The 56517-nt window shown below is 68.5% G+C and carries 50 protein-coding genes and 1 pseudogene; 17 read left to right on the forward strand and 34 right to left on the reverse strand.

The features are described 5' to 3' along the window. Positions 1-77 precede the first annotated feature (77 nt). Both ACSSVZ_RS22780 and ACSSVZ_RS22785 read left to right on the forward strand, forming a co-directional pair. Positions 78-731, forward strand: coding sequence for a TRAP transporter large permease subunit (locus ACSSVZ_RS22780; protein ID WP_453973089.1), 654 nt, complete (start codon positions 78-80; stop codon positions 729-731). Between the two features lie 225 nt (positions 732-956). After that, positions 957-2189, forward strand: coding sequence for an MFS transporter (locus ACSSVZ_RS22785; RefSeq protein ID WP_453973090.1), 1233 nt, complete (start codon positions 957-959; stop codon positions 2187-2189). Positions 2190-2194: 5 nt separating this feature from the next. On the opposite strand, the gene ACSSVZ_RS22790 is transcribed toward ACSSVZ_RS22785, so the two are convergent. The 8 genes from ACSSVZ_RS22790 to ACSSVZ_RS22825 form a co-directional block, all read right to left on the reverse strand. Continuing rightward, the gene (locus tag ACSSVZ_RS22790) at positions 2195-2989 is read right to left on the reverse strand and encodes a crotonase/enoyl-CoA hydratase family protein (protein ID WP_453973091.1); all 795 of its coding nucleotides are present in this window, start codon (positions 2987-2989) and stop codon (positions 2195-2197) included. Next, the gene (locus ACSSVZ_RS22795) at positions 2986-4977 is read right to left on the reverse strand and encodes an acetyl/propionyl/methylcrotonyl-CoA carboxylase subunit alpha (protein WP_453973092.1); all 1992 of its coding nucleotides are present in this window, start codon (positions 4975-4977) and stop codon (positions 2986-2988) included. The genes ACSSVZ_RS22790 and ACSSVZ_RS22795 overlap by 4 nt, the downstream gene beginning before the upstream one ends. Before the next feature lie 2 nt (positions 4978-4979). Continuing rightward, positions 4980-6587, reverse strand: a complete 1608-nt coding sequence (locus tag ACSSVZ_RS22800) for a carboxyl transferase domain-containing protein (RefSeq protein ID WP_453973093.1) — start codon at positions 6585-6587, stop codon at positions 4980-4982. A 522-nt stretch (positions 6588-7109) separates the two neighbouring features. After that, positions 7110-8381 (reverse strand): FAD-dependent oxidoreductase, encoded by a 1272-nt coding sequence (locus ACSSVZ_RS22805; protein ID WP_453973094.1) that lies wholly within the window; start codon positions 8379-8381, stop codon positions 7110-7112. Positions 8382-8396: 15 nt separating this feature from the next. Further along, complete coding sequence (locus tag ACSSVZ_RS22810; protein ID WP_453973095.1) at positions 8397-9263, reverse strand: ABC transporter permease; 867 nt, start codon at positions 9261-9263, stop codon at positions 8397-8399. Then, positions 9256-10023 carry an ABC transporter ATP-binding protein gene (locus ACSSVZ_RS22815; RefSeq protein ID WP_453973096.1) on the reverse strand — a complete coding sequence of 256 codons (768 nt, stop codon included), beginning with the start codon at positions 10021-10023 and terminating at the stop codon, positions 9256-9258. The genes ACSSVZ_RS22810 and ACSSVZ_RS22815 overlap by 8 nt, the downstream gene beginning before the upstream one ends. 90 nt (positions 10024-10113) lie before the next feature. Further along, positions 10114-11145 carry an ABC transporter substrate-binding protein gene (locus ACSSVZ_RS22820; protein ID WP_453973097.1) on the reverse strand — a complete coding sequence of 344 codons (1032 nt, stop codon included), beginning with the start codon at positions 11143-11145 and terminating at the stop codon, positions 10114-10116. A 129-nt stretch (positions 11146-11274) separates the two neighbouring features. Further along, on the reverse strand, positions 11275-12093 hold the full coding sequence (locus ACSSVZ_RS22825; protein WP_453973099.1) for a shikimate dehydrogenase family protein: 819 nt from the start codon (positions 12091-12093) through the stop codon (positions 11275-11277). A 114-nt stretch (positions 12094-12207) separates the two neighbouring features. Between ACSSVZ_RS22825 and ACSSVZ_RS22830 the strand changes: the two genes are divergently transcribed. The 4 genes from ACSSVZ_RS22830 (at position 12208) to ACSSVZ_RS22845 (ending at position 17967) form a co-directional block, all read left to right on the forward strand. Beyond that, a complete protein-coding gene (locus ACSSVZ_RS22830) occupies positions 12208-13113 on the forward strand; it encodes a LysR family transcriptional regulator (protein WP_453973100.1) in 906 nt (301 codons plus the stop codon). A 90-nt stretch (positions 13114-13203) separates the two neighbouring features. Further along, positions 13204-14415, forward strand: coding sequence for a chorismate-binding protein (locus tag ACSSVZ_RS22835; RefSeq protein ID WP_453973101.1), 1212 nt, complete (start codon positions 13204-13206; stop codon positions 14413-14415). Positions 14416-14866: 451 nt separating this feature from the next. Then, complete coding sequence (locus tag ACSSVZ_RS22840) at positions 14867-15667, forward strand: AAA family ATPase (protein ID WP_453973102.1); 801 nt, start codon at positions 14867-14869, stop codon at positions 15665-15667. Beyond that, a complete protein-coding gene (locus ACSSVZ_RS22845) occupies positions 15664-17967 on the forward strand; it encodes a VWA domain-containing protein (protein WP_453973104.1) in 2304 nt (767 codons plus the stop codon). Before ACSSVZ_RS22840 ends, ACSSVZ_RS22845 begins: the two co-directional genes overlap by 4 nt. Before the next feature lie 25 nt (positions 17968-17992). Here the strand turns inward: ACSSVZ_RS22845 and ACSSVZ_RS22850 are convergent, their stop codons facing one another. The 17 genes from ACSSVZ_RS22850 to ACSSVZ_RS22930 form a co-directional block, all read right to left on the reverse strand. Beyond that, positions 17993-18853, reverse strand: coding sequence for an urease accessory protein UreD (locus ACSSVZ_RS22850; RefSeq protein WP_453973105.1), 861 nt, complete (start codon positions 18851-18853; stop codon positions 17993-17995). Beyond that, positions 18850-19512 (reverse strand): urease accessory protein UreG, encoded by a 663-nt coding sequence (gene ureG, locus ACSSVZ_RS22855; RefSeq protein ID WP_453973106.1) that lies wholly within the window; start codon positions 19510-19512, stop codon positions 18850-18852. Before ureG ends, ACSSVZ_RS22850 begins: the two co-directional genes overlap by 4 nt. 43 nt (positions 19513-19555) lie before the next feature. Then, entirely contained in the window at positions 19556-21268 is a 1713-nt protein-coding gene (gene ureC, locus ACSSVZ_RS22860; protein ID WP_453973107.1) for an urease subunit alpha, read from the reverse strand. Positions 21269-21278: 10 nt separating this feature from the next. Further along, positions 21279-21968, reverse strand: a complete 690-nt coding sequence (locus ACSSVZ_RS22865) for an urease subunit beta (protein WP_453973108.1) — start codon at positions 21966-21968, stop codon at positions 21279-21281. 13 nt (positions 21969-21981) lie between these two features. Then, complete coding sequence (locus ACSSVZ_RS22870) at positions 21982-23427, reverse strand: amidase (protein ID WP_453973109.1); 1446 nt, start codon at positions 23425-23427, stop codon at positions 21982-21984. Between the two features lie 64 nt (positions 23428-23491). Then, positions 23492-24511, reverse strand: coding sequence for an alpha/beta fold hydrolase (locus ACSSVZ_RS22875; protein ID WP_453973110.1), 1020 nt, complete (start codon positions 24509-24511; stop codon positions 23492-23494). A gap of 67 nt (positions 24512-24578) precedes the next feature. Further along, positions 24579-25913, reverse strand: a complete 1335-nt coding sequence (locus ACSSVZ_RS22880) for a purine-cytosine permease family protein (RefSeq protein WP_453973112.1) — start codon at positions 25911-25913, stop codon at positions 24579-24581. Between the two features lie 130 nt (positions 25914-26043). Then, entirely contained in the window at positions 26044-26712 is a 669-nt protein-coding gene (locus tag ACSSVZ_RS22885) for an urease accessory protein UreF (protein ID WP_453973114.1), read from the reverse strand. Then, the gene (ureE, locus tag ACSSVZ_RS22890; RefSeq protein WP_453973115.1) at positions 26709-27257 is read right to left on the reverse strand and encodes an urease accessory protein UreE; all 549 of its coding nucleotides are present in this window, start codon (positions 27255-27257) and stop codon (positions 26709-26711) included. The genes ACSSVZ_RS22885 and ureE overlap by 4 nt, the downstream gene beginning before the upstream one ends. A gap of 76 nt (positions 27258-27333) precedes the next feature. Then, complete coding sequence (locus tag ACSSVZ_RS22895) at positions 27334-28371, reverse strand: aliphatic amidase (protein ID WP_453973116.1); 1038 nt, start codon at positions 28369-28371, stop codon at positions 27334-27336. Positions 28372-28561: 190 nt separating this feature from the next. Beyond that, the gene (urtE, locus tag ACSSVZ_RS22900) at positions 28562-29257 is read right to left on the reverse strand and encodes an urea ABC transporter ATP-binding subunit UrtE (protein WP_453973117.1); all 696 of its coding nucleotides are present in this window, start codon (positions 29255-29257) and stop codon (positions 28562-28564) included. Next, positions 29257-30009, reverse strand: coding sequence for an urea ABC transporter ATP-binding protein UrtD (gene urtD / locus ACSSVZ_RS22905; protein WP_453973118.1), 753 nt, complete (start codon positions 30007-30009; stop codon positions 29257-29259). Before urtD ends, urtE begins: the two co-directional genes overlap by 1 nt. Before the next feature lie 9 nt (positions 30010-30018). Next, on the reverse strand, positions 30019-31176 hold the full coding sequence (gene urtC, locus ACSSVZ_RS22910) for an urea ABC transporter permease subunit UrtC (RefSeq protein WP_453973119.1): 1158 nt from the start codon (positions 31174-31176) through the stop codon (positions 30019-30021). Positions 31177-31180: 4 nt separating this feature from the next. Continuing rightward, positions 31181-32074: an urea ABC transporter permease subunit UrtB gene (gene urtB / locus ACSSVZ_RS22915; protein ID WP_453973120.1), complete on the reverse strand. Its 894-nt coding sequence runs from the start codon at positions 32072-32074 to the stop codon at positions 31181-31183. Between the two features lie 143 nt (positions 32075-32217). Then, on the reverse strand, positions 32218-33465 hold the full coding sequence (locus ACSSVZ_RS22920) for a transporter substrate-binding protein (protein WP_453973121.1): 1248 nt from the start codon (positions 33463-33465) through the stop codon (positions 32218-32220). Between the two features lie 320 nt (positions 33466-33785). Then, positions 33786-34445, reverse strand: a complete 660-nt coding sequence (locus tag ACSSVZ_RS22925; RefSeq protein ID WP_453973167.1) for an ANTAR domain-containing response regulator — start codon at positions 34443-34445, stop codon at positions 33786-33788. Between the two features lie 16 nt (positions 34446-34461). After that, a complete protein-coding gene (locus ACSSVZ_RS22930; protein WP_453973122.1) occupies positions 34462-35628 on the reverse strand; it encodes a transporter substrate-binding domain-containing protein in 1167 nt (388 codons plus the stop codon). A 270-nt stretch (positions 35629-35898) separates the two neighbouring features. Between ACSSVZ_RS22930 and ACSSVZ_RS22935 the strand changes: the two genes are divergently transcribed. Next, entirely contained in the window at positions 35899-36921 is a 1023-nt protein-coding gene (locus ACSSVZ_RS22935) for an asparaginase (protein ID WP_453973123.1), read from the forward strand. Between the two features lie 6 nt (positions 36922-36927). Here the strand turns inward: ACSSVZ_RS22935 and ACSSVZ_RS22940 are convergent, their stop codons facing one another. Then, on the reverse strand, positions 36928-38724 hold the full coding sequence (locus ACSSVZ_RS22940) for an acyl-CoA dehydrogenase (RefSeq protein ID WP_453973124.1): 1797 nt from the start codon (positions 38722-38724) through the stop codon (positions 36928-36930). Between the two features lie 132 nt (positions 38725-38856). Between ACSSVZ_RS22940 and ACSSVZ_RS22945 the strand changes: the two genes are divergently transcribed. The 3 genes from ACSSVZ_RS22945 to ACSSVZ_RS22955 all read left to right on the forward strand — a co-directional run bounded on the left by ACSSVZ_RS22945 (position 38857) and on the right by ACSSVZ_RS22955 (position 41219). After that, complete coding sequence (locus ACSSVZ_RS22945) at positions 38857-39876, forward strand: L-threonylcarbamoyladenylate synthase (protein WP_453973125.1); 1020 nt, start codon at positions 38857-38859, stop codon at positions 39874-39876. 102 nt (positions 39877-39978) lie between these two features. Further along, positions 39979-40905: a histone deacetylase family protein gene (locus tag ACSSVZ_RS22950; protein WP_453973126.1), complete on the forward strand. Its 927-nt coding sequence runs from the start codon at positions 39979-39981 to the stop codon at positions 40903-40905. A 53-nt stretch (positions 40906-40958) separates the two neighbouring features. Continuing rightward, a complete protein-coding gene (locus ACSSVZ_RS22955) occupies positions 40959-41219 on the forward strand; it encodes an exodeoxyribonuclease VII small subunit (protein WP_453973128.1) in 261 nt (86 codons plus the stop codon). A 118-nt stretch (positions 41220-41337) separates the two neighbouring features. On the opposite strand, the gene dxs is transcribed toward ACSSVZ_RS22955, so the two are convergent. Both dxs and ACSSVZ_RS22965 read right to left on the reverse strand, forming a co-directional pair. Next, on the reverse strand, positions 41338-43269 hold the full coding sequence (gene dxs, locus ACSSVZ_RS22960) for a 1-deoxy-D-xylulose-5-phosphate synthase (RefSeq protein WP_453973130.1): 1932 nt from the start codon (positions 43267-43269) through the stop codon (positions 41338-41340). A 261-nt stretch (positions 43270-43530) separates the two neighbouring features. Then, entirely contained in the window at positions 43531-44445 is a 915-nt protein-coding gene (locus ACSSVZ_RS22965) for a pirin family protein (protein WP_453973132.1), read from the reverse strand. Positions 44446-44799: 354 nt separating this feature from the next. Here ACSSVZ_RS22965 and ACSSVZ_RS22970 point away from each other — a divergent pair, with 354 nt between their 5' ends. The 7 genes from ACSSVZ_RS22970 to ACSSVZ_RS23000 all read left to right on the forward strand — a co-directional run bounded on the left by ACSSVZ_RS22970 (position 44800) and on the right by ACSSVZ_RS23000 (position 50768). Continuing rightward, positions 44800-46239: an MFS transporter gene (locus ACSSVZ_RS22970; RefSeq protein WP_453973133.1), complete on the forward strand. Its 1440-nt coding sequence runs from the start codon at positions 44800-44802 to the stop codon at positions 46237-46239. A 121-nt stretch (positions 46240-46360) separates the two neighbouring features. Then, positions 46361-46960 (forward strand): SCO family protein, encoded by a 600-nt coding sequence (locus ACSSVZ_RS22975; RefSeq protein WP_453973135.1) that lies wholly within the window; start codon positions 46361-46363, stop codon positions 46958-46960. 124 nt (positions 46961-47084) lie between these two features. Next, positions 47085-47219 carry a hypothetical protein gene (locus ACSSVZ_RS22980; protein ID WP_453973136.1) on the forward strand — a complete coding sequence of 45 codons (135 nt, stop codon included), beginning with the start codon at positions 47085-47087 and terminating at the stop codon, positions 47217-47219. Positions 47220-47238: 19 nt separating this feature from the next. Further along, a complete protein-coding gene (locus ACSSVZ_RS22985) occupies positions 47239-48012 on the forward strand; it encodes a TlyA family RNA methyltransferase (protein WP_453973169.1) in 774 nt (257 codons plus the stop codon). Next, entirely contained in the window at positions 48009-49292 is a 1284-nt protein-coding gene (locus ACSSVZ_RS22990) for a class I SAM-dependent RNA methyltransferase (protein ID WP_453973137.1), read from the forward strand. The genes ACSSVZ_RS22985 and ACSSVZ_RS22990 overlap by 4 nt, the downstream gene beginning before the upstream one ends. Positions 49293-49295: 3 nt before the next feature. Then, the gene (locus ACSSVZ_RS22995) at positions 49296-50372 is read left to right on the forward strand and encodes a class I SAM-dependent methyltransferase (RefSeq protein ID WP_453973138.1); all 1077 of its coding nucleotides are present in this window, start codon (positions 49296-49298) and stop codon (positions 50370-50372) included. Between the two features lie 75 nt (positions 50373-50447). After that, positions 50448-50768 (forward strand): hypothetical protein, encoded by a 321-nt coding sequence (locus ACSSVZ_RS23000; RefSeq protein ID WP_453973139.1) that lies wholly within the window; start codon positions 50448-50450, stop codon positions 50766-50768. Between the two features lie 82 nt (positions 50769-50850). Here the strand turns inward: ACSSVZ_RS23000 and ACSSVZ_RS23005 are convergent, their stop codons facing one another. The 6 genes and pseudogenes from ACSSVZ_RS23005 to ACSSVZ_RS23030 all read right to left on the reverse strand — a co-directional run. Beyond that, entirely contained in the window at positions 50851-51405 is a 555-nt protein-coding gene (locus ACSSVZ_RS23005) for a hypothetical protein (protein ID WP_453973140.1), read from the reverse strand. Continuing rightward, complete coding sequence (gene ribB / locus ACSSVZ_RS23010; RefSeq protein WP_453973141.1) at positions 51389-52507, reverse strand: 3,4-dihydroxy-2-butanone-4-phosphate synthase; 1119 nt, start codon at positions 52505-52507, stop codon at positions 51389-51391. The genes ACSSVZ_RS23005 and ribB overlap by 17 nt, the downstream gene beginning before the upstream one ends. Beyond that, positions 52507-53634 carry a chorismate synthase gene (gene aroC / locus ACSSVZ_RS23015; protein ID WP_453973142.1) on the reverse strand — a complete coding sequence of 376 codons (1128 nt, stop codon included), beginning with the start codon at positions 53632-53634 and terminating at the stop codon, positions 52507-52509. The genes ribB and aroC overlap by 1 nt, the downstream gene beginning before the upstream one ends. A 285-nt stretch (positions 53635-53919) precedes the next feature. After that, positions 53920-54522 (reverse strand): histidine phosphatase family protein, encoded by a 603-nt coding sequence (locus ACSSVZ_RS23020; RefSeq protein WP_453973143.1) that lies wholly within the window; start codon positions 54520-54522, stop codon positions 53920-53922. 194 nt (positions 54523-54716) lie between these two features. Next, positions 54717-55964 (reverse strand): hypothetical protein, encoded by a 1248-nt coding sequence (locus ACSSVZ_RS23025; RefSeq protein WP_453973144.1) that lies wholly within the window; start codon positions 55962-55964, stop codon positions 54717-54719. Between the two features lie 198 nt (positions 55965-56162). Further along, positions 56163-56350 (reverse strand): annotated as a pseudogene (locus ACSSVZ_RS23030) (IS5/IS1182 family transposase); the annotation flags it as partial. Positions 56351-56517 lie beyond the last annotated feature (167 nt).

Genomic DNA, 56517 nt, shown 5'->3' on the forward strand with positions numbered 1-56517 from the left:
TGTTCAGGGGAATAGCGCTTCTTCGGCATTCTCAGCTCCAATGTTGGAGCCGAAATCTAACTCACAACAGTGGCCACTTGCCGGGGAGCAGGCCAGACATCTGGGCGACGCTTTTGCTTTTCGCCGTGATCATCGGGGCGATCTATGGCGGACTGGTCACCGTGACGGAAGCGGCGGGCTTCGGCGCGACCGGGGCGTTTCTCATCGGCGTCCTGCGCGGCCGGCTCGGCCTGCAGCAGATCGTGGGCTGCCTGATCGAAGCGCTGCGGACATCCGCCTCGATCTTCGTGATCGCCATCGGTGCCTATCTGTTCGGCTACTTTCTCACGATCACCCAGACGACGCAGGCGCTTTCGGAGTTTCTGGTTTCCCTCCCCGTCGGACCGCACGGCACCCTGGCGTTGATTCTGCTCGTCTACATTCTGTTGGGAGCGGTGATGGACGAGCTTGCGATCATCCTGCTCACCGTGCCGATCATCTTCCCGGTGATCGTGTCGCTCGGCTTCGATCCGATCTGGTTCGGCGTCATCATCGTGATGACGGTGACGCTCGGGCTGGTGACTCCACCCGTCGGCATGAATGTCTTCGTCATCAATTCCATCGCGCGGGACGTGCCCCTGACCAAGATCTTCAAGGGCGTGGCGCCGTTCATCGCCGTCGACCTGGTGCGGCTGATCCTGCTGTGCGCCTTCCCGTGGCTGTCGCTGGTCATTCCCCGCACGATGGGGTGACACCCGTGCTCGCCATACCGAGCTGTGGATCTGCCGATCAGTGCGCCGCTCGTCTCCCGCGGTCCGCCTGCGGCAGAAGCCATGCTGTTCGCACAGAGCAGCCTCGCCGTCCGGCGCCTTGCTCATGCTGCAATGCAGCATAATCTGAAGGGCACCTGCGCCCCGCATGGAGACTGCCAGCCGCAGCGTGCGGGCCGCGCCACCCAATGTACTTCGGTGACCTTCATGACCGTCACGACCGGCGCCATTCCGGCGAAACGATCCAGCCGCCTGCCCCTGCTGGCGCTCGGCCTCGCCTCCTTCGGCATCGGCACCACCGAGTTCGTCATCATGGGCCTGCTGCCGAACGTGGCGCAGGACCTGGCCGTGTCGATCCCGACCGCCGGCCTGCTGGTGACCGGCTACGCGCTGAGCGTCACCTTCGGTTCGCCGTTCCTGGCGATCGCGACGGCGAAAATGGACCGGCGCCACGCCCTGCTGCTGCTGATGGGGGTGTTCATCGCCGGCAACGTGCTGTGCGCGGTCTCGCCCAACTACTGGCTCCTGATGGGCGCGCGCGTCGTCACGGCGCTCTGCCACGGCGCCTTCTTCGGGCTCGGCGCGGTTGTCGCCGCCTCCCTCGTCGAACCGCGACAGAGGGCGCAGGCCATCGCGATGATGTTCGCCGGGCTGACGCTGGCCAACGTGCTCGGCGTGCCATTCGGCACCGCTATCGGCGAGGCGCTCGGCTGGCGCAACACGTTCTGGGCCGTCGTCCTGATCGGCCTTGCCGCGGCGACCGCGCTCTATGCCTGGCTGCCGCGCGACATCCCGGTGCCTCGGGTGAACATCGCCCGCGAGGCGAAGTCGATTGCCAGCACCCAGGTGGTGTTGGCGATGACGATCAGCGTGCTTGCGTCCGCCAGCCTGTTCAGCGTGTTCACCTACATTGCCCCCCTGCTGCGCGAGGTCACCCATGTCTCCGCGCACGCCGTCACGGTCATGCTGCTGATCTTCGGCGTCGGGCTGACGGTCGGCAACTTCATCGGCGGCCGGCTCGGCGACTGGAAGCTGATGCCCTCGGTGATCGGCGTCCTCGTCGCCATCATCCCCGTTCTGGCCATCCTGACCGTGACGAGCCACGCCATGGTGCCGGCCGCGCTGACGCTGTTCGTGTGGGGAGCGCTGGTCTTCGCGCTCGTCTCGCCGCTGCAGATGCGGGTCGTGACGGAGGCCTCCGAGGCCCCGAACCTCGCGTCGACGGTCAATCAGGGCGCGTTCAATTTCGGCAACGCCATCGGCGCCTGGTTCGGCGGTATCGGCATCACCTGGGGACTGGCCTACGACCACCTGCCCTGGATGGGCGTCGCGCTCGCCGCCGGCGCGCTGGTGCTGACGATCGTTTCCCATCGGATCGACCTGCGCCGGCGCGCGTCGCACGCGTCACCGCCGGAAGGTTGCGTCGCCGACGCGGCCTGACCCTGTCAGCCGGAGGTCCGGGCGAAGAACGCGGCGATGCGCTCGCCCGCCTCGTCGGTCTCCCAGCGATCCGCGAGCGCTGCCACCGTCGCCTCGATGTGACCGGCAACGGGCACGCCGCCCAGCGACAGGCACAGCGCCTTGGCGGCGGCCACGGCGCCCGGCGCGCAGGCAAGCGCCGCCGCGCATTCCGCCTCGATCGCCGCGTCGAGATCGTCGGGCGCGCAGACGTCCGACACCAGACCCGTGCGCAGCGCGAACGCGGTGTCGAACGGCTTGGCGGTGAGGAACACGCGGCGGGCGTGCCCCTCGCCCATCCGGCGCACCACGAACGGGCCGATCGTCGCCGGGATGAGCCCGAGGCGCGTCTCCGTGAGCCCGAAGCGCGCGCCGTCGACGGCCACGACGATGTCGGAGACGGCCATCAGACCGATGCCGCCGCCATAGGCGGGCCCCTGCACCCGGGCGATCACAGGCTTCGGCAACGCGTTCCAGGCGGCCAGCATGTCGGCGAGCGTCCGCGCTTCGGCAATCTTGGTGGCCCGGTCCTGGCCCGCCTGGGCCCGCATCCAGCCGAGATCGCCGCCGGCGCAGAACGTCCGTCCGCGCGCGGCCAGCACCACGACATGCACCAGCGGATCGGTCCCCAGCCGAGCCGCAACGTCCGAAAGGTCCGCGATCATCGCGGCGTTCATGGCGTTGTGCTTGTCGGCGCGGTCGAGGGTGACCGTGGCCACGCCGCGGGCGTCGACGCCGACCTTGATGGTCTCGTAGGGCCCGTGGGGCACGTCGCCGGTCACGCCTCCTCCTCCTGGTAGCGCAGCAGGATCGATCCGCCCTCGACGGCGTCGCCGACTGCGCACAGCACCTCGGCGATGAGGCCGTCGCGATGGGCGACCAGCGTCGTCTCCATCTTCATCGCTTCCATGACGATCAGCCTTTCGCCGGCCCGCACCGTGTCGCCGGAGGAAATGCCAACCGTGCGGACGATGCCGGTCATCGGCGCCGTCAGCGTGTCCGTCGCATCCGCCGCATTGGACCGGGCCGACAACGGATCCGGGAAGGCGATCTCGAACGAGGCGGCATCGATCATCACGGACACCACGGTCGCATCGGCCGTCGCGTAGCGGGCGACAACCGCCGCGATCCGCGTCTGATTCGGCCCCGAGCGGGTGAGGATTCGATCGCCTTCGCGACGGACGGCGTCGAGGCGGAGCGGTTCCGTCTCCCCGCCCTCCAGCGTCACCGAACCCCCGCCGTGCAGCACCAGCCGGCGCTCCAGCGTTTCGTCGCGCCAGCGCGCCCGAACGCTGCACGCCGCGTCGCCGAACTGACGCCAGCCGGTGAAGCGTGCGGCCGGATCGATGTCCAGCGCAACCAGCGCCGCGATCGCGATCGCCGCCTCCGGCAGCGGGGCGCGGCCCGTCAGGGTGGTGACGTTGCGGTCGATAAGTCCGGTATCGACGATCGCGGCGGCGAAGTCCGGCTCGGCGGTGAGCGCGAGCAGGAAGTCGCGATTGGTCACCGTGCCGGCGACATGGGTTCCGGCCATGGCGGCGTGCAGGGCCGACAGCGCCGCTTCGCGGGTCTCTGCATGGGTGACGATCTTGGCGATCATCGGATCGTAGAACGGCGTGATCGCGTCGCCGCCACGGACGCCGGTGTCGATCCGCGCGCCCTCCGCGAACGAAAGATGCGCCAGCGTGCCCGTCGCCGGCAGGAAGCCGTTGGCCGGATCTTCGGCATAGAGCCGCGCCTCGAAGGCGTGCCCATCGATCGTCAGGGCGTCCTGGCCGGCCGGCAGCGGCTCGCCGGCGGCGACGCGCAACTGCCATTCGACCAGGTCGAGGCCGGTGATCGCCTCGGTGACCGGATGCTCGACCTGCAGCCGCGTGTTCATCTCCATGAACCAGAAGCCGTCGGGCCGGAGCGGCCCGGTGCCGTCGGCGATGAACTCGATGGTGCCGGCGCCGACGTAGCCGATCGCCTTGGCAGCTGTGACGGCGGCCTCCGTCATCGCCGCACGCACCTCGTCGGTCATACCGGGCGCTGGCGCCTCCTCGATCACCTTCTGATGCCGCCGCTGCAGCGAGCAGTCGCGCTCGAACAGGTGGACGACGTTGCCGTGGCGGTCGCCGAACACCTGCACCTCGATGTGGCGGGGCGTGGCGACGAATTTCTCCACCAGCACCCGGTCATCGCCGAAGGAGGCCCGTGCCTCGCGCTTCGCCGCCCCCAATGCGTCCTTGAAGTCGGCGGAGCGGTCGACCCGGCGCATGCCCTTGCCGCCGCCGCCCGCCCGCGCCTTGATCAGCACCGGATAGCCGATGTCGGTGGCCTTGCCGGCGAGCACCACGATGTCCTGGGCCTCGCCGTGATAGCCGGGCACCACCGGCACGCCGGCCTTCTCCATCAGCCGCTTGGCGGCGTCCTTGAGGCCCATGGCGCGGATCGCGCTGGCGGGCGGCCCCACGAACACGATACCGGCCGCCTCGACCGCCTCCACGAATTCCGGGTTCTCCGACAGAAAGCCGTAGCCCGGATGGATCGCATCGGCGCCCGTCGCGCGGGCAGCCGCCAGGATCGCCTCGACGGAGAGATAGCTCTCGCTTGCCGGGGCCGGGCCGATACGGACGGCCTCGTCGGCCATTGCGACGTGCAGCGCGCTCCGATCGGCGTCGGAATGGACCGCGACGGTGCGGATCCCCATGCGTTGCGCGGTGCGGATGACGCGGCAGGCGATCTCGCCGCGATTGGCGATCAGAAGCGTCTTGATGGGTCGGTTCATCATCACATCCTGAACACGCCGTGGACCGTCGGCTCGATCGGCGCGTTCAGCGCCGCCCTCAGGCTGAGCGCCACCACGTCCCGCGTCTTGCGCGGATCGATGATGCCATCGTCCCACAGCCGCGCCGACGCATAGAACGGATGCCCCTGGCGCTCGAACTGGTCGAGCACCGGCTGCTTGTAGGCGGCCTCGTCCTCCTGGCTCCAGGTGCCGCCTTTGGCTTCGATCGCCGTACGGCGGACGCTGGCGAGAACGCCGGCCGCCTGCGGACCACCCATCACCGAGATGCGCGCGTTCGGCCACATCCACACGAAGCGCGGGTCGTAGGCGCGACCGCACATGCCGTAGTTTCCTGCGCCGTACGAGCCGCCGATGATGACGGTCACCTTGGGCACGGCGGCGTTGGACACGGCGGTGACCAGCTTGGCGCCGTCCTTGGCGATGCCGCCCGCCTCGTACTTCGCGCCGACCATGAAGCCGGTGATGTTCTGCAGGAACAGCAGCGGAATGCCGCGCTGGCAGCACAGCTCGATGAAGTGGGCCCCCTTCAGCGCGCTTTCGGAGAACAGCACGCCGTTGTTGGCGAGGATGCCGACCGGCATGCCCTCGATGTGGGCGAAGCCGGTGACCAGCGTCGTGCCGTACCGCGGCTTGAACTCGGCGAAATCGGACCCGTCGACGATCCGCGCGATCACCTCGCGCACGTCATAGGGCGTGCGCGTGTCGGCCGGCACGATCCCCATGATGTCCTCGGGATCGTACGTCGGCGCGCACGGAGCCTGGATGCTCACGGCGGGCTGCGCCGCCGGGCCGAGATTGCGGACGATCTCGCGGGCGAGCGCCAGCGCGTGATTGTCATCGTCGGCGAGATAGTCCGCGACACCCGACAGCCGGGTATGGGTGTCTCCGCCGCCGAGCGTCTCGGCGTCGACCACCTCGCCGGTCGCCTCCTTCACCAGCGGCGGGCCGGCCAGGAAGATGGTGCCCTGCTCCTTCACGATGATGGTCTGGTCGCTCATGGCGGGCACGTAGGCGCCGCCGGCGGTGCACGAGCCCATGACCACGGCGATCTGGGCAATGCCCTTCGCGCTCATGCGGGCCTGGTTGAAGAAGATCCGCCCGAAATGATCGCGGTCGGGAAACACCTCGTCCTGGTTGGGCAGGTTGGCGCCGCCGGAATCGACGAGATACAGGCAGGGCAGCCGGTTCTCCTCGGCGATCTCCTGGGCCCTGAGGTGCTTCTTGACCGTCAGCGGGTAATAGGTGCCGCCCTTCACGGTCGCATCGTTGCACACGATCATGCAGTCGCGGCCCTCGATCCGGCCGATGCCGGCGATGACGCCTGCCGCCGGGATGTCGTCGCCGTAGACGTCCTTCGCCGCGAACAGGCCGATTTCGAGAAACGGCGAGCCGGGATCGATCAGCCCCTCGACTCGGTCGCGCGGCAAGAGCTTGCCGCGTGCGACGTGGCGCTCCCTGGACGCAGGCGTCCCGCCCTCGAGGATGCGGGCCGCCTCGGCCGCGACGACCGACAGTTGCGCCTCCATGGCGTCGCGGTTCGCAGCAAACTCCGGCGTGCCGGTCGCAACCATCGAAGTGTGGCGGCTCATGCGGGAATCCGGGCGGCGGCGCACACGCTTTGGGTCGTTGGCAAGTCCAGTCCCTCCCGTTCCTCCCGGCAGAGCGTTCAGACCGCCACCGGTTCGCGCAGACCGCGTCCCTCTCCCGGCCGCGACTCGACGTAGGATAGGGACAGCGCGACCGGCTTGTCGATGTGGTTGCGGAGAACCGCCGCGCCACCGGGCACACCCTGTCGGGGCCGGACGGCGGAAATGGGACGGCGGATGCGCTTTCCCCTCGGGCAGGGCATCACTGAACGACGCGGCGCTTCACCGGATCGCCCAGCCGGAGGAACCACAGTCACGCCTTCGGTCGCGGCGCGGCCGAGCCTGCCACTTGCGTAAGCGAATGCCCATAACACCTTGTTTTGTCCAAGTTCTGGGCCTCCGGCCCAAACCCTGGCCAAGATGATATCAGGTCTGATCGACCTGATATCGTGAAGCGTGACGGAATCTCATGACGTGGAGCGGGATTCGGACAGGAAGCCGCTTCCCCCTTCTGCTCAGTGCGCTCTAGATGATCGCGTTGTTGGCGATCAGCCTTTCGCGCACCTGTTGCGCGTTGGGCGCGCGGCCCTCAGCCGTGGAAAGCGCCGCCGCCGTTCCCGCCGCCTCGCCGGTGGCAAACGCCGTGCCCATCACGCGGATCGAGCCGTAGGCGAGGCTGTCGGCGCCGATCACCCGGCCGCCGTACCAGAGATTGTCGAGCCCGCGAGCCCGCACCGCATCGAGCGGCACGTGGAAGTAGCCGCGCGCGCCGATGCTCTCGTAGAGCGGCTTGCCGGCCTCCTTGTGGATCTCGATCGGCCAGGCGCCGCGGGCGACACCGTCTTCACGAAGGCGTCCCTCGACGACGTCCTCGTGGGTGATCTCGTAGCGGGCTGCCGGATGCCGGCTTTCGCGGATGCCGATCTGCGGGCCCGTCTGGGCGAGCCAGGCGTTCTCGAACCCCGGCACCTGCTCGCGGAGGATGTCGACCAGCGCCAGCGCCATTTCGCGGGCCCGCTGTTCCGCCCGCGTGAAGGCCCGCGAGGACAGGTCAGGCATTTCGCGGTCGATGATCAGCCACCAGAAGTCGGTGGTTCCCGGCACGCGGGTGTAGATGCCGCCGTCGGTGCGGTGGATCGGGTCGTTGCCGCGCGCGTTGTAGGTCTCGATCGCCGCCTTGATGGCATTGCGGTCGATCGGGACGGCCGGACTGAGCCCTCCGACCCGCATCGGCATCGTTGCCGCCTGCAGATGCATGTCCTCGTCGCCGACGCGGAAGTCGAGGCCGGAGACCAGCGCCAGGTTGGCGTCGCCGCTGGCGTCAACATAGGATTCCGCGCTCACCTGGCTGCGCCCGTCCATGCCGGCAAGCGTCGCCGCCTCCAGCCGCTTGCCCGTCCGCGAGACGGCGGCAAGCCGGGTGTGCAGCATCACGTCGATCTCGTGCTCGGCGCACAGCCGGTCGAGCCCCACCTTCAGGCGCTCCGGATCGAGCAGCACGATCCAGTTGCCGGTGGTCTCGGAGTGATGGGCGTCGGCGCCGATGCCGAGCTTGCGCAGCGCACCCAGCACCTGTTCGCCGGCCCCGCCGACCGCCTGCACCGGCTCGTTGCCCTGCTGGAAGAAGCCGCAATAGGCCAGCACCTGGGCGTTGGTCGCCGCGCCGCCCAGAAAGCCGTACTTCTCGACCAGGCCGACCTTGGCGCCCGACTTGGCCGCGCCAAGGGCTGCGCCGACGCCGCCGGCGCCACCGCCGACGACGATCACGTCATAGTCGGCTTCCGGTTGTCTGCTCATGGGACGGGATACTCCTCAGGCGCGCCAGCGCAGGAAATGGCGTTCGGCGCGCGAAATCAGCCAGCTGACGATCAGCCCGAGGATCGACAGCACGATCACGCCCGCGATGAGCTGGTCGGTGGCCATCAGGTTGCCGGCGAGCAGCACGTAGGCGCCGATGCCGTACTCGGCACCGATCATCTCGGCCGCGACCAGCAGGATGATCGAGATCGAGGCGGCGATGCGCATGCCGTTGAGGATCGCCGGCAGCGCGCTCGGCAGGATGATCTTCCGGATGATCGATGCGCGGGTCATGTTGAAGCTCTGGCCCATGCGGATCAGCGAGCGGTCGACCGCGTCGATGCCGCCGAACGTGGCGATCACCATCGGGAAGAACGAGCCGAACAGGATCGTGGCGACCTTGGAGCCCTCGCCGATGCCGAACCAGATGATGAAGAGCGGCAGGAGGGCGATCTTCGGAACCGGGAAGATCGCCGCGACCAGCGGCCGGAACGCCGCCCTCGGCAACGAATAGAGACCGGTCAGCACGCCGACGATGGTGCCCAGGATGGTGCCGCACGTGAAGCCGATCAGCAGCCGGGTCAGCGACGCCGACAGGTGCTTGTAGAGCATGCCGCTCTCGACGAGATTGCGCAGCGCGCTGAACACCTCGGTCGGAGCCGGCAGCACCAGCGACGAGATGAGGCCGTACCGCGATCCCAGCTCCCAGACGGTCAGGAGCGCGAGAAAGACCAGCGGCGCCACGTACCAGATGGGCTTCGGGGCGAAGCCGCCGCCGCGAAAGGCGACCGGCTTCCGGGCGCCGTCGACCTGGACCGGGCGCACCGGAGCAGCCGACTTGATGTCGGCCGTCTCGAGGCTTTGGGTGGGGCTGCTATGCATTGGTCAGCTGCCTGTCTGCGGAGAGGGCCTCGTCGCGCATCATTTCCCAGAGGCTTGTCTGGATCCGGGCAAGTTCCGGGTTGTCGACCGAGCGCTCGTTGATCGGAATGGCGATATCGACCGTTTCCCGGATCTCGCCAGGACGGCGCGAGAGCACGATCACCTTGTGACCGAGTCGCACGGCTTCGTTGAGGTTGTGGGTGATGTAGCAGGCCGTGAAGCGTTCCCGCTCCCACAGCCCGACCAGATCGTCCATCAGCAGTTCGCGGGTCTGGCTGTCGAGGGCGGACAACGGCTCGTCCATCAGCAGCACCGCCGGATCGACGGCAAGCGCCCGGGCGATCGCCACGCGCTGCTTCATGCCACCGGAGAGCTGGCGCGGATAAACGTCGGGAAAGTCGGACAGGCGGGTGCGGTCGAGAACGTCGGCGACGCGCCGATCGATCTCCGCCTTGCCGAGATTGTGGTCTTCGAGCACCAGCGAAATGTTGCCGCGCACCGTCCGCCAGGGCAGCAGGGCGAAGTCCTGGAAGATGTAGGTGAGCGGGTTGAGTGATCCCTCGGGCGGGTGGCCGACCTGCAGGATCTCCCCTTCGGTCGGCTGTTCCAGGCCGCCGAGCAGCCGCAGGAGGGTCGACTTGCCGCAGCCCGACGGGCCGACGATGCAGACGATCTGCCCGCTCGGGATTGTGAGGTTGATGTCGCGCAGGACATCCAGCTCATCATACCGATGCGTGAGGTGCCGGATCTCGAGATCCATGGTCGCGTCCTTCCCGCCGATGGGCGTTCACGGTCGGCCGATGGGCCGCATTCCGGCGCGCACGCCGGAATGCGGCCCGATCAGGACGGCTCAGTAGGTGTCGACGAACGAGGTGTCGGCCAGCTTCTCGATGGTGAGGTCCGAGGGGACGAGCCCCTGCGCCTGGAACCACTCCATCTGCTTCTTGATGTCGGTCACGTCCATCGCGCCGTCTTCGTTCAGGTTCATCGAACCGGCCAGGATCGACGGGGCGGCCTTTTCGATCGGCTGATCCTCGTAGACGTAGTTGTGGATCATCTCGATCATCTCTTCCTGTTCGGCCGGATCGGCGTTCTCGGCGAGCATGACGCGGTTGAAGTCGGCGATGCCCTTGGCGTAGGCGCGGACGAAGCGCTCCACCATGTCGCGTCGGGTCTCGATGTTCTTGACCGAGGTGAACAGGCCCGAGATCTGGTACTCGGCGTAGTCGTAGAGCCAGCCGAGCATCTCGGCATCGCCATTCTCGACCAGCGGCTTGGCGATGTGCGGCACCATGATCATCGCGTCGACCTGGCCGCTCTTCACGGCGGCGATCATCGCGCCCACCTTCTGCAGCGGCACCAGCTTCACGTCTTCGATCGACCAGCCGAGCTGATCGGCGATGCGCGAGGTCATGTAGTGGAAGGTCGACCCGACCTGGGTCATCGCGATCGAGTGGCCCTTGAGCTTGTCGACGGAGTCGAGCCCTTCCTCGTAGGCCTTGTTCGACGCGACGATCATCATGCCGTCGACGCCCTTCTTCTCGTGCAGGACGCCGGCGACCAGACGAACCGCGTCCTTGTTGGCTAGGTTCATGAACCCGCCGGTCACGCCGGCGATGCCGAAGTCCACGTCGCCGCCGGCGGTGGCAACCGCGATCGGCTGGGCCGCCTGGAAGAACTTGAACTCGACGTCCAGCCCCTCGTCCTTGAAGTAGCCCTTCTCGTAGGCGATGAAGCCGGCGGCATGCGAGGTGAAGCGCAGCGCGCCGACCACGACCTTGTCATCGGCGCGCGCCTGATCGGCCGAAAGGACCGGAACGGCGGCGATCGCGGCGATCAGCGCGGCGCCAAGCCACGGACGGAGTGTCTTTGAAAATCTCACGGTGTCCTCCCAAGGGTACGGGTTCTTAGAGTCGGTTCGTTCACGATGGCCGCAGGTGTCCGCCATTTCGGTTGCCCGGAAAAGACAAGACTCCCGCTTCGGGGATAGCCTGAGGCTATTGTTCGATTTCTAACGCCGGAGATCCAGTCGAAGGCCGAATCGCTCGGCGATCAGCCCGAACTGTCCTTCCGCCATGGCAGACCCGGACTGAATCGCGCAACCGCGCTCCTGCGCCCGCCGGAGCCAGGGCGTGAGCTCCGCGACGGCAAGCACGTCCGCCACCAGCGCGTCAGCTCTGACGGTGTCGAGCGAATGGACCATGCTGGTGCCATCGAGCCCGATCGCCGTCGCGTTCACCACGAGATCGCTGTCTGCCAGGCTGACGGGAGGGCCGGTTTCAAGTGAAACGCCATGGCGCGATGCAATGAACGCCGCCAGCGCCTCGGCGCGCGACGGGTCGACATCGACGAGATGCAACGCTCCAATTCCCGCATCGGCCAGGGACAGGGCAATCGACGACCCGGCGCCGCCGCAGCCGAACACGATGGCCCGCTTGCCGGGCGCCGTGAAATGCCGCTGCCCCAGACCGTGGACGAAGCCCTCCCCGTCGACGTTGTCGCCGACGAGGCGGCCATCCGCCTCCCGCACGACGACGTTGACCGCCTCCAGCCCGCTTGCCCCCGCGCTCGCCTCGTCAACGAGGTCCACGGCCGCCCGCTTGTGCGGCGCAGTCACGACGCAGCCCCGGCAGTTGGACCAGCCCCTGAGGGCGGCGAAGAAGTCGCCGAGGCGCTCCGGCGCCACGTCGAGCGGCGCCATCACCGCGTTCATCCCTTCCTCGGCGAAGCGGCGGTTGAAGGTGCCGGGAAGATGCGCGTGGGCGACCGGCGAGCCGATCATGGCCACCACCGTGGCGGCGGCCGTCGGCGCGAGGATGCGATCCGTCATATGTGCTCCGGGTTCCGTCGGGCGGTTAAAGCACGCCGTGCGGGCCGCCGCCTTGGTGGATTGCGGGGATGCCTATAGCTTGATGGAATAGACCGAACGCGCGAGTCATCCCACATGCTCTCCTTTCGCCAACTGGAGATCTTCCGCTCCGTCATGGTGTGCGGCTCGATCAGCGCCGCCGCCCAGCAACTGAACATCGCCCAGCCGACCGTTACCAACACCATCAAGCGGCTGGAGGACATTCTGAAGGTCGAGCTGTTCGACCGCAGCGGCGGCCGCCTCGCGCCCACCCGCACAGCGCGCCAGATCTACGAGGTCATCCAGCCGTCGATCGTCAGCATGGAGCAGCTGTCGCTCACCGTGCAGGAGATCGCCAGCGGCCGCCACATGATGGTGCGCCTGGGCGTCTCGCCGAGCGTCTCGCAGGCGCTGGCGCCGCGGGCGCTCAAGCATCTGGCCGAGCTCAATCCGGGCGTCAAGCTGCGCATGGACACGCTGTCCCTGAAGCAGATCAAGGACTACCTCTGGCTTTCCGAAGGCGACTGCGCCGTCACGATTTTTCCCCTCGACGACGGCTTCATCGTCTCCCAGAAGATCACCGAGATCTCGCTCGTCTGCCTGATCCCGCGCGACCACCGTCTGGCCGACAAGTCCGCGGTGACGATCGCCGACATTGCCGACGAGGAGCTTGTCTTCTTTCACCCGAACACCCCGCACGGGCAGATGGTGAAGGACATGTTCGCCTCGCTGAAGATCACCCCGAAGATCGCCATCGAGACCCGCTTCGCCGAGAGCGCAGTCAACCTCCTGCGCGTCGGCTTCGGCATCGCCATCGCCGACGAATTGACCAGCAAGGGCGTGCGCGGCGACGACGTCCGGATCGTGCCCCTGGCCGGTGGTCCGCGACTGCCCGTGCTCCTCCACCACCATCGCAACCACGGCTCGCCGCAGCTCATCGCCATGGTGCGCGGCTGCCTGGAACGCGCCACCCGCGAACTGGGGCTCGCCCAGGCCGAATAGCCTCACGCTATGGGGCAGGTCCGAGTTCTCGGTGGTCCGCCTGGCGGAATGTGGCCATCACTCCCGGCGGAATATGGAGGCGTGACTGAGATGGATTTGCCGAGCGACGTGAGAGCTCTTCTCGGGGCGGCCGGGGACGACGGCCTGCCGTTCGCCGTCTGGCGCCGACCCGACGGCTCCGGTCACGAGGCGATGATCGCGTGCGCACCCGTCACCCGCCGCGCGATCTTCGGTGACCAGACGGGGCCTGCATTCTTCGCGATGAGCGGCTTCGCCGCCGCGAGCGCCAACGTCTGCGATGCGATTGCCGGCGACATCGTCGTCCGGGGTGAGGAGATCACCTACGCCGACGCAGGGTCCTACGTTTCCGCCCCCGCGACCGCAGTGCAGGAACGCCTCGCCGATCGCGCCGCGGTCCGGGACCCGTTTGCGCCGCTGCGCGCCGACGACACCGGTCGCGTGCCGGCCCAGACCGGCGAAGCAGCCTACAAGGCGCTGGTGGAGAAGGCCGTCGCCGAGATCGACCGGGGCACCTTCCGCAAGGTCGTCACGTCGCGCTGCGAAGCCCGGGCCCTGCCGGCGGGGACAGACTGTCTCGCGCTCTACGAAGCCCTGGCCGAAAAGCTGCCCGCCGCCTTCGTCGCGCTGGTGAACCTGCCGGGACAGGGTGCCTGGCTGGTCGGCACCCCCGAGACGCTGCTGTCGGTGCGTGGGGACCGGCTCCACACGATCGCGCTGGCCGGCACCCAGTGGGCCCAGGACGGGGTCCCCCTCCCCGACGTCTGCTGGCCGGACAAGATCATCGAGGAGCAGGCGCTGGTGGCGGCCTACATCCGCCGCTCGCTGGACGCCGCCGGCCTGAAGGCGTTCGACGAAAAGGGACCGCGCACGGTGGCGGCGGCAAACCTCGTCCACCTGCGCTCCGATTTCATCGTCGCGCTCGAAGCCGGCGACAAGCCGCTGCTCGGCGCCCTGCTCGACCGTCTGAACCCGACCTCCGCCGTGCTCGGCATGCCGAAGCAGCCGGCGCTCGACTTCCTGACCGCGCACGAGGGCTATGACCGGGACTACTACACCGGCTTTCTCGGCCCGGTCGGCTTCGACGGCAACACCGACCTCTACGTCAACCTCCGCACCTCGCGGATCGTCGGCGACACCGCCTATCTCTATGTGGGCGGCGGGATCGTCGCCCAGTCGAAGCCGGAGGTGGAGTGGCGCGAGACGGTGGAGAAAACCAAGACCGTCGGTACCATCCTTAACGCCGGCGCAGGCAGGCACGCCCCGGTTGCCGCCACCTGCTGAGCCCGGCGCGGTCCCGGTGCGGGACCTGCCCGGCCGGGACCGATCCCTGTGTCCTCGGGCGTCGATTGTGCACCGCAGGACGGGTTCGCCATGGCGCGCGGGCCGTGCTAGCATTCGCCCACACGTTCGCCGGGCAGCGTCGCCCGGCAGCTTCGGCCAAGGATGCCCGTGTCGCGCGGTCCGAAGCGGTGGCCCCCCGAAAGATGCGGGCCAGCCGCTCCGGAATGGCGGGATCGATCACACTCCAGCTTCGGCCCGCCTGACGAAGCCAGCGTGATCCGACGTGGCGTCCACGCCCGGCCGCTCTGCGGTGCGAAGGGGTTCATTGCGGCTTCCGCTGGTCCCACAGATCGCAGACTTCCGTCCCGAACGCCTCCCCTCCGCCGCGCATCCTCACCCTCACCCGATCGGCGCCGTGCGCTTGCGCCGGCGCCGCCCTCCGGAGGACCTGATGACGCTCGACGCCTACCGCATCACGGACGAACCCCATTACCGGTCCGCCGGCGAAGAGGTCGCGATCTTCGAGGCCGCCTGGCGCGAGCGCCTGCCGGTCATGCTCAAGGGGCCGACCGGCTGCGGCAAGACGCGGTTCATCGAGCACATGGCGTGGCGGCTCAAGGTGCCGCTGGTCACCATCGCCTGCCACGAGGACATGACGGCGAGCGATCTGGTCGGCCGCTACCTGATCGACGAGACCGGCACCGTCTGGCACGACGGACCGCTGACGCTGGCCGTCCGCCACGGCGCGATCTGCTACCTCGACGAGGTGGTGGAGGCGCGCCAGGACACCACCGTCGTCATCCATCCCCTCACCGATGCGCGCCGGATCCTGCCCCTGGAAAAGCACAACGAGGTCGTGCGGGCGCATCCGGATTTCCAGCTCGTGATTTCCTACAACCCCGGCTACCAGAGCGCGATCAAGGACCTGAAGGAATCCACCAAGCAGCGCTTCTGCGCGATCGGCTTCGACTATCCGGACCCCGACGTCGAGGCGGCGATCATCGCCGAGGAAGCCCATGTCGACGCCGACACCGCGCGACAGCTGGTGGCGATCGGCGCGCGCAGCCGCAATCTGGAGGGGCATGGGCTGGCCGAAGGCGCCTCGACCCGGATGCTGGTGCACACCGGCCGCCTGATCGCCCAGGGGCTGCCGATCCGGCAGGCGGCCGAGACGGCGATCGTGCTGCCGGTCACCGACGAGCCGGATGTCCGCGCCGCGCTCTCCGCCGCCATCGCGGCCTGCCTGCCATGAGTTCAGGGGCGGCTCGGGTCACGCTGGCCGGGGCGGACGACGATCCCGTGGCCCTCGCCCATCGGCTGATCGGTCCGCGCGAGTCGCTGCGCGCGCCTTTTGGCGCGGCGTTCGACGTCGTATCGCGGCATGCCGGGCCCGCCGAGCGCGCCGCCTGGTGCGCGGCGGTGACCGGCCTCGTGCACGCCAATGCCGGACCGACCGTGCTGCTCGCGGCCTGGCAGCTGAGCCGCGAGGAGATGGCCTCCTTCGGTGCCGGGCGCCTGGCAGATCTCATCGCGGCATCGGCCGACACCTGCAGACGTGCCGGAGCCAGGGCCGCCACCGCCCTCCTGCGCCAGGCCCCGCTGGCGCTGCGCGCGCTTGACGACGCGGACGCCACCCTCGGATGGGCGACCCTTGTTGCCGGCGTCGCGGCCGACATGCCGGCCGCCGTCGAGCCGCTGCTGGTCGAAACCGGACGCATCTTGTCTTCCGTCGACCTCGACGGGTTTGCCGCCTGGGTCGAGGCCGGACGGCGGGCGGGCGACAACGATCGGCGCAAGCAGGTCGCCTTCTTCGCGCTCGAGGACCCTGCCGCCGTGCGTCTGCTCGCGCGCGCCGGCAAGGACCAGCCGTTCGACCGTCTCGAGAAGCAGCTCGCCACCTACGCCACCGCCCTGTTCGGCCGGCCGGTGGCCCTGCGGGCGCTGGACCGGTCCGCCGACGCGGATTTGCCGCCGCGCGCCAACATCGCCGGCGGCCTCCTTCGGTTTCCGCTTCGCTTCGGGAGCGCCGAGGCCGATCAGGACCGGACCTTCTACGCGTCCGTCGCCCACATGGCCGCCCACCTCGCCTTCAGCACGACGCGCTTCGAGGTCGGGCGCCTGCGGCCGCTGCAGATCGCCCTCGTCAACCTCGCCGAGGACCACCGCGTTGAAACGCTTGCCGCGCGACACCTGCCGGGCCTCGCCGGCCTCTGGCGGAGCTTCCACACGATTTCCGCGGACACACCCGCCACCACCGACAACCTGCTCGCCCGCATTTCCCGCGCCCTCGCCGATCCCGGCTACGAGGACGCCGACTGGGCCGTCGCCAAGGCCCGCGCGCTCCTCGCCGAACGGGCCGGTCGCTTCGAGGATCCAGCCATATCCCGCGAGTTCGGGTCGCTTCTCGGCAACGACTTCGGGCAGCGCCGTCTCCAGTTCAACTGGAAGACCTACGTCGTCGAGCCGATCTATCGCGACAACGGCCTCGGGCTCTGGGAATTCCCCGATTCCGAGGCCCCGCCGGACACCATCGAGATGTTCTCCGACGCGGCCAGGCGTGTGCAGGACGACGACCCGGCCGAGGCCGATGACGGGGAGCCTGACGAGACCCATGAGCCGGCTAAGCTTCGTCCTGCCGCCCTGACCGATGGCCTCCCCCTTGCCCGCTATCCCGAATGGGACGACCGCACCCGCGAACTACGCCTCGACTGGACCTGCGTCCGCGACGTTCCGGCGGCGGTCGCGTCGCCGACTGCAATCGAGCGGGTGATCGATGCCCATGCGGGTGTCCACGAGCGCCTGATGAAACAGATCCGCGCGGCGCGGATCGGACGCGCGCAACGCCTGCGCCGGCAACCGGACGGCGATGGCCTGGACCTCGACGCCGCCATCGACGACAGGATCCGCCGGCGCCTCGGCGACATCGGCGACGACCGCCTGTTCGTGCGCAGCCACCGCCAGGCCCGCGACCTCTCCACCCTGCTGCTGCTCGACGTGTCGCAGTCCACAAGGGATCGCGTGCCGCGAACGGCGAGCACCGTGCTGGAACTGGAAGTCGCCGCGACGGCGCTGCTCGGCCGAGCCCTCGACGGCGTGGGCGACCGCCTGGCAATCCGCAGCTTCGCCTCCGACGGGCGCGACGACGTGCAGATGACACGCCTGAAGGCGTTCGACGAGCGCTTCGACGGCGAGGTAATGGCGCGGCTGGCCGGCGCGCGCTCGGGCTTCTCGACGCGGCTCGGGGCCGCCGTCCGCCATGCCACGTGCGAGATCGCCGAGGAGCGCGCCTACCGCAAGCTCATCGCCGTGGTGACCGACGGCGAGACCTCCGACATCGACGTGCGCGATCCCGACTATCTTGCCTTGGACGCCCAGCACGCGGTGCGGGCCGCCCGGCGCGCCGGCACCGACGTCGTGTGCATCGCGCTGTCGACCGATCATCTGGACGAAGCCAAGCGCGTGTTCGGCGCCGGGCACGTGTTTCCCGTGGTCCGGATCGAAACGCTCCCGACCGCCCTGTCGGCCATCATCTTCCGGCTGGCGGCACGCTGACGCCGTCGCACCGGCATCCGTGCGCCTACTTCCGCCGGCGGACCGGTTCTGCGCCGTAGATCAGCTGGAAGGCCGCGCCGAACACCGCATCGAGGGCGCGGGTGAGCGCGACGCCGCCATCCGCGGCGATGCGCACCGACAGGCCCGTCTCGAACGGCAGCCGGCTGACGCCGATGCGCGCCCCCTCGACGGCGCCGATCCGACCCCTGAAGGCCACCGGGTCGGCCTCCGCAGCCCGCGGACCCGCGATCAGGAACCCGCCCGCGGCAACGCTCTCGCCAAGACGGGAAGCCGTCGCGAGATCGGCTCCGGTCAGCACCTGGCGGTCGATCGCCTCGGCCTCGCCGTGCGGGGTCTCGAAGCGCAGCTCGTTGGCAAATGCCGCGAACGTCCGCCCGTCTGCCGCCGGATCGTGACAGAGAAACGCTTCGGAGGCGATGACCGTGGCACCGGCGTGCCGGCGCACTCGGACCGATGACCGCAGGTCGGCGCCCGGCAGCAGAATGAGCGGATCGGGCACGTGGAAAACCACGGCCCCGTCTGCCGCCTCGATCGTCGTGGCGGAAACCGTTGGGACGCCGCGCGCGTCGTGGACGACGGTGGAGGACTGGGTGGTCAGGCAGACGTGCGCGCCGTCCGTTGCGACGATCCGCACCGGGAGCCGTTCGCCGCGGTAGAGGCCGCCGGAAGCCGACTGGAGATAGAGCGTCGCCAGGCCCGGCGCGGACACCGTGTCGAAGTAAAATGGCCGGGTGATGTGAAACGGATAGCGCACCGTCTGCTCGCAGAGGCGCGTGCGTCCCCCACTCCGCCGGAACGTCAGGTCCAGCGCCGGCTCAGCGGCGGGCGCGCCGACCAGATCCCGTCGCCGCGGCTCGACCGTCATCGGTCGAACAGGACCGAATGGCCGAGTTCGTTGGCGAGCGTTGACATCCCCTCGCCCGAGCGGGCGTTCGCCAGGATCACCGGCCGGCCTTCCCGCACCAACAGCGCCTCCTCGTACATGGCCTTCAGGTTGACGCCGACGTGGGGCGCGAGATCGATCTTGTTGATGATCAGGAGGTCGGCCTGGATGACGCCCGGTCCGCGCTTGCGGGGAATGTCGTCGCCGCCGGCGACGTCGATGACGAAGGCCCACCAGTCGACGAGATCCAGCGAGAACGTCGAGGCGAGATTGTCGCCGCCCGATTCGATCAGGATCAGTTCGGTGCCCGGAAACCGCATCTCCAGGTCGTCGGCGGCGGCGATGTTGAGGGTCGGATCCTCACGGATCACCGTGTGCGGACAGGCCCCCGCCTCCACCGCCGACACCCGCGCCGGATCGATGAATGCGCCGCGTCGGATGCGCTCGGCGTCCTCGTCGGTCACCAGGTCGTTGGTGATGACGCAGAGGTCGGTGCCGCGGGCCGTCAGGATCGGGATCAGCGCCTCCAGGATCGCCGTCTTGCCCGACCCGACCGGACCGCCGATGCCCACGCGGGCCGCGCCGCCCTTGCCGCTCGCGGGGTCCGGGCGGATGAGGTCGGGAGTGTGGGTGCCGTGCATGAGGGTCTTCCAGTTTGCGCCAGCGGTCGGTCGACCGGGTGTTTCAGCGGAGCATGTAGAGCTGGGCGAGCGGCAGCCGCTCGGCGGGTTCGCAGGTGGCGAGCACGCCGTCGACGAACACGTCGAACGTCTGCGGATCCACCCGGATGTCCGGTACGGCGGCGTTGTGGAGCATGTCCGCCTTGCTGAGGGTGCGGGTGCCGCGCGCCGGCAGCAGCCGCTTCTTCAGGTCGAGGCGGTCGGCGATCCCCGCCTCGATGGCGCTCGGATGCACGAAGCACGCCGACAGCGCCTGCTTGGCGCGGCCGAAAGCGCCCCACTGCGGCCGCATCTGGATCGGCTCGCAGGTCATCAGCGAGGCGGCGCTGTCGCCCATCGCCCCCCAGGCGATGAAGCCGCTCTTGATGACGAGTTCGGGCTTGATGCCGAAGAAGCCGGGCCGCCAGACCACGATGTCGGCCATCTTGCCGTCTTCGAGGGACCCCACGTGGTCGGCGATGCCGAACGTGCGCGCGGCGTTGATGGTGTACTTGGCGATGAACCGCTTGATGCGCTCGTTGTCGCCGCGGGCCGTCGTTTCCTCGGCGAGCCGGCCGCGCTGGTCCTTCATCTTCGAGGCAAGCTGCCAGGTCCGGCAGATCACCTCGTGGATGCGCCCCATGCCCTGGCTGTCGGAGCCCAGCATCGAGATGGCGCCGAGATCGTGCAGCACGTCTTCCGCGGCGATCGACTGGGGCCGGATGCGGCTTTCGGCGAAGGCGACGTCTTCCGGGATCGACGGGCTCAGGTGGTGGCACACCATCGTCATGTCGAGGTGTTCGTCGAAGGTGTTCACCGTGTAGGGATTGGTGGGATTGGTCGACGACGGCAGGCAGTTGGCGATGCCGGCGACCCGGATGATGTCAGGGGCGTGGCCGCCGCCCGCCCCCTCGGTGTGGTACATGTGGATGGTGCGGCCGCCGATCGCGGCGAGCGTGTCCTCCACGAAGCCCGACTCGTTCAGCGTGTCGGTATGCAGCTGGACCTGGAAGTCGAGCTGGTCGGCCACGTCCAGGCAGGTGTCGATCACCGCCGGCATCGCCCCCCAGTCCTCGTGGATCTTCAGGCCCAGGCAGCCGGCGGCGAGCTGTTCGGGCAGCGAGCCCGGCTTGTGGGTGTTGCCGCGGCCGAGGAAGCCGAAGTTGATGGGCCAGGCCTCCGCCGCCTGCAGCATCTTGCCGACGTTGAACGGCCCGCCGGAATCGATCCCCACCGTGATCGGCCCCAGTGAGCCGCCGATCATCGTGGTGATGCCCGAGGCGATCGCATGCTCGCAGAGCTGGGCGGAATCGAAATGCACGTGCACGTCGATCGCGCCGGGCGTGACGATCATCCCCTCGCAGTCGCGCACCGTCGTCGACGTCGACACGATCAGCCGCGGGTCGACCCCGTCCATGATCCCCGGATTGCCCGACTTGCCGATGCCGACGATGGCGCCGTCCCGGATGCCGATGTCGCCCTTGACGATGCCGATCACCGGATCGATCACCAGCGCGTTGACGAGAAGCATGTCGAGAGCGCCGTCGGTGCTGGCGGCGCCCGCCACCAGCCCGATGCCGTCGCGCAGCGTCTTGCCGCCGCCGTGCAGGCATTCGTCGCCATAGGCCGCGTAGTCGCGCTCGACCTCGGCCAGCAGGCTGGTGTCACCGAGTCGCACGACGTCGCCGGTCGTCGGTCCGTACATCGCCGCGTAGTCGGCGCGTGAGATGGTCGCCATGCTGGTACTCCTACGCCCCCTTGAAGCCGCGCTCGCGTGCCCGCAGAAGCGCGGCCGCCTTGTCGTCGGGTCCCGTCGGCCCCTCGTTCAGTCCGTTGAGGCCCGAAACCTCGCGGGCGCCGCCGAAGGGCACCAGCGTCACCTCCTTCGACTGTCCCGGCTCGAAGCGCACCGCCGTTCCCGACGGAATGTCGAGCCGGCAGCCGTAGGCCGCCGACCGGTCGAACTGCAGCGCCCGGTTGGTGTCGAAGAAATGGTAGTGGCTGCCCACCTGGATCGGCCGGTCGCCGGTGTTGACCGCAACCAGCTTCGTGCGCTCGCGGCCGGCGTTGAGCTCGATCGCGCCGTCGAGGGCCATCGTCTCACCGGGCGGGTCGAGGCCCTCCGGCGGCGTCCCGAGCCGGATCGGGTCGTGCACCGTGACGAGCTTGGTGCCGTCGGGAAACATGCCCTCGACCTGCAGCATCGGCAGCAGATCGGCCACGCCGGGCATCACGTCGTCGTAGGTCAGGATCTGGCTGCCCCAGGAGATCAGGTCGGCCACCGACCGGCCCTCCCGCGCGCCCTCCAGGATCTCGTCTGTCAGGATCGCGACGGTTTCCGGATAGTTCAGCCTGAGCCCCTTCGCCCGCCGCTTCCGCGACAGCTCCGCGGCGGTGAAAATGGTCAGCCGTTCGAGTTCGGTCGGCGTCAGCAGCACCTCGGCAAGCTCCTCAGTTGGTCAGCACGGGCGGGCGGCGGTCGATCCACGGGCGAGCCTGTTCGAAGGCGGCGGAGGCCTTGAGCACCAGCGGATCGTCGAGATGACGTCCGATGATCTGGAGCCCGACAGGCAGGCCGTCGTCGGTCCACCCGGCCGGGATCGAGGCCGCAGGCTGGCCGGTGAAGTTGATCGGGAAGGTGAAGGCAAGCCACTGGAACGGCGGCACGATGCGGCCGTCGATCTTCTCCGGCCCCTGGACGTGAACCGGGAACGGCGGCACCGCCAGCGTCGGCGTCAGCAGCAGGTCGTAGGTCTGCATGAACCGCCACATCTTGTTGTTCACCGCCTTGCGGGTCATCACCGCATCGGTGAACTCCTCGGCGGTCCAGGGCCGGGTGATGAATTCGACGAGGTGCGGCGTCATCCGGTCGCCGTACTCCTCGACCAGCGCGCGCAGGCCCTTGAGGTCCGACTCCATCGCGACCACGCCCCAGAACGCGCCGTAGGGATCGTCCCAGCCCGGGTGTGCCTCCTCAACGGTGCAGCCGAGATCCGTCTCGAAGACCCGCGCCGCCTCTGTGACGATGCGGCGGACCTCCGGATCGACGGCCGCGTAACCCCAGTCGATGCTGAGCGCCACCTTCTTGCCCTTGAGGTCGCCCTTGAGGGTCTCCATCCAGTCGAAGGACGCGTCGGGCAGCGAGAAGCGGTCGCGCGGATCTGCGCCTGCGATCACCGACATCATCAGGGCCGCGTCGGCGACGGTCCGGCTCATCGGGCCAATGTGCTCGAGGCTCTCCCAGCTGGAGACGCCCGGGTAGCGCTCGTCCTTCGTGCCCGGATAGAGCGGCACGCGCCCCATCGAGGCCTTCAGGCCGTAGATGCCCGAATGGGCCGAGGGAATGCGGATCGAGCCGCCGCCGTCGCTGCCGAGCGCGAACGGACACATGCCGGAGGCGACCGCGGCGCCCGATCCGGCGCTGGAGCCGCCCGGCGTCATGGCGAGGTTCCAGGGGTTGCGGGTCGTCTCGAAGACGGGATTGTGGCCCACGCCGCTGTAGCCGAACTCCGGGACGTTGGTCTTGCCGAGGATTACCGCTCCGGCGGCCTTCAACCGCTCCACGACGACGTCGTCCTCGTCCGGCACGAAGTCCTCGTAGATGAACGAGCCGGAGGCCGTGCGGATGCCGGCCGTGCAGATCAGGTCCTTGACGCCGACCGGGACGCCTGCGAGCGGTCCCACCGGCCGGCCGGCGACGATGTCGTCCTCCAGCTTCTTCGCGGTCTCGCGGGCAAGATCGGGCGTCGGCGTGCAGAACGCGTGGAGCTTAGGCTCCAGCATGTCCATGCGCGCGAGATGGGCCTCGGTCACCTCGACCGGCGACAGCTCCTTCTCGGCCACCAGCCGCGCGATGGTCACGGCATCCATGGAACAGATATCGTCGCGGGCGGTCATCGACCGGGTCTCCTTGCGGCAGGGTGACGGAGGCCGGACCGCCAGCGCGGCCCGGACCGGTTGCTCAGGAGGCGAGGAGTTCCTTCAGCTTCACGTCGAGGGCCGCCACATCGACCGGATTGGTGCCCGGTCCGCCGGCGAAATGGCCCCACACGGACTCGATCGGGAACAGCTCGGCGTTCGGCATGTGCGCGACCTCGAACTCGCTGTCCTCGGGCGGGAAATAGAGGTCGGTCCGGCCGGGCATGACGAAGGTCTTCGCCTTGATCGCGCCCAGCGCCTTCTCGAAATCGCCGCCGTAGAGGTCGTTGTCGCTGATGTCGCCGTGCTGCCAGGTCCACAGCATGGTGAGCAGGTTGTTGGCGTCCTTGGGGAGGAAGAAGCCCTCCCAGAACGCCACCAGGAAGTCCTCCAGCGACGAGTAGCCGAGCGCCTCGATGTCGAGCTTCTGGCGGTAGAAGGCCTGCGAGAAGCCCCAGCCGGCGTAGACGCGGGCGGCAGCGCGCAGCCCCCTCGCCGGCTTGTCGACGTACCAGCCCTCGTTCCAGGCGGCATCCGCGGTGAGCGCCGCCTTCACGCCTTCCAGGAAGACGAAATTGTGCCGCGAGCATTTGGCCGAGCCGCAGAACGGCGCCAGCGTGTCCATCATGTCCGGGAACAGCGCGCCCCAGTGGAACGTCTGCAGCGCCCCCATCGACCAGCCGACCACCATGCGCAGATGCTCGATGCCGAACTTCTCGGTGACGAGGCGATGCTGCGCCATGACGTTGTCGTAGGCGGTGACGTTCGGGAACCGGGGCCCGTTGTAGGGCTCGGGATAGTTGCTCGGCGAGGACGACAGCCCGTTGCCCAGCATGTTCGGGATGATGATGAAATACTTGCCGGGATCGAGCGCCATGCCGTCCCCGACCAGCCACTCGTTGTCGTAGTGCTGGCCCGAATACCAGGTCGGGTAGACGATCACGTTGTCCTTGGCGGGGCTCAGCGTCCCGAAGGTCTTGTAGGCGAGCTTGCAGTCGCGGAGTGTCGCGCCGCTCTGCAGGACGAGATCGCCCAGATCGAATGTTTCGTAGTCCAGCGACATCGGATTCCTCGTTGATGGTGGTCCGCCGCGCCGTTGCGGCGGACCGATCCTCGGGTTTGGGCGTCGGTCAGGCGATCTGGGTCTTGGGCTCCGTTGCCAGCGACAGCGCCCAGTAGGCGACCCCGGCGACGACCATCGCGGAGATGGCCGTCGACAGGCTGGGCACGAAGGTCTCGACGAGGAAGGCGACCACGGAGCCGATGGCCCAGGCCCCGAATGCCGTGATCCGCCAGTCCGTCGTGGCGACGGCCCCTTTGCGGACGACGAACTGGTCGACCAGGATGATCGCCCCGATCGGCGGCACCAGAATGCCGAGCAGCGACAGCCACTGGATGAAGAACGCCCAGACGTTGCCGGCCGCCACGATGATGCCGATGACGCCCAGAATGACGGCGAGGAGCCGCATGTGACTGCCGACGATCCGCGACCAGCCGGTGGCGGAATTGTACAGGCAGTGCGAGCAGACCGAGCCGAGGTTCACGTACAGGAAAAGGAACGCGAGCACGCTGAGCCACGTGATCTGCATGCTGTTCATGTAGCCGAACATGTTGTCGGTCCCGAACGGGTTGGCGTCCGGCACGGCGAGCGCGGCCGTGGTCACGCCACCCACGAGCATGGCGATCAGGTTGGCGAACGGGAACGCGCTGAAGGTGGCGATCAGCGAATTGGTGCTGTCCTTCGCCCATCGATTGAAGTCGGCGGTCACGGTCCCGGCGTCGATGAACAGCGCGATCACCACGGTAAGACCCACACCCATCGACATCGTCGCGATGCCGTTGTTGCCGGGATAGGTCAGGATCGCATCCATCGAGGTGGTGGAGGCGGCGTGCCAGGCCACCCAAAGCCCGAGCACGACGAACAGCGGCACCGACACGGTGCCGATCCAGTGGAGTCCCTTCACGCCGACGAAGGTGATGGCGATGTAGAGAACGCCCGCGATCACCGTCATCACCACGTAGTTCAGGCCATAGGTGCCCGAGACCAGCGCACCGGTGATGCCGGTCTGGACCGCATACCAGCCGAGCAGCAGCGTCGAGAGAAGTCCGGAGGCGAGGATGTAGCCCTTGTTGCCGAACACGATGCTGGCGATCAGCGCGAAGTTCATGCCCGACCGGGTCCCCAGCACTCCGAGCGCGCCGACATAGGCGAACATGATGATGTTGCCGATGATCATGGCGATCAGCGCGTTGCGGAAGCCCATCCCGAGCACCAGGATCGAGCCGGTCATGGCTCCCGTGATGATCATCGGAAAGCCGAGCCAGACCATCGTCACCGAAAACAGGCTCCGACGGGCCGACAGGGGCACCGGTTCATGCTCGTATTCATGGCCGAGAATGGCGTCTACCTGCTCTTCGGCCTCATCGATTTCATGCGCCAGGCTGTCGTTCTTCACAGTAGACATCGCAAGGTCCTCCTCCAGACCGTTGAATTGATGATCGAACTATCCCCGTGAATTCACTCCCTCTTCCCCTTTCGAGTTCTTCTTCCAGAAGGCTTTGAAGTGTTCTTCGGTCAGTTGCGCGGCCATCTCTTCATGAGCTGAAGAGGCGGCCGCGGGCGTGGGTGTGGTCGATGGCGGCGATGTCGACGAGGGGCGTGAAGGTGGCCGGTGCGCCGTCGTCGATGTCGGCGTCGGCGATCGCCTCCAGGTCGGAGAGCGCGCGGGCGACCACCGACTGGGTGTCCATGGCGCCGATCCGCCCGAGCCGCAGGGCCGCCTGGGCGATGCCCATGACCATGGCGTAGCCGGCGACGCGCACGGCCTCGCCCTCGCCGAGGCCCAGCCGCCGGTAGACCAGCCCCTGCACCACCGGCAGATGGCCGAAGGCCCGTCCCGCCCGTACCCGTGCCTGGTAGGCGGCCGCGCCCTCCGTGCGCAGGCGGACGTGGGCGGCCAGGAAAGCCGCGCCGTTCTTCGCCGAGGCGAGGCGCTGCGGCGCCACCGGCGAGGCGGCGTGAAACTCCCGGTCGACGGCGGCGACGGCGTCTTCGTCGTCGGCAAGCCGATAGGCGCGGACGAGGCCCACCCGGTCGGCGGTGGCAAAGCGCAGCCGCACCTGCTCACGGATGAAGGACAGCACGACGTCCGGTCCCGCGGTCCGGTCGGCGGCAAGCACCGGCTCCAGCCCCTGCGAGAAGGCGAAACCGCCGCTCGGGAAGGCGCTGTCGCCCAGGCGGAGCGCGGTCAGGAGCGCGCTCATGCCTGCTCCTTCGCGTGGGTATGGTGATGGGCGTGGTCGTGGCCGGCAGTAGGAGCATGACCGTGACCGGAGGCGCCGTCGGTCTCCTCGGTCCCGACGATGGCATCGCCGACGCGCACCCGGCCATCGGCGATGAAACCCTTCAGGCGGGCGAGATAGTCGGCCTCGGGACCTTCCAGTCCGACGAGCAGCGTTGCCCCGGAGAACCGCACCCGCCAGTGAAGGTTGCCGGCGTGATAGCCAAGCTCGACGGCGGCCGCCCCGTCCCGCGGTTCTACCGGGAGCCAGCGCGTCTCGTCGACGCGGATGACGACGGCGCGCTGGTCGTCGACGTGAAGCAGCGCCCCGTCATAAAGGCGCTCGGAGCGGGCCAGCGCGATCGCGACGTCGCTGCCCTTGTCGGTGGTGGCGCGCAGGCGCCGCCGTGCAACGTCGCTGGCCGGCAGCCGGATGGTCTCCACCCGGCCGGCATGCGCCAGGTCATGCAGACGGCCCGCGAACTCCGCGCTGGTGGCGCTGCCGAGGATCGTCTCGATGCGCAGCATGGGGGACCTCCGCCAAACCGTGTTCCTGGAAAAGGGTCCCGGCCGGGCCTGAAGGCGCCGGCCGGGACGGTCGCGATCAGCGGTGGGCGTCGGCCTGGTTCGGAATGCCCTCGATCGGGCATTCGTCGGTGCCGACGGTGGGGCGCGTCAGGCCCTCGACCATCTCCCGGGTGCCGTCGGGATCGGTGACCCAGTTCTTGTAGAATTCGAACGGGCAGATCGCGTGGCCGCGGATGTCGTCGCCGGAGTTGATGGTGCCGGTGTAGCCGCGGTGCAGCAGCTTGAAGAGGTGGTTCTGCGACTGCATGTTCTTGCGCGCGTCGCGGATCAGTGACTTCGACAGCTGGGCGTACTGGATGCCCATGTCCTCCTCGCCGCATTCGCCGAGCGTCCGGCCGTCGAAGCCGACGATCGCCGAGTGGCCGAAGTAGGAGTAGACACCGTCGAAGCCGGCGGCGTTGGCCACCGCCACGTAGGTGTTGTTCGCCCACGCCATCGCCTTCGCCATGACGACCTGCTGCTCCTTGGCCGGATACATGTAGCCCTGGCAGCGGACGATCAGCTCGGCGCCGCGCATGGCGCAGTCGCGCCAGATCTCCGGATAGTTGCCGTCGTCGCAGATGATCAGGCTGACCTTCATGCCCTTCGGGCCGTCGGACACGTAGGTGCACTCGCCCGGATACCAGCCCTCGATCGGCACCCAGGGCATGATCTTGCGGTACTTCTGCACGATCTCGCCCTGGTCGTTCATCAGGATCAGGGTGTTGTAGGGCGCCTTGTTCGGATGCTCCTCGTGGCGCTCGCCGGTCAGCGAGAACACGCCCCAGACCTTCGCCTTGCGGCACGCCTCGGCGAAGATCTCGGTCTCGTCGCCCGGGATCGTCGAGGCCGTCTCGTACATTTCCTTCTGGTCGTACATGATGCCGTGGGTCGAATATTCCGGGAAGATCACCAGATCCATTCCCGGCAGACCCCTCTTCATGCCGATCAGCATGTCGGCGATGTTCTTGGCGTTGGCGAGGACTTCCGCCTTGGTGTGGAGCCGCGGCATCTTGTAGTTGACCACGGCCACGCCGACGGTGTCGTTGCTGCTGGAGATGTCACCGTGCAACATTGGTAGCCTCCTTGTTGAGTTCGCACTCGTGGGTCCTCCCCGCGGCGGCCCTGGCGCGGGACGTCTCTTGCCGAGCGGTCCGCCCGTTCGGGGCGCCGATCCGCTTCGGCGGTTTCGACCAGGCGCTGCGGCCGGGCCTCCATGCCCTGCCTGCCCACGCCCTGCCCGTCCGGTCTCGGACGGGTCTGTCTCAGACGGCCATGTGCTTCTGCACCAGCGCGTCGGTGAGGTCTGCCGTCGGACCGGCCTCCGCCACCCTGCCCTTCTCGATCAGGACGAAGGCGTGCGCGGCTTCCCGGGCAAACCCGACGTTCTGTTCCACCAGCACCACGGTCAGCCCGATCTCGCGGTTGAGCCGGACGATGATCGCCTCGATCTCTTCCACGATGTTCGGCTGGATGCCCTCGGTCGGCTCGTCCAGCAGCAGCACCCGCGGTTCGGCGGCGAGCGCCCGCGCGATCGCCAGCTGCTGCTGCTGACCGCCCGACAGCACGCCGCCCGGCCGGTTCAGGTTCGCCGCCAGGTACGGGAACAGCTCCAGCGCCAGTTCCGGCACGGCGCGCTTGCCGTCCTTGCGGGCGAACGATCCCATCAGGATGTTCTGGCGCACCGTGAAATCCGGGATGATCTCGCGTCCCTGGGGCACGTAGGCGATGCCCGAGCGCGCCCGCAGGTGCGTCGGCATCGGCGAGATCGACGTGCCGTCGAGTTCGAGGGTTCCCGTGTGGCGATCCGTCAGACCCATGACCGTCTTCAGGAGCGTGGTCTTGCCCACGCCGTTGCGGCCGAGGACGGCGAGGATCTCGCCGCTCTTCGCCTCAAGGCCCACGCCGTGCAGGACGTGGCTCGATCCGTAGAAGCTGTCGACGTCGCGCAGCGCCAGCATCAGTGAATGCCTCCCGATCCGAGGTAGGCTTCGCGCACCGCCGGGTTGGTCTCGATCTCCTCGATGCGCCCCTCGGCGAGCACCTTGCCCAGGTGCATGACCGTGATGCGCTCGGCGATCTGCCGCACGAACGCCATGTCGTGCTCGACGACGATCAGCGTGTGCCGGCCCTTGAGCCCGTTGATGATCCGCGACGTCTTCAGGGTCTCAGCCTGGGTCATCCCGGCGGTGGGCTCGTCGAGCAGCAGGATCTGCGGGTTCTGAATCAGCAGCATGCCCAGCTCGAGCCACTGGGTCTGGCCGTGGGAGAGCGATCCGGCCGGCTCGTCGGCGACGTCCTCCAGGCCCATCTCGTCGAGGATCGCCCGTACCCGCTGGCGCTGGTCCGACGAGAAGGACAGCCCGAGGTTTGCGAACACCCCCGGGTTCCGGATGGAGGAGACTTCGAGGTTCTGCCGGACGCTCAGCTCGCGGAAGACGCTGGGGATCTGGAACTTCCGCCCGATCCCGGCGCGCGCGATCCGGTGCTCCTCGGCGTTGGTGATCTCGGTATCGCCGACGAAGACGCGGCCGGCGGTGCTCTTGGTCCTGCCGCTGATCAGGTCCATCAGCGTGGTCTTGCCGGCGCCGTTGGCGCCGAGCAGCACGTGGAGTTCGCCCTCCTCGACGATCATGGTGACGCCGTCGACAGCCTTGAAGCCGGAGAAGTCGACTTCCAGCGCGTCGATCGTGAGGGCTGCCTTGTTCGCCATGTCGCCCTCCTATTCCGCCGCCTGGTTGCTGGTGTCGGCGGCCCGGGCCGTCGGCGCGCTGCGCGAGCCAGACACCTTCGCGACAACGAAGGCGCAGGCGTCCTGCGCGAAGCCGGCAAGGCCGCGCGGCATGAACAGGACGACAAGCACGAAGATCAGGCCGATGATCGCCTTCCAGGCTTCGACGAACATCTCCGTCTCGCTGATCGAGGCCTCGATGGTGTTGATGAGGATCGCGCCGATGCAGGCGCCCAGCAGCGAGCTGCGCCCGCCGACCGCCGCCCAGACCACCATGGTGATCGAGAAGGTCAGGTCCATGAAGGTCGGCGAGGCGAACTCGGCGACGACGACGTAGAGCATGCCGGCAATGCCCGCGATGCCGGCCGAGACCGCGAAGAAGAAGGTCTGGTAGCGCGGCACGTCGAAGCCGAGATAGCGCGCCCGGTTGGAATCGTCGCGGATCGCCTGGAGGACCAGCCCGGCCCGGGTCGCGACCAGCAGCCGCGCGGCGATCAGCACGACGATGAGGATCGCCGCCACCAGGTAGTAGGTGGCCAGCAGGTAGGGATCGAACTCGAAGCCGCCGATGGTCAGCCAGGCGAGATCGGTGAGCCCGTTGAAACCGTTGGTGATCGGCTGCAGGTCGATCACCAGCAGGCGGACCAGCAGCACCATGGCCAGCGTGATGATGGCAACGAACACGCCGGAAATGCGCTGCCGGAAGATGACCGTGCCGATCGCGAACGCCAGCAGCACCGGCAGCGCGATCCCCATGATCACGCCGAAGCCCACCCACTGGAACGGGATCCACAGCCAGGAGCCGCCGGTGATGCAGCACAGGTTGGTCAGCGCTCCCGGCTCGGCGTTCCAGAGCATGAAGTCCGGGACCGGCGTGGCCGACCCCTGGGCGAGGCTGGTGGGGCTCGCCAGCTTCAGCGACATCGCGATCATGTAGGCGCCGGCGCCGAAGAACAGGCCCTGGCCGAGGTTGAGGATCCCCGAATAGCCCCAGGACATGGCGATGGCGATGCCGAGCATCCCGTAGACGAGATACTTGGCGAAGCGGTTCAGCCAGAACACGTCGGCGAACGCCGGGAGCACGAGAATGGCGACGATGAAGAGCGCGTAGGCGAGGATCTCGAGGCGGCGCTGGAGGGTCTCCGACATGGTCTCAGCGCCCCTTGAACGAGAACAGGCCGGCGGGCTTCAGGACCAGGATGAGGATCACCGTTCCGAAGACGATCGCGCGCGCCAGGATGTCGTTGGTCAGGGAGGCGAAGACGCCGTTGATCTCGCCCAGCAGGCCCGCGGCGGCAACCGTACCCAGCAGGCTGCCCACCCCGCCGACGACGACCACCAGGAAGCCGTCGACGACCATCGGCGTCCCCATGTCGGGAAACACGGTCTTGAAGCCCGACATCATCACCCCCGCCACCCCGGCGAGGCCGGAGCCGTAGGCAAACGTCAGGGCGTTGACGCGTTTGACGTCGATGCCGCAGGCAGCGGCCATGCTCGGGTTGCGGATGATGGCGCGCACCTGGGTGCCGATCGACGTGCGGTAGAGGATCAGCCAGGTGACCACGGCCAGCGCGATGGTCACGAAGATGATGAAGGTGCGGTAGGCGTTGACCTGCTCGCCGAGGATGGAGACCGTGCCGCCGAGGATCTCCGGCACGCTGACGTTCTGCAGGCCGGGCCCGAGCCCCGGGATGTGCACGTCGAAGAACGACAGGCCGAGCTCCAGCCGCACCGCCTGCTGGATCAGGATGGCGACGCCCCAGGTGGCGAGCAGCGTGTCCAGCAGCCGTCCGTACAGCCGCCTGACGACGGCCGCCTCGATCAGCCAGCCCAGCAGCGCGGTGGCGACGAACGCCAGCGGCATCGCCACGAACAGGTTCGCGCCCAGGTAAATGCCCGAGAGGACGGCGGTGTAGGCGCCAACCATCACCAGCTCGCCGTGGGCCATGTTGATGACGCCCATGGCGCCGTAGGTGATCGTCAGGCCGAGCGCGATCAGCAGCAGGATCGAGCCGAGACTGAGGCCGATGAAGAGGATGTCGATCATGATCGTCCTTCGCGGGCGCATTCAGGCAGTGGCGGCGCCGGGGTGCGAGACGCGCCGCATCCCCGACCGGCGGCGACTGGCCGGCCGCCAGGATCCCGGGAGCGCGCGAGGGTCTCCCTCCGCGCGCTCCGCGTTCCGTCGGATCAGAGCTTCGAGGTATCCAGGCCGGCGGCCGTGCAGAACAGGCTGTCCTCGGTCTCCCCGTAGGCGACGTAGGGGAGCGGGAAGACCGGGTGATCGTAGGCGTTGACGATCTTGCCCTGGCCGTCCGACTGCCATTCGGCGATGCGCGGCGTCAGCGCCGTGTGCAGGTTCTGCGGCTCCACCGTGACGGTGCCGCCCGGCGCGTCGAACGACTGGCCGCCGACGTTGGCGACGATCGCCGCCGGCGTGGCCTCGCCGGCCTTCTCCACCGCCTGCTTCCACAGGAACACCTGGAAGTAGGAGCTCTCCAGGGCGTGGTGGGTCACCGCCTTGGGATCGTTGACGAACTTGCGGTAGCGCTCGACGAATTCGTGGTTCGTGGGCGTGTCGATCGCCTGGAAGTACGGGAACGACGTGTAGCTGCCGGCCGCGTATTCCGCGCCCATCGCCGCGATCTCGATTTCCGAGGTGACGGTGGCGCAGATCGGCAGCTTGTCCTGCGACAGGCCCTGGTTCTTGAACTCGCGGTAGAAGGCAACGACGGAGTCGCCGACGACGTTCGACAGCACCACGTCGCAGCCGGACGACTTGATCTTGTTGACCATCGCCCCCCACTCGGAGTGGCCGAGCTCGAGATATTCGTCGGCGACCCACTCGCCGCCGTTCTGCTCGATAAGGATCTTCGACACCTTCGCCATTTCGCGCGGATAGATGTAGTTCGAGCCGACGATGAAGAACTTCTTCTTGCCGAGCGTCTTGATGATCCAGGGAATGAAGTTCGACAGCTGCTGGTTCGGCACCGCGCCGGTGTAGACGACGCTCTTGGAGCACTCGAAGCCTTCGTAGTAGGTCGGGTAGAAGAGCAGGTTCTTGCGCTTCTCGAACACCGGCAGCACCGCCTTGCGGCTGGCCGAGGTGTAGCAGCCGAACACCGTCGGCACCCGGTCGCGGATGATCAGCTTGGAGGCCTTCTCGTTGAAGGTCTTCGGATCGGAGGCCCCGTCCTCCTGCACGGCCTTGATCTGCTTGCCGGCGACGCCGCCGCTCGCGTTGATTTCCGAAATGGCCATCATGGTGGCGTCGGCCAGCGACTTCTCGATGATCGAGAGGCCGCCGGTCAGCGAAAACAGCACGCCGACCTCGATCTCGTCGGCGGCCATGGCGGAGCGATGGAAGAATGTCGGCGTGGCAAGCGCCCCGGCTGCCAGAGCGCTGGTCTTCAGAAAATCTCGGCGGTTGAACGACATCGCAAGTCCCCTCTGCTTATCGTGTGTTTTGGATTTTGGCGGCGGTCGCCCCCGCGTGACCGCCCGTGCCCCCTCACCCGTCGTCCACCGACGGAAGACACATGGCGAGCGGTCCCAGCCCCGGGCGGCGCGAGCCGGACGTGTGAATTTCCGATGGACCGACGGCCTTGTCGGCAGATCCCACGCGGCCAGAAACAAAAAAGCCCCGCGAAGGCCTGAGGCCTTCCGGGGCTGCGTTGCCGCGCGCATCGACATCCTTGTCGGTGCATTATGGGACGGGGCCGGCACCGAAGTGCCCGCTTGCCCCGCATGACTAGAAGTTAAGCACCATCGTCTTTTGCGCGCAAGTGCGAATTCGAGCGCTCGGGCTTGCGCGGGCTCGGCGTTCCGGCCAGCACGTCGTTGGCGTTGATGATGGCGGCCGCCAGATCCTCCATCGACATGCGCTTCGCCATCGCCTGGCGCCGCAGCATGCCGTAGGCCTCGTCTTCGCTGATGCACTGCGAGTTCATCAGGATCGACTTGGCCTTCTGCACCTGCTGCATGCCGTTCAGCCGGCGCTCGAGCTTGCCCAGCCGTCGCTCCGCCTCCATGCGCTGCAACCACAGGCTGCGGGCAACCGTGAGGTTGGACAGCAGGCCGAACGGCCGGATGGGACGTTCCACGATCGCCAGGGCGCCGCTCTCCAGCACGATCTGCAGCGTGCTCGGGTCCTCGTAGCCGACGATGGCGATCAGTGTCGGGCGGACCGATCCGCTGCGCGGCCGGGTGAGCTTGCGGATCTGCTCGCGCGCCTCGTATTCGATCGCCAGCACCGCCACGTCGGCGGCCGGCGAAAACTCGTCGGGCACCGGCCACTGGGTCTCCGTCGGGCAGCCGATGCGGCTGAACTGCTCGACGAGGCTCTGCCCCTCGCCGTCCGGCGGGTGGATGATCTGCACGCGCAACCCTCTGAGGTCGCGAAGAACCTGGACCGCCATCATCGCACCCCGCCGCTCACGCCCGCCGGCTTTCCAGTGCCACGTTCGCCCAATCGTCGACGCTGGGCGCAAGAAAATAGGGATCCGGTTTGACGGCCACCTTCGAGGACCACACGACCTCGAAGCCGCCGCCTGAGGCGACGCGTCCAATCCGCGGCCAGACGTAGGAGTGGTTCGTTTCCGGGTCGATCTTCACCCGGCCCTGGGGGGCGTCGAACTCCATGCCCTTCAGGGCTTCAAGCAGCGCCTCCGGCGCATCCGTATCGACCGCGCCCAACGCATTTGCAAACAGGTGCACCTGGAAATAGGCCGCCTCCGCGCCGGCGGGAATCGGCGACTCCTGCCCGTACTTGAGCTTGTAGGCCGACACGAAGGCCTTGGCCGAGGCCGTGGTCAGGCACTCGAAGAACGGCGCGGCGGTGATGTGGCCGGCGGCATCTCCCGGCTCCATCTGCGCGATTTCCGCCTCGCTGGTGGTCAGGCTCGCGATCGGCATCCGGGCCGGATCGAAGCCGGCGGCCCGGTAGGCCCGATACAGCTCTGCCGTGCCCGCACCGACGACCGTGGAGAAGATGACGTCGGGCGCGCGCCTGCGCACCTCGCGCATCAGTTTGGCAAAATCTGCCTCCCGCGGCTCCAACGGAATGTAGATCTCGTCGAGCAATTTCCCGTTCGCGCTGGCCACGAGATCCGACATCACCCGGTTGGAGGCATAGGGAAACACATAGTTCGACCCCACGAACAGGAACTTGCTGCCGTAGTTCTCCAGCAGGTATTTGAGGAGCGGCAGTGAGTTCTGGTTGGGAGCCGACCCGGTGTAGATGCATCGCGGCGAGTACTCGAAGCCCTCGTAAAGCGTCGGGTAGAACAGCAGGCCGTTGCGGGCCTCGACCACCGGCAGCAGCGCCTTGCGGGTGCTGGACATGTAGCAGCCGAAAATGACCCGCACGTTGGCTTCGCCGGTCAGCCACTCGCCGAGCTCGCGAAACCGTTTCGGATTGGACGCCGGATCGCGGACCACCGGCTCGATCGACCGCCCGTTGACACCGCCCGCCGCGTTGATCTCGTCGATCGCCAGTAGGGTCGCATTGAGCTGGGTGTGTTCGATCGCCGACGTGACGCCGCTCTGCGAGAACAGAACCCCGACCTTCCACGGTGCGCCCGAAGTCGCATCTCCTGCCAATGTAGCCTCCAAAAAAAAGCTCCCGTGTCTCCGGGTTGAGACGCGAGAGCTTCATTGCTCGTGGAAAACGGATCGGCGGCGATCCTTCGCCATCTTAGTTCACGCCCTTCGCCGAACGCAATGCGCGGAATCCGACGCGGCGCAAACGCCTCCAGGAGGCACGCGCCACCCTGCCGTGGAGACGGCGTCCGGCCTGCCGATCCCGCATGGACCCGGGCCCGTCGGCCTGCCAAGATCGCGCCGCCCCGCGTTCATCGGATCGAGCCCGCAATGACCAATCCCGTCCTCGTCGAAGTCACCCGCGGCCCCCGCGTCGAAAGCCGTCACCGGGGAGCGATCGCGATCGTCGATGCCGACGGCACGCCACGGCTGGCGCTCGGCGATGTCGGCGCACCGGTGTTCCCGCGCTCGGCCGTGAAGATCTTCCAGGCCCTGCCGCTGGTGGAAAGCGGTGCGGCCGACGCCGCGGGCCTGACCGACGCCGAACTCGCCCTCGCCTGTTCCTCCCACAACGGCGAGGAGGTGCACGTGAACGGCGCGCGCGCCATTCTGGCCAAGGCCGGCGCCAGCGAGGCGGCGCTCGAATGCGGCCCCCAGTGGCCGGCGCTGGGACCCGACCAGGACGTTCTGCGCCGCACCGGCACGCCGCCCGGCGCCGTCCACAACAACTGCTCGGGCAAGCACGCCGGCTTCGTCTGCGCCGTGACCCACATGGGCTATCCGCTGGAAGGCTACGTCGCCGAGGACCATCCGCTGCAGGTGCAGATCCACGACATCCTGGCGGAGATCACCGGCGCCAGCCTCGACGCCGACGTCTGCGGCATCGACGGCTGCTCGATCCCGACCTGGGCCGTGCCGGTCGAGAACCTCGCGGCAGCCTTCGCCAGGGTGGCGAGCGGAACCGGGGTTGCGCCGGAGCGCGCCGCGGCGCTCACGCGCCTGCGCAAGGCCTGCTGCGCACACCCCATGGAGGTGGCCGGCACCGACCGCTTCTGCACCGACGTGATGACCCGGTTCGGCGATGCCGCCTACGTGAAGACCGGCGCGGAGGGCGTCTATTGCGCCGCCATCCCCGGGGCCGGACTCGGGATCGCCATCAAGATCGACGACGGCGGCACCCGCGGCTCCGAGGCCGTCATGGCGGCGGCCCTCCAGGTGCTGATCGCCAAGACCGCCGACGACCGCGGCTTCCTCGACCGCTGGGCGCAGCAGCCCATCGAGACCCGGCGTGGGGTGGTCGCCGGCACGATCCGTCCCTCCAAGGACCTGGCGGACGCGCTCGCCGGTCTCTGACGCGGGTCAGGACGCCAGCAGCACCGGCGCGGCGGCGGCGATCACGTCGCCGCCCTCCTCCACTTCCCGGCGCAGGCTGGCGGTCGCCGTCAACGGATTGGCTGCGAAATAGCGCGCGACGAGCGCCCTTCGGTCGCTCGCGGACGACGATGCGATCGCCGGATCCTGGCTGGACAGGAGCGCTCCCTTCGCCAGCGCAACGGCGCCGGCGGTGAGCCCGCACAGCCGCAGGAAGGGCGTCGCCCCCGCCAACGCCTCGGCCACCCGGCCCTGGCTCCGCGCCTCGGCCAGCCAGACTGCCGCTGCCTCCATGTCCGCGATCGCCTCGTCGAGCCTTCCGCCGACCGCACTGAGCGCCGGCTCGTTGGTGGCGCGGACGCGCTCGGCATCCGTCTTCAGGTCGGAGATCCAAGCGGCAAAGGCCGCCCCGTCGCCGATCGGCAGCTTGCGCATGACCAGATCGATCGCCTGGATCCCGTTGGTACCCTCGTAGATCGGAAAGATGCGGGCATCCCGCAGGAACTGCGCCGCCCCCGTTTCCTCGACATAGCCCATACCGCCATGCACCTGGACGCCCAGCGAGGCCACCTCGACGCCAATGTCGGTCGAGAACGCCTTGGCGATGGGCGTGAGGATGTCGGCCCGCGCCTGCCAGAAGCGGGCCTCGTCGCCCGTCATCGTTTCGGCCCGGTCGATGGCGACGGCACAGGAATAGGCGATGGCGCGCGCGGCCTCGGTGAGGCCGCGCATGGTGAGCAGCATCCGCTTCACGTCGGGGTGCTCGATGATCGGCGACATGCCGTCGCCCTGGGCGCCGGGGGCGCGGCCCTGGGTGCGCTCGGCGGCATAGGCCGCGGCCTGCTGCAAGGCCCGCTCGGCGACGCCCACCCCCTGCAGACCGACCGCCAGACGGGCGTTGTTCATCATCGTGAACATGCAGGCGAGGCCGCGGTTCTCCTCGCCGATCAGGTAGCCGACCGCGCCCTCGCCCCGGTCGCCGTAGCCCATGGTACAGGTCGGCGAACCGTGGATGCCGAGCTTGTGCTCGATGGCGCGGCAGACCACGTCGTTCGCCGCACCCAGCGTCCCGTCCTCGGCCACCATGATCTTCGGCACCAGGAACAGCGAGATGCCGCGCGTGCCTTCGGGCGCATCGGGCAGCCGCGCCAGCACCAGATGGATGATGTTCTCCGTCAGGTCGTGGTCGCCGTAGGTGATGTAGATCTTCTGGCCGAAGATCCGGTAGGTGCCGTCATTGGCGGGCTCTGCGCGCGTGCGCAGTGCGCCCACATCGGAACCCGCCTGCGGCTCGGTCAGGTTCATCGTGCCGGCCCAGCGACCGGTCACCAGCGGCTCCAGGAAGCGGGCCTTGAGATCCTCCGAGGCATGGGACTCGACCGCCTCGATGGCGCCGGCCGTCAGGATCGGGCCGATGGCGAAGGCCGGCGACGCCTGGTTCCACATTTCCACGATGGCAGCATAGAGCGCCTTCGGCAGCGCCTGCCCGCCGAACGCTTCCGGTCCCGTGAGCGACGGCCAGCCACCCGCGACCCACTGGTCGTAGACCTGGCTCCAGCCGGGCGGCATCGTCACCTGCCCGTCGCGCATCGGCGTCCCGTGGCGGTCGCCGACGACGTTCAGCGGCGCGATCTGGTCGGTGGCGAACTTTCCGGCCTCCGTCAGGATCGCGTCGACCAGATCCCCGCTCAGGTCGGGAAACAGGCCGTCGGCCAGCAGCCGGTCGACGCCTGCCACCGATTTGAGCGTAAATGCGATCTCGTCTACGGGTGCCCGGTAGGCCATAAGGTTCTCCCTGTCCCCGAGTGCCGTTGTCCGGATTGCCGGAGGCGGCGCGGGCAATTTGCGTGGGCAACGTTCGGCGCATGCCGGCGTGGCCGTCTTCACCTCACAGTAGAAAGCCGCCGCGTGCCGTCAATGGCTGGAGATGCGACCACCAAACCGGACAAGCCGCCCCGCGTCGCCCGGATGGCACGGCCCGAGGACGACCCGGCCGCCTTCGCCGCGGCCCTCGACGCGCTGGCGCGCGGGGAACTGGTCGCGGTCCCCACCGAAACCGTCTACGGGCTGGCCTGCGACGCGACCAATCCGGACGCCATCGCGCGGCTCTACGCGGCAAAGGGCCGCCCCGCCATCAATCCCTTGATCGCTCATGTGGCCGATCTGACCGCAGCCGCGCGCGAGGGCGATTTCGACGATCGCGGCCTGCGGCTGGCCGATGCGTTCTGGCCGGGACCGATGACGCTCGTCGTGCCGCGCAGCGCAGGCTGCAGCGTGGCTGCATCCGCCAGCGCCGGCCTGCCGAGCCTGGCGCTTCGCGTCCCCGCCGCGCCGCTGATGCAGGCGCTTGCCGCCGCCCTCGGCCGTCCGATCGTCGCGCCCAGCGCCAACCGGTCCGGCCGGATCAGCACGACGACGGCCGAGGCCGTGGTGGAAGACCTGGGCGCGGCGGTCTCCGTGGTGCTGGATGCCGGGCCGTGCGCCATCGGCGTCGAATCGACCATCGTCGACCTCACCGGCCCGGCCGCGCGGCTGCTGCGGCCCGGCGGCCTCGACCGCGCCGAGATCGAGCGCGTGCTCGGCGCCGGGCTGGCGGCCCCGCCCGCCAACGCAGGCGAGGCGCCGGTCGCGCCGGGCCTGCTGGCCTCCCACTACGCGCCGCGCGCGGCGGTCCGCCTCGATGCGGCCGACGTGCGGCCCGGCGAGGCCTGTCTCGCCTTCGGACCGTCCCTGCCGGCGGGTGCGGACCATGCCGTCGCGCTCGAAAACCTCAGCGCGGCCGGTGACTTGAACGAGGCAGCTGCCGCCCTGTTCGCGGCGCTGCGACGCCTCGACGGCTCGGGGGCCACCACCATCGCGGTGGCACCGATACCCCGCACCGGCATCGGCGAGGCCATTCGCGACCGCCTGGCGCGCGCGGCAGCCCCCCGACCATGACCCCTCGCCGGATCCGTTCGACAATTCGTCCACGACCGTTGATTGACAAAGTCCGGCGCGGCGGCGTCTGATCGGCGTCAAACAAAAAACGGACAGCGTTCTGTGCCAACCCTCCTTCTGCACCATCCGAAATTCCTCGAGCATCTGACCCCCGAAGGTCATCCGGAACGCCCCGACCGTCTCAGGGCCATCGACCGGATTCTCGAGCACGAGCGCTTCCAGCAGCTCGAGCGCGACCTCGCGACGCCGGCCAACGACGAGCAGATCGCCCGCTGCCACCCCACCTCCTACATCCAGCATATCCGCGCCACGGCGCCGGAAACCGGCTTCGCCCGCCTCGACGCCGACACGACCATGTCGGCCGGAACGCTGGACGCGGCCCTGCTGGGCGCAGGCGCGGCCTGCACCGCCGTGGACGAGGTGATGACCGGGCGGGTGTCCAACGCCTTCTGCGCCAGCCGCCCGCCGGGACACCATGCCGAGCGGGCGACCGCGATGGGCTTCTGCTTCTTCAACAACGCCGCCATCGCGGCCCGGCATGCCCAGGCGGCGCACGGCGCGGAGCGGGTGGCGATCGTCGACTTTGACGTCCACCACGGCAACGGCACCCAGGACATCTTCTGGGACGACCCGTCGGTCTTCTACGGGTCCACCCACCAGATGCCGCTCTATCCGGGCACCGGCGCGCAGAAGGAGACCGGCGCCGGCAACATCTTCAACGCCCCCCTGTCGGCGGGGGCCGACGGTGAGGTGTTCAAGGATGCGATGCGCAGCCGTATCCTCAATTCGCTCAAGGACTTCCGCCCGGATCTTGTGATCATGTCCGCTGGCTTCGACGCCCATGTGCGCGACCCCCTGGCCGAGCTGATGCTGGTCGAGGCGGATTTCTCGTGGATCACCTACCACCTGATGGAGATCGCCGATCAATACTGCCACGGCCGGGTGGTTTCGGTGCTCGAAGGCGGTTACGATCTGGAGGGGCTGGCGCGATCCACCGCGGCCCATGTGATGGCGTTGATGGACGCCTGAGGCGGGCGGATATTGCCCGCCACCCTCATAATTTCAGCCAGACGAGGCCCTGCGTGACCGCAAACGCGTCCCCCATTCCCGACGACATCGCCGCCCTCAGCTTCGAGCAGGCGCTGGCGGAGCTGGAGAAGATCGTCGGCGAGCTGGAACAGGGCGAGGTGCCGCTGGAGAAGTCGATCGCCATCTACGAGCGCGGCGAGGCGCTGAAGAACCACTGCGAGGCGCTGCTGAAGCGCGCCGAGCTGCGCGTGGAGAAGATCCAGGCGCGCGCCGACGGCGTCGCCGGCGGAACCGAGTCCTTCGACCCGACCTGACGCTGCGCACTCCAGAAACGCTTTGTAACAGAAAGACTTACGCCGCACTTCAGGGCAGTGCGCAGCAAACCTGCGCACTGTGGCTCAAACTGCGCGATTCAGGGGTTTTCGTGCGCGATTACGCGCGTTGGGCCTGCGCAATCCGGTCGCGCCCGAGCGCGTCGAACACCGTGCGCACGATTCCGGCCGCATCGAGGCCGGCCAACGCATACATCCGCTCCGGCTTGTCCTGATCGACGAACGTGTCCGGCATCACCAGCGGGCGCACCCGCAGGCCGTGGTCGAGCAGGCCCTCGCCGGCGAGGAAGGTCAGCACGTGGCTGCCAAAGCCGCCGATCGACCCTTCCTCGAGCGTCACCAGGATCTGGTGCTCGCGGGCGAGGCGGCGAATCAGGTCGGCGTCGAGGGGCTTGGCGAAGCGGGCGTCGGCGACAGTGGCGGACACGCCGTGGGATTCGAGCTCCTCGGCGGCCTGCAGGGCGGCGGCGAGGCGGGTGCCGAACGACAGCAGGGCGACCGTCGTGCCCTCGCGCAGAACCCGTCCCTTGCCGATCTCGAGCGGCACGCCGACCTCGGGCATCTCCACGCCGACGCCCTCGCCGCGCGGATAGCGGAAGGCGATCGGTCCGTCGTCGTGGGCGGCGGCGGTCGCCACCATGTGGCGCAGCTCCGCCTCGTCGGCCGCCGCCATCACCGTCATGCCGGGCAGGCAGGCGAGATAGGCGATGTCGAAGGAGCCGGCATGGGTCGGGCCGTCGGCGCCGACGAAGCCGGCGCGGTCGATGGCGAAGCGGACCGGCAGCTTCTGGATCGCCACGTCGTGGACGATCTGGTCGTAGGCGCGCTGCAGGAAGGTCGAGTAGATCGCGGTGAACGGCTTCATGCCGCCGGCCGCCAGACCGGCGGCGAAGGTGACGCCGTGCTGCTCGGCGATGCCGACGTCGAACGTGCGGCTCGGGAACACCTCCTGGAACAGGTCGATGCCGGTGCCGGACGGCATGGCGGCGGTCACCGCGACGATGCGCTCGTCCTTGCGGGCCTCGTCGATCAGGCTCTGGCCGAACACCTTGGTGTAGCTGGGGGCGTTGGAGACCGCCTTCGCCTGCTGGCCGGTGACGACGTCGAACTTGGAGACGCCGTGATACTTGTCCGACGACCCCTCGGCGGGGCCGTAGCCCTTGCCCTTCTGGGTGACGACGTGAACGAGAATGGGCCCGCGCCGGGCGTCCCGGACGTTCTTCAGGACGGGCAGCAGATGGTTCAGGTTGTGGCCGTCGATCGGGCCGACATAGTAGAAGCCGAGCTCCTCGAACAGCGTGCCGCCCATGGCGAAGCCGCGGGCGAACTCCTCGGCCCGAGCCGCGCCGCGCTCGACGAAGCGCGGCAGGTGGCTGACCAGCCCCTTCACCGCCTCGCGCATGGAGACGTAGGCCTCGCCCGACGTCAGCCGCGCCAGATAGGCGCTCATGGCGCCGACCGGCGGGGCGATCGACATATCGTTGTCGTTGAGGATGACGATCAGCCGCTCGTCCATCGCGCCGGCGTTGTTCATCGCCTCGTAGGCCATGCCGGCCGACATGGCGCCGTCGCCGATCACCGACACGACGTTGTGCTTCTCGCCGAGCAGGTCGCGCGCCACCGCGAAGCCGAGCCCGGCCGAAATCGAGGTCGACGAGTGGGCGGCGCCGAACGGATCGAACTCGGACTCGGCCCGCTTGGTGAAGCCCGACAGGCCGTCCAACTGGCGCAGGGTGCGGATGCGATCGCGCCGGCCGGTGAGGATCTTGTGCGGATAGCACTGGTGACCGACGTCCCAGATGACCTTGTCGCGGGGCGTGTCGAAGACGTGATGCAGCGCGACCGTCAGTTCGACCACGCCCAGCCCGGCGCCGAGATGGCCACCGGTCACCGAGACGGCATCGATGGTCTCCGTGCGGAGTTCATCGGCGATCTGCTTCAGGTCCGTCTCGGACAGCCGCCGCAGATCGGCCGGCGTGCGGATCTGGTCCAGCAGCGGCGTCCGGGATGTCGGCTCGCGTTCCTCGGTCAAGCTGTGCCGTCCTCTCGTCAAACATCTCGTTGCGTGCGGCGCGTCGCCCGGCCGACACCGCGTATATCCAGGCAATCTTCCATCGGACCGGAGGGATCCGACCGACAGTCAGGTGCCCGGCCGTTCATCCCGAGCCATGTGGCGCCAACGGGCGGTAGCATGCGAACCGGACCGCTCCAAGGCGTCGACATGATCGGGCTTTGCGACGGCCCCTTCCCTACACCAAACGCAAAGCGCGCGTCAGCGTTCAGTCGGAGCCCTTCACCGCTCCGGTAGCGGTATCAGTTCGTGCTCCCCGGGCACCGCGGCAAACCGTCCGGCCTTCCAGTCGGCCTTCGCATCCTCGATCCGTTCCTTCGAAGACGAGACGAAGTTCCACCAGATATGGCGTGGTCCGTCCATCGTCGCACCCCCGACGATGACGAGCCGCGTCGGCTCGAGCGCAACCAGCGTCGCCGCATGCCGGGGATGGAAGACGATCAGCCGTCCGGACTCGTAGCGCTCGCCGGCGATCTCGACGGCACCGGACATCAGATAGATGGCCCGCTCCTCATGGCCGACGTCGAGGGGCAGCCGCGCCCCGGTTTCCAGCACCGCATCGGCATAGAGCGTGTCGGAATAGGTCTTCACCGCCGACGACTGGCCGTACGCCGAGCCGATCATCACCCGGACGCGCTTGCCGGCCTCCTCCAGCGTCGGCAGCGCGGCGCCGTCGTAGTGGAAGAATTCCGGGTCGATTTCCTCGGCGTCCTTCGGGAGCGCCACCCACAGCTGGAGGCCCAGCATGTTCGGGCCCCGGGCGCGCTCCTCGGCCGGCGACCGTTCCGAATGGGCGATGCCCCGGCCCGCCGTCATCCAGTTCACTTCGCCCGGGCGGATCGCCTGGACCGTGCCCAGGCTGTCGCGGTGCATGATCTCCCCCTCGAACAGGTAGGTCACCGTCGCCAGCCCGATGTGGGGATGGGGGCGGACGTCGAGCCCCTCGCCCACCGGCATCTCGGCCGGGCCCATCTGGTCGAAGAAGATGAACGGACCGACCATCCGGCGCCGGGCCGTGGGCAGTGCGCGGCGCACTTCCAGGCCGCCGATGTCGTGGGCCCGGGGAACGACCACCAGATCGACCGGCAGGCCGTCCTCGTCCACCGCCGCCGGGGGTTCGCTTGGCTGCCAACTCATGCTGTCCTCCGGATGCCGGGCGGGGATCTGTCATCGCTTCGAGGAATTCTAGAACTCCGCATCCGCTTTTGACAGGCGTCTGGCAGATCCCGTCCAGGCCTGCCGTTCCGATCCTCGCCCAGCGCCCGGCCGGACACGGAATCATGCATTGCACAGCCGTGACGGCTGGGGTTAAGGCAAGAGCGCAAGAAGGTCGGCGTCGCACGTCTCGTCACGCCGCCTCCACGGTTTCGTCCGCTTCGCCCTTTACGGCACGTGCCGACCTGCGAGGATCGGCGCACCAACGCCCGTCCGTGTCCGTTTCACCGCCGCCGGTCTCGATCGGCATATCCCGGCGAACACCAAGGTGGCCGCATGCTGAAAGCGCTGGCGCCCATAGCCGCGGTCCTGATCGGCACCGCCTTCATGCTGGCGGGCTACGGGCTGCAGTCGACCGTGCTGCCGCTGCGCGGCGAGGCCGAAGGGTTCGGGGCAATCTCGCTCGGCCTGCTCGGATCCGCCTTCTACATGGGCTTCGTGGGCGGCTGCATCTTCGGCCCCTTCGTCATCCTGCGGTCGGGACACATCCGCGCGTTCGCGGCGATGGTCGCCATCGGATCGGCGGCCGCGCTCGCCTTCCCGCTGGCCGTCTCGCCCGCCAGCTGGAGCCTGTTCCGCCTGCTGTTCGGGTTCTGCACGGCCTGCCAGTTCATCATCATCGAGAGCTGGCTGAACGACAAGGCGACCAACACGACGCGCGGCCAGGTGATGTCGGCCTACGTGCTGGTCAGCTTCGGCACGATCATGCTGGGCCAGCTCGCGGTGACGCTGTTCCCGATCACCGACTTCGGCCAGTTCGCCCTCGCCTCGATCCTGCTGTCGCTGGCGGCCGTGCCGATCGCGCTCACCAATGCCGGCCAGCCGGCGCCGATCGCCGTCGTGCGCTTCCGGCCGCGGCAGCTGTTCAACGCGACGCCGGCGGCCGTCGTGGGCGCCACCGGCAGCGGCTTCATCCTGGGCGCGATCTGGGGCTTCGGACCCATCTTCGCGACCTCCCGCGGCTTCAGCGCCGGCGAGGCGGCCGTGTTCATGAGCATGTGCTTCATCGGCGGCGCCATCGGCCAGTATCCGCTGGGCCGACTGTCCGACTTCTACGACCGGCGCCTCGTCATGGTGGGCGCGATGCTGTCCTCGGTCGTCGCCGCGCTGGCGCTGTGGCAGACCACGTCGCCCGACTGGAGCACCATCGCGATCATCGGCTTCGTGTTCGGCGCGTTCGCGTTTCCCGGCTATTCGCTGGCGGCCGCCCATGCCTTCGATGCGACCAAGCAGGAGGACATGGTGGAAACGTCGGCCACCGTCCTGCTGCTCTATGGCGTCGGTTCCGTCCTCGGGCCGCTGGTCGCCTCGCTGGCGATGAAGGCGTCGGGGTCCGGCGGCCTGTTCCTGTATTGCGCGCTCGTCCAGATCGCGCTGGCGTCCTTCATCATCGTCCGCATCCGCGTGCGCAAGGCGCTCACCACCGAAGAGAAGACCGACTTCGACATCTACTCGACCGCACCGGTTGGCGGCGCCATCACGCCTGAACCCGTGGACGAGAGCCATCCGATGATGGAGACCCCGGACACGCCGCCGACGAGCGAGCACGAGTTCGACAACCTGGTGGAGGCGGCGGGCTTCCCCGTCACCGACACCGAGACCGACTACGACGACATGATCCTGGCGCCCACCGGCGAGCGGGAGGATGCGCTCGACGCACTGGACGACGAGGTGAACCGCGGCAGCGGCGGCGCGCTGTCGGAGAACAACCGGTGACCAGCCGGCCCCGGCCTGCCGGCCGGCGGACCTGCCTGCGACCCTTGGCCACCGGCGTTTCCCCTTTCGCGCACGCATGGTCGGTCTATGTGTGTGGCAAACGACTTGCGGGATGGAAGCAATGAGACTGTTTCGGTACGTCGCCTGGGGACTGGTCGCCGTCGTGGCGATCGCCGCCGCGGTCGCCTCGCTCGCGTGGTACACCGGCGAACTCGGCGGAGAAAACAAGGCGTTGTCGTCGATCGGCGGCCCGTTCGAGCTCGTCGACACCGACGGCGACCGGGTGACGGAAGCCACCTTCTCCGACAAGCCGACGGCGATGTTCTTCGGCTTCACCTTCTGCCCGGACGTGTGCCCGACGACGCTGTACGAGGCGGGTGGCTGGCTCGACGCGCTCGGCGACAAGGCCGACGACCTCACCATCGTCTTCGTGACGGTCGATCCGGAACGCGACACGCCGGAGCAGATGAAGAGCTACCTGTCGTCGTTCGATCCCCGCATCGTCGGCCTCACCGGCAGCCGCGCGCAGGTGGACGACATCATCTCCAAGTACCGGGTCTACGCCAAGAAGGTGCCCCTGGAGGATGGCGACTACACGATGGACCACTCGGCCGCGGTGATGCTGTTCGGCAAGGACGGCGACTTCAAGGGCACCATCAACTACCAGGAATCCCAGGAGAACGCGGTCGCCAAGCTGGAACGGCTCGTCGCCGGGAGCTGAGACTGATAGTCTGGGCCGACGGCTGTGCCGACCGGGTGGAATCACCCGGCTGGCTGGAAGCGGCCCCAGACGGATACCTTTAGCGGCGCCGCGCAGGTCGGCGCCCCATTCGAAGCGGTCTCACATGACCTGGCCCGCCGTGATCGGCACAACACTGGTCTGCGTTTCGCTCCTCGTCATCGGCTCGGTCCTCTGGCTGCGCTACGGCGAAGGGATGTTCGTGAACCAGATGCTCGCTTCGCTGGCCGGCTGTTTCTGAGGCGCGACGGTTGACCGACATCGACGACCAGACGGAGGCCCCGGCGACAGGGGGCGCGATCCGCCTCGACCAGGCGCTGGCCGAGCGGGGCCTGGTGCGCTCGCGCGCGGCGGCCCGCGATGCCGTGCTGCGCGGGACCGTGCGCATCGACGGCGCGCCGGCGGCGCGACCGAGCGTCCGGGTGCGGCCCGGCCAGGCGATCGAGATCGCCGATCCCGCCGCCCGCTACGTGTCGCGCAGCGCGCTGAAGCTGGCGGCAGCCCTCGACGCCTTCGAGGTCGATCCTTCGGAACGGGACGCCGCCGATCTCGGCGCGTCCACCGGCGGCTTCACCCAGGTGCTGCTGGAGCGCGGCGCACGCTCGGTCACCGCGATCGACGTCGGCCACGGGCAGCTTGCCGAGGAGGTCGCGGCCGATCCGCGGGTCCGCTCCATCGAGGGGCTGAACGTGCGCGAGCTTGCGGCGGCGCACCTGGCGGTCGCGCCGTCGCTGATCGTCGCCGACCTGAGCTTCATTTCCCTGCTTCTGGCGCTGCCGCCGGCACTGGCTCTCGCCGCACCGGGGGCGGACCTCGTCGCCCTCGTCAAACCCCAGTTCGAAGTCGGTCGCGAGGGCATCGGCAAGGGCGGCATCGTCCGGGAGACACCATTGGTCGAAGAAGCACTCGAGCGCGTGCGCCGATTCGTGGACGCGACGCCGGGCTGGACGGTGCGGGGGCTGATCGCCTCGCCGATCGCCGGCGGCGACGGCAACCAGGAATACCTGCTCGCAGCCCGGGCGGACGGCCGATGAAGCCGCAGCGCCGCCGCACCGGCGGACGCCCGCAGCGCCCCGCCCCCGCCGCCCGCGACCTGACGGTGCGCATCCGCGAGCTCGGCCACAAGGGCGACGGCATCGCCGACACCCAGCCCGCGATCTACGTGCCGCGGACGCTTGCCGGCGAGACCGTGCAGGTGCGCGCCACCGGCGCCCAGGCCGAGCTGGTCGCGGTGGACGTGGCCTCGCCCGACCGGGTGGAGGCGCCCTGCCCCTATTTCGGCACCTGCGGCGGCTGCGCCGTGCAGCATCTGGCCACCGACCCGTATCTCGCCTGGAAGCGCGAGCTGGTCGTCGCAGCGCTGTCAGCGCGCGGCATCGACGCGCCGGTGGCGCCGATCGTGCCGGCCGCGCCGGGCACCCGCCGGCGGGCGGTGCTGACGGCGCTGCCGCTCGGCCGCACCGTCCATCTCGGCTACCACGCGCGGGCCTCCCACGCGATCATCGACATCGACAGCTGCCTGGTGCTGACGCCGGGGCTGGTGGAGCGGTTCCCGGCGTTCCGCGACATCGCGCGGATGATGGCGCCGAAGAAGGGCCCGCTGCGGATGACGGTGACGGAGACCGACACCGGCGTCGACGTGGCGATCGAGGACGGCCCGGAGCCAGACGCGGCGCGATTCGCGGCGCTGGCGGAGATCATGCAGCGCGGCCGGATCGCCCGCGTCAGCCTCGACGGCAGGGCCGTGCTGGGGCTGGCCGACCCCGTGGTGCGGATCGGCCGGGCCCGGGTGGCGCTGCCGCCGGGCGGCTTCCTGCAGGCGACCGCAGAGGCCGAGGCGGCGCTGGCCGGGCTGGTGGTCGAGGCGCTTTCCGGCGCCAAGCGCGTGATCGACCTGTTCTCCGGCGCCGGCACCTTCGCGCTGCGCCTGGCCGAGACGGCGTCCGTGCTGGCGGTGGAATCCGACCGGGCGCTGCTCGCCGCCTGCGTCGAGGCGTCCAACCACACCGACGGGCTGAAGGCGCTGAAGGGCGAAGCGCGCGACCTGTTCACCTTCCCGGTCTCCGCCAAGGAGCTCGACCGCTTCGACGGGCTGGTGTTCGATCCGCCGCGGGCCGGCGCCGGCGACCAGGCGGCCGAGATCGCCAAATCGAAGATCCCCACCGTGGTGGCCGTCTCCTGCAACCCGGCGACGCTGGCCCGCGACCTTCGGATCCTCATCGACGGCGGCTACGCGATCGAGCGCGTCGTGCCGGTGGACCAGTTCCTCTACGCGCCCCATATCGAGGTGGTGGCTGTCCTCACCAGGAGATGATCGATGGCGCCGACGTCGTTTGAACGCCTGTCGACCCGGGCGCGCTTCGCCCTCGCCCAGGGGGCGCGCGTCGGCTGGTACGGAACCCAGGGCATGCTGTCGTCGCGCCTGGTCTCGCGGATGGAGCGGAAGATCCTCGACGCGCAGCGCAAGCGGGCCCGCACCGAGCGGCCGGTGCCGAGCCGCGCCGCCCTGTTCGAGGACGTGCAGCGGCTGATGGTGCGCGACATGCGCAACGTCGAGGCGGGGCTCTACCCGATGCCCCGGGACGAGCGCGGCGGCATCGCGGCGGCGGTCAAGCGGGCGCGGCTCTATTTCGACGACCTGCCGGAGGTGGTGCGGCGGCGCCACAGCCTGAGCCACCGCGAGCTCGACGGCGACGCCGCGCCGCGGCCCGACTACTACCTGCAGAACTTCCATTTCCAGACCGACGGCTGGATGAGCGACCGCTCGGCCAGGATCTACGACACCCAGGTGGAGACGCTGTTCCTGGGGGCGGCGGCGGCGATGCGCCGGCAGGCGCTGGTGCCGATCGCCGAGGAGCTGGCGAAGCGCGACCAGCGCGGGCTGTCGTTCATCGACGTGGCGTGCGGCACCGGCGCGTTCCTCGCCACCGTCAACCGCGCCTTCCCGCGGCTCGCCACCCTCGGCGTCGAGCTGTCGGAGGCCTATGCGGCGCACGCCCGCGCGACCATCGGTCGGCGGCCGCGCACCGGCGTGGCGGTCGCCGATGCGGCGGCGCTGCCGCTGGCGGCGGCGTCCACCGACTTCGCCACGGTGATCTACCTGTTCCACGAGCTGCCGCCTGAGGTGCGCGGCGCGGTGGCGCGCGAGTTCGCCCGGGTGATCGCGCCGGGCGGGCTGGTGGTGATGGTGGATTCGCTGCAGTTCGGCGACCGCCCGGACTTCGACGGGCTGCTCGACCTGTTCCCGCAGATGTTCCACGAGCCCTACTACCGGAACTACCTGGTGGCTGACCTCGAGGCGCCGTTCGTGGCGGCCGGATTCGCCGTGGAGCGGAGCGAAACCGCGTTCCTGTCGAAGGTCACGACGTTCCGCCGACAGGCCGATCGCGTGTGACACGGCGGTCACAAATCCGGCGTAGTGTGGGCACCTGATAGGGTATGTGAGGCGCTCGAATCGGGAAACGCGGGGATGCGCAAGATCGCGATCACCTGTCTGGCTGTGGTCTGCCTGATTGCCGGTCTGCTGACCGTCTGGACGCCGCTTCCGACCGGGGTGCCGCTGATCGCGCTGGGGCTGTTCCTGCTGCTGACGGTGAGCCCGCGGGCCAAGCGCGTGCTGCGCCGCATCCGCGCCCGCCAGCCGCGCGTCGACCGCGGGCTGGAATGGATCGAGGCGCGCGCCCATCGCTCGATGGCCGTCACCCTGCGGCGCACCCGGCCCTACCGCCACAAGGCCAAGATGGTGCTGCTGTCGACCCCCGAACGCGCCGGCCAGCACCCGCCGGTCTGACCCGGATTTCGCTTCGACCGCAGGAGGTTGGCGCGACCTGTTCGGGCGCGTGAGCCGGCCCGGATGGCCACTGCCCTTCCTGTCAGGCCTGGACCGAGGCGGCCATCTTCTGCAGCGCCTTGACGCGCCGGAGCACCACCTCCGGATCGGCGCGCAGCGTGTCGAGCTTGATCTCCAGCCGGTCGCCCTTGAGCGACCAGTTCCTGCTGGTGTAGCGCCGCCACGGCGTGACGATCTCCGGCTGCACGACGGCCTTGTCGAGCGGCATCGACAGCGTCACCACCAGCTTCGTGAAGCGCATGGTGCGGATGTAGGTCTCGACCATGTCGATGTCGGCGATCGCCCGCCAGCCGATGACGCCGATGCGCTCGACGTAGAGCCCCTGCATGCTGGCGCCGAGCTGGGCGCGCCGCGCCTCCATCAGCGGGCGGTAGTAGAACGTGCTGCCGAGCCCGACCAGCGACAGAAGCAGCGCCGCCGGATGGCCCTGCACTGCGGTGATGATGCAGCCGATGACCACCAGCGAGGCGCCGCCATAGACGTAGATCTCGCCGCCCGACGGGTTGTAGCCGACGGCGAACGAGCGCGGCACCGGCTCCGGCCCCGCTTCCGGTCCGGGGCTATCCGGCGCGGTCATCGATGATCTCGGTGCCGTCGATGGTGATGCCGAAGCCGTCGAGCCCCACATAGTGACGCTCGCGGCTGGCCAAAAGGCGGATCGAGCTGACGCCGAGATCGCGCAGGATCTGGGCGCCGAGGCCGATCTCCCGCCACTCCTCGTCGCGCTTCTTCGCCGTGTCGTGGCCCTCGTCCGGCTGCGCCAGCTGGCGCGGCCGCTCCGAGGTCGACGACACGCCCACCGATCCGTCGCGGAGATAGACGACGACACCGCGGCCGGCTTCCTTGATGCGGCCCAGCACGCCCTCGATCTGGCGGTGGCGGCCGAACACGTCGTCGAGGATGGTCTCGCGCTGCAGGCGGGCGGGAATCGACTCGCCGTCGCGGATGTCGCCGAAGATCAGGGCCAGGTGCTGCACCGGCTCGAAGCGGGTGCGGTAGCTGACCGCCTGGGCCGGGCCGACGGGGGTGTCGACCATCACCTCGCCGACCCGCTCGACGAGGCGCTCGGTGCGCTGGCGCCAGGCGATCAGGTCGGCGACCGAGACGGTCTTCAGCCCGTGCTCGTCGGCGAAGCGGGCCACCTGCTCGCCGCGCTTGACGGTGCCGTCGTCGTTGACGAGTTCGCAGATGACGCCGACCGGCGGCAGGCCGGCCAGCCGGCAGAGATCGACGGCCGCCTCGGTGTGGCCGGAGCGCATGAGCACGCCGCCGTCGCGGGCGATCAGCGGGAACACGTGGCCCGGCCGGACGAAGTCGGAGGCGCCGAGGTTCGGGTTGGTGAGCGCGCGGACGGTGTTGCAGCGCTCCTCGGCGGAAATGCCGGTGGTCAGCCCGTGGCGCACGTCGATGGAGACGGTGAAGGCGGTGGAGAGCGGCGCGTTGTTGTCCGACACCATCGGCGCCAGGTTGAGCCGCTCGGCCTCGGCGCGGGTCATCGGCGCGCAGACGATGCCGCTGGTGTGACGCACGATGAAGGCGAGCTTCTCCGGCGTCGCGTGGTTTGCCGCGACGATCAGATCGCCCTCGTTCTCGCGGTCGTTGTCGTCGGTCACGACGACGATCTCGCCCCGCTCGAACGCCCGGATCGCGTCCGCGACCCGGCTTGAATGTTCCGTCATCAACCGACTGCCTCGCTCGAACCCAGACTATCACCCGCACCGGGACCCACCTGTCCGCGGTGCCTCAGAACATGATCGGCCAGCACGCAGGCGAGCATCGCCTCGCCCACCGGAACCGCACGGATGCCGACGCACGGATCGTGCCGGCCCTTGGTCGACACCTCGACGTTCTCGCCGGTGCTGGTCACCGAGCGCCGCGGCGTCAGGATCGACGAGGTCGGCTTGACCGCGAACCGCACCACGACCGGCTGGCCCGACGAAATGCCGCCGAGGATGCCGCCGGCGTTGTTCGACATGAAGCGCGGCCGGCCGTCGTTGCCCATCACCATCTCGTCGGCGTTTTCCTCGCCCGACAGCTCCGCCGCGCCGAAGCCGGCGCCGATCTCGACGCCCTTCACGGCGTTGATGGACATCATCGCCCCGGCGATCTCCTGGTCGAGCTTGGCGTAGATCGGCGCGCCGAGACCGGCCGGCACCCCTTCCGCCACCACCTCGACGACGGCGCCGATGGAGGAGCCGCTCTTGCGGATGGTGTCGAGATAGTCGGTCCAGACCGGCACCATGCCGGGGTCCGGGCAGAAGAACGGGTTGTCGCCGACGCTGTCCCAGTCCCAGCGCGCGCGGTCGACCGCGTGCCTGCCGATGCGGATCAGCGCGCCGCGGATGGTGACGCCCGCCAGCACCTTGCGGGCGATCGCCCCGGCGGCCACCCGGGCCGCGGTCTCGCGGGCAGACGAGCGGCCGCCGCCGCGCGGGTCGCGCAGGCCATATTTCGCATCGTAGGTGTAGTCGGCGTGGCCCGGGCGATAGCGGTCTGAAATGGCGCTGTAGTCCTTGGAGCGCTGGTCGACGTTCTCGATGACGAGCGCGATCGGCGTGCCGAGCGTCCGCATCCGCCCGTCCTCGTCCTCCAGCACGCCCGACAGCACGCGGACCTCGTCGGGCTCGCGGCGCTGGGTGGTGAAGCGCGACTGGCCGGGACGACGACGATCGAGCGCCGCCTGGATGTCGGCGCGCGTCAGCTCCAAGCCGGGCGGGCACCCGTCGACGACGCAGCCGAGGGCCGGACCATGGCTCTCGCCGAAGGTCGTGACGCGGAACAGATGACCGAAGGTGTTGTGGGACATGAACCCGATCGCCGTGTGTCTGGAGCCCTCATCTAGATAGGTGCGGGCCGCCGGTCAAACCGGGCGCGACGCTTTCTGTGCGCTCACGCCAGCGAGCTGATGCTCGCACTCGCGCAGGCACGGCCTCCGGCCGGCGCGCGGCCGTGCGCTGGGGGCGGTCCTTTCCTGGCGCTCATGCCGGCGAGCCAGGACTCGCGCTCGCGCGGGCGCAGCGTCCGTGGGAGACTTGTCCGGATGAGGCAGACCGCTTGGCGCCTTGCCACGTCCCGCTTGTCCCCGTCCGCTTCAGAGAAGCTCGACGGTGTCGCCGCGGAACACCGCGATGCGGTCCTGGGGCACCGGCAGTCCGGGGGCTTCGTGGGCGGGTGTGCCGGCGATCAGGTGGTTGAGGACCCGGAACACCCCGCCGTGGGAGACCACGATGGTGTCGCGGTCGATCTCGGCGAGCCAGCCTTCGATGCGGACCTTCAGGTCGGCGTAGCTTTCGCCGCCGGGCGGCAGGAAGCCCCACTTGTCGCGGCGCCGGGCGGCCACCGCATCGGGATCGACCAGCTTCAGCTCGGCGATGGTGTGGCCGCGCCACTTGCCGAAGGCGATCTCGCGGAGCCGCTCCTCGAGGCGATAGTCCGCCGGGTCGAGGCCCATCTCGGTGCGCACGATCTCCATGGTCTCGCGGGCCCGCGCCATCGGCGAGGCCACCCAGTCGAAGCTGTCGTGAGACCGCTTCATGCCGGTCAGGCAATAGAGCAGCCGCGAGCCGTTGCGGCGCGCCTGCTCGCGGCCGAGCGCGTTGATGGGGATGTCGGTCTCGCCCTGGAGCCGCGCCTCGGCGTTCCAGTCGGTCTGCCCGTGGCGGATGTGAATCAGGCGAACTGAATGCGGAATCATATATTTCCCAATACCACACTTGCGGTTCGCCAACACAGCCGCCCATCCGCGGCATGCAGTCATGGTTTGAGAAAGGCCCTGCGAAGAAAGTCCCTAGACTTCAAGCATTCGGGACCGACGACCAGGGTGGTCCGAGAACACCTGGAGTTCAACGCCAAAGGCTGCCTCGGTCTCATCCAAAGGCCGCCTCGATCTCATTCGGAAACGCCACTATTTCCGTATCCTCGGCCCGTCGGAGCCGCAGACGGTCCTGACGCGTTGATCGCGGCCCCGATGCTCACGCCAATGGCAAGCCCCGTCGCCAGGTCGTTCAAGACACTCCCGACGCCGTAGCCTCCGCCCTGATGATTGCCCCCTTGCGCGAACTGCGGCGCAGGTCCCTCGGCGAGCCGCGCACTGTGCAGCCCGGCGCCGCACAGGCTACAGCAATTGCTGCAGGCTTGCTTGTTCTCCCTTCCCTTGCCCCAGTAAGTGAGATCCCCGTTTTCGCGCCAGACGCCATAGCAGATCTTCTCACCTTCCACGCATTTGAGCGGGAATTCCCTCGTTTCCAATGCCGGCAAGACATAAATCTGCGTGCCGCCGGGCCACGCCGCATTCCGAGATTGAGAATAGAATGAAACCTGCAGATCATGCGGGTCGCCATTCTCGATTTCAAACACCAGCCTGGTCCGCCCCGCCTCGGCCAGTCGCTCCATTTCCCTTCTCTCGGCCTCGGCCTCCGCCTGCGCAAACTCTTCTTCCATCTCCCGAATTTCGGAGTTCAGGCGCTCGATCTCTTCTTGCCAAGAATCAGTCTCGACGTCTTCCTCGATCGTTTCTCTCACCGGAAGACCGCAATAATTGATCTCGTCCGGATCGGCGAATTCGTGATTTGCTCGCCTTTCCGGGCAGGATCTGTACTCGCAGTTCGGGTCGCCACTCACGCATTGGTCTGTATTCTGCGCATAGGTGCTGGCCTGGTAAGGCGCTAGTTCGTTACCCGATACATCGGCCACTATGTCTTCATATATTCGGGAAAACTCGCCCACATCATCAATATGATAGTGGAAATGCAATGCAGCGTAGCAACTGCAGTTCGGCTTGAACACGTAAAATGAAGTCGATCGATCGCCTGTTATCGCGTTCTTCAGTGTCACCACGCATTGATCGAAACTCTCAGCGGTGGCGATCTGATAGAAACCCCTCTCACTCCAGTTTGCGGTTCTTTCTTCGACCAGAGTTGCGCAATGCCTATAGTAGTCCTGCGCCAATCTCAGGCTTCCCCGCACCTCTCCCACCTGAAATTTCCGATCAAAGCCGTCGCTCTCGAAGTGCGCTCCGCCAGGGAGCGAGACCTCAAGTTCAAACCGCTCCCCGTCCCTTTCGAGCTCCACCGAGCCAGCGGCACCCGGGAGCGAAAACAGGAACGTCAGCATCGACAGGAGAAATAGCGACTTCATCCCTACCTCCTCATTCCCAAGCACATTTGTTGATTCATTCTTTCGAAGCGTCAATATTTCTCGCCTCGTGCCCCGTAAAATCAGCACGTAGAGCCGCCTCGTCAAAATCTCGCTCATCCGTTTCTAAAAGAAACAGCGAAAACTGTTTTGGCTGCGCGACCCGTGCCGCCTTTCCATTCGTGACAACGGGGGAATTACGACGCACGGGCCCTGGTCGCCGGCGCCTGCGAAGACCTTCTCGATGAAAGGAAGGGCGGCGCCAGCCGCGGGCCCGCCTCGTCGCGATCCTGAACGCTGGCGGGAGGGTCGAAGAGGACGAGGCCGCGCCCGTGGGTAGCGGCGAGGGCGTGGCGCTTGCGACCCATAATCTTCTTGCCGGCGTCGTAGACCAGCCTACACTTCGCCGTCAGGGCCGTTTCGCAGCGACTTCCCGCACGACGATGCCGCCGGCGAGCGGCCCGGGTCCACATCGCCCGCTCCAAGACGGCCTCATCCCTTGGACTGGCGATCTCGCCCGCTACTCAACCCTTTCGGGACGGACTCCAAGATATTC

This window comes from Amorphus sp. MBR-141 (assembly GCF_053628695.1).

Excerpts from the sequence above, each read along its gene's own strand:
- ACSSVZ_RS22785 (WP_453973090.1), top strand. The coding sequence starts at position 957 with ATGACCGTCACGACCGGCGCCATTCCGGCGAAACGATCCAGCCGCCTG.
- ACSSVZ_RS22795 (WP_453973092.1), bottom strand. The coding sequence starts at position 4,977 with ATGAACCGACCCATCAAGACGCTTCTGATCGCCAATCGCGGCGAGATC.
- ACSSVZ_RS22800 (WP_453973093.1), bottom strand. The coding sequence starts at position 6,587 with ATGAGCCGCCACACTTCGATGGTTGCGACCGGCACGCCGGAGTTTGCT.
- ACSSVZ_RS22805 (WP_453973094.1), bottom strand. The coding sequence starts at position 8,381 with ATGAGCAGACAACCGGAAGCCGACTATGACGTGATCGTCGTCGGCGGT.
- ACSSVZ_RS22810 (WP_453973095.1), bottom strand. The coding sequence starts at position 9,263 with ATGCATAGCAGCCCCACCCAAAGCCTCGAGACGGCCGACATCAAGTCG.
- ACSSVZ_RS22815 (WP_453973096.1), bottom strand. The coding sequence starts at position 10,023 with ATGGATCTCGAGATCCGGCACCTCACGCATCGGTATGATGAGCTGGAT.
- ACSSVZ_RS22825 (WP_453973099.1), bottom strand. The coding sequence starts at position 12,093 with ATGACGGATCGCATCCTCGCGCCGACGGCCGCCGCCACGGTGGTGGCC.
- ACSSVZ_RS22830 (WP_453973100.1), top strand. The coding sequence starts at position 12,208 with ATGCTCTCCTTTCGCCAACTGGAGATCTTCCGCTCCGTCATGGTGTGC.
- ACSSVZ_RS22835 (WP_453973101.1), top strand. The coding sequence starts at position 13,204 with ATGGATTTGCCGAGCGACGTGAGAGCTCTTCTCGGGGCGGCCGGGGAC.
- ACSSVZ_RS22840 (WP_453973102.1), top strand. The coding sequence starts at position 14,867 with ATGACGCTCGACGCCTACCGCATCACGGACGAACCCCATTACCGGTCC.
- ACSSVZ_RS22845 (WP_453973104.1), top strand. The coding sequence starts at position 15,664 with ATGAGTTCAGGGGCGGCTCGGGTCACGCTGGCCGGGGCGGACGACGAT.
- ACSSVZ_RS22850 (WP_453973105.1), bottom strand. The coding sequence starts at position 18,853 with ATGACGGTCGAGCCGCGGCGACGGGATCTGGTCGGCGCGCCCGCCGCT.
- ureG (WP_453973106.1), bottom strand. The coding sequence starts at position 19,512 with ATGCACGGCACCCACACTCCCGACCTCATCCGCCCGGACCCCGCGAGC.
- ureC (WP_453973107.1), bottom strand. The coding sequence starts at position 21,268 with ATGGCGACCATCTCACGCGCCGACTACGCGGCGATGTACGGACCGACG.
- ACSSVZ_RS22870 (WP_453973109.1), bottom strand. The coding sequence starts at position 23,427 with ATGACCGCCCGCGACGATATCTGTTCCATGGATGCCGTGACCATCGCG.
- ACSSVZ_RS22875 (WP_453973110.1), bottom strand. The coding sequence starts at position 24,511 with ATGTCGCTGGACTACGAAACATTCGATCTGGGCGATCTCGTCCTGCAG.
- ACSSVZ_RS22880 (WP_453973112.1), bottom strand. The coding sequence starts at position 25,913 with ATGTCTACTGTGAAGAACGACAGCCTGGCGCATGAAATCGATGAGGCC.
- ACSSVZ_RS22885 (WP_453973114.1), bottom strand. The coding sequence starts at position 26,712 with ATGAGCGCGCTCCTGACCGCGCTCCGCCTGGGCGACAGCGCCTTCCCG.
- ureE (WP_453973115.1), bottom strand. The coding sequence starts at position 27,257 with ATGCTGCGCATCGAGACGATCCTCGGCAGCGCCACCAGCGCGGAGTTC.
- ACSSVZ_RS22895 (WP_453973116.1), bottom strand. The coding sequence starts at position 28,371 with ATGTTGCACGGTGACATCTCCAGCAGCAACGACACCGTCGGCGTGGCC.
- urtE (WP_453973117.1), bottom strand. The coding sequence starts at position 29,257 with ATGCTGGCGCTGCGCGACGTCGACAGCTTCTACGGATCGAGCCACGTC.
- urtD (WP_453973118.1), bottom strand. The coding sequence starts at position 30,009 with ATGGCGAACAAGGCAGCCCTCACGATCGACGCGCTGGAAGTCGACTTC.
- urtC (WP_453973119.1), bottom strand. The coding sequence starts at position 31,176 with ATGTCGGAGACCCTCCAGCGCCGCCTCGAGATCCTCGCCTACGCGCTC.
- urtB (WP_453973120.1), bottom strand. The coding sequence starts at position 32,074 with ATGATCGACATCCTCTTCATCGGCCTCAGTCTCGGCTCGATCCTGCTG.
- ACSSVZ_RS22920 (WP_453973121.1), bottom strand. The coding sequence starts at position 33,465 with ATGTCGTTCAACCGCCGAGATTTTCTGAAGACCAGCGCTCTGGCAGCC.
- ACSSVZ_RS22925 (WP_453973167.1), bottom strand. The coding sequence starts at position 34,445 with ATGGCGGTCCAGGTTCTTCGCGACCTCAGAGGGTTGCGCGTGCAGATC.
- ACSSVZ_RS22935 (WP_453973123.1), top strand. The coding sequence starts at position 35,899 with ATGACCAATCCCGTCCTCGTCGAAGTCACCCGCGGCCCCCGCGTCGAA.
- ACSSVZ_RS22940 (WP_453973124.1), bottom strand. The coding sequence starts at position 38,724 with ATGGCCTACCGGGCACCCGTAGACGAGATCGCATTTACGCTCAAATCG.
- ACSSVZ_RS22945 (WP_453973125.1), top strand. The coding sequence starts at position 38,857 with ATGGCTGGAGATGCGACCACCAAACCGGACAAGCCGCCCCGCGTCGCC.
- ACSSVZ_RS22965 (WP_453973132.1), bottom strand. The coding sequence starts at position 44,445 with ATGAGTTGGCAGCCAAGCGAACCCCCGGCGGCGGTGGACGAGGACGGC.
- ACSSVZ_RS22970 (WP_453973133.1), top strand. The coding sequence starts at position 44,800 with ATGCTGAAAGCGCTGGCGCCCATAGCCGCGGTCCTGATCGGCACCGCC.
- ACSSVZ_RS22975 (WP_453973135.1), top strand. The coding sequence starts at position 46,361 with ATGAGACTGTTTCGGTACGTCGCCTGGGGACTGGTCGCCGTCGTGGCG.
- ACSSVZ_RS22980 (WP_453973136.1), top strand. The coding sequence starts at position 47,085 with ATGACCTGGCCCGCCGTGATCGGCACAACACTGGTCTGCGTTTCGCTC.
- ACSSVZ_RS22990 (WP_453973137.1), top strand. The coding sequence starts at position 48,009 with ATGAAGCCGCAGCGCCGCCGCACCGGCGGACGCCCGCAGCGCCCCGCC.
- ACSSVZ_RS22995 (WP_453973138.1), top strand. The coding sequence starts at position 49,296 with ATGGCGCCGACGTCGTTTGAACGCCTGTCGACCCGGGCGCGCTTCGCC.
- ACSSVZ_RS23000 (WP_453973139.1), top strand. The coding sequence starts at position 50,448 with ATGCGCAAGATCGCGATCACCTGTCTGGCTGTGGTCTGCCTGATTGCC.
- ACSSVZ_RS23005 (WP_453973140.1), bottom strand. The coding sequence starts at position 51,405 with ATGACCGCGCCGGATAGCCCCGGACCGGAAGCGGGGCCGGAGCCGGTG.
- ribB (WP_453973141.1), bottom strand. The coding sequence starts at position 52,507 with ATGACGGAACATTCAAGCCGGGTCGCGGACGCGATCCGGGCGTTCGAG.
- aroC (WP_453973142.1), bottom strand. The coding sequence starts at position 53,634 with ATGTCCCACAACACCTTCGGTCATCTGTTCCGCGTCACGACCTTCGGC.
- ACSSVZ_RS23020 (WP_453973143.1), bottom strand. The coding sequence starts at position 54,522 with ATGATTCCGCATTCAGTTCGCCTGATTCACATCCGCCACGGGCAGACC.
- ACSSVZ_RS23025 (WP_453973144.1), bottom strand. The coding sequence starts at position 55,964 with ATGAAGTCGCTATTTCTCCTGTCGATGCTGACGTTCCTGTTTTCGCTC.